49 protein-coding genes (2 of these 49 running past the window's edge) are annotated in these 56,601 nt (G+C 72.1%); 25 read left to right on the top strand and 24 right to left on the bottom strand.

Features of this window, described 5'->3' with window-relative positions; all coding sequences use genetic code 11:
* On the top strand, positions 1–645 hold the 3' portion of the coding sequence (locus tag ACFV8T_RS03990; RefSeq protein ID WP_266418956.1) for a LacI family DNA-binding transcriptional regulator. It extends 420 nt beyond the left edge of the window; the window shows 645 of its 1,065 coding nt (coding positions 421–1,065); the start codon falls outside the window, past its left edge; its stop codon occupies positions 643–645.
* A gap of 139 nt (positions 646–784) precedes the next feature.
* Complete coding sequence (locus ACFV8T_RS03985) at positions 785–1,573, top strand: sugar phosphate isomerase/epimerase family protein (RefSeq protein ID WP_385324229.1); 789 nt, start codon at positions 785–787, stop codon at positions 1,571–1,573.
* 14 nt (positions 1,574–1,587) lie between these two features.
* Here the strand turns inward: ACFV8T_RS03985 and ACFV8T_RS03980 are convergent, their stop codons facing one another.
* Complete coding sequence (locus tag ACFV8T_RS03980; protein ID WP_385324227.1) at positions 1,588–2,535, bottom strand: EamA family transporter; 948 nt, start codon at positions 2,533–2,535, stop codon at positions 1,588–1,590.
* 114 nt (positions 2,536–2,649) lie between these two features.
* On the opposite strand from ACFV8T_RS03980, the gene ACFV8T_RS03975 reads away from it, so the two are divergent.
* Together ACFV8T_RS03975 and ACFV8T_RS03970 are read left to right on the top strand one after the other, a co-directional pair.
* The gene (locus ACFV8T_RS03975) at positions 2,650–3,564 is read left to right on the top strand and encodes a LysR family transcriptional regulator (protein WP_385324224.1); all 915 of its coding nucleotides are present in this window, start codon (positions 2,650–2,652) and stop codon (positions 3,562–3,564) included.
* A 189-nt stretch (positions 3,565–3,753) separates the two neighbouring features.
* Positions 3,754–5,619 carry a glycoside hydrolase family 3 protein gene (locus ACFV8T_RS03970; RefSeq protein WP_385324221.1) on the top strand — a complete coding sequence of 622 codons (1,866 nt, stop codon included), beginning with the start codon at positions 3,754–3,756 and terminating at the stop codon, positions 5,617–5,619.
* A 60-nt stretch (positions 5,620–5,679) separates the two neighbouring features.
* Here the strand turns inward: ACFV8T_RS03970 and ACFV8T_RS03965 are convergent, their stop codons facing one another.
* Complete coding sequence (locus ACFV8T_RS03965) at positions 5,680–7,149, bottom strand: S28 family serine protease (protein WP_385324219.1); 1,470 nt, start codon at positions 7,147–7,149, stop codon at positions 5,680–5,682.
* Between the two features lie 103 nt (positions 7,150–7,252).
* On the bottom strand, positions 7,253–7,624 hold the full coding sequence (locus tag ACFV8T_RS03960; protein ID WP_385324216.1) for a hypothetical protein: 372 nt from the start codon (positions 7,622–7,624) through the stop codon (positions 7,253–7,255).
* Between the two features lie 282 nt (positions 7,625–7,906).
* Between ACFV8T_RS03960 and ACFV8T_RS03955 the strand changes: the two genes are divergently transcribed.
* Positions 7,907–8,410: a hypothetical protein gene (locus ACFV8T_RS03955; protein ID WP_385324214.1), complete on the top strand. Its 504-nt coding sequence runs from the start codon at positions 7,907–7,909 to the stop codon at positions 8,408–8,410.
* A gap of 21 nt (positions 8,411–8,431) precedes the next feature.
* On the opposite strand, the gene ACFV8T_RS03950 is transcribed toward ACFV8T_RS03955, so the two are convergent.
* Together ACFV8T_RS03950 and ACFV8T_RS03945 are read right to left on the bottom strand one after the other, a co-directional pair.
* The gene (locus tag ACFV8T_RS03950) at positions 8,432–12,187 is read right to left on the bottom strand and encodes an ABC transporter ATP-binding protein (protein ID WP_385324211.1); all 3,756 of its coding nucleotides are present in this window, start codon (positions 12,185–12,187) and stop codon (positions 8,432–8,434) included.
* Between the two features lie 153 nt (positions 12,188–12,340).
* Positions 12,341–13,312 (bottom strand): serine hydrolase, encoded by a 972-nt coding sequence (locus tag ACFV8T_RS03945; RefSeq protein ID WP_385324208.1) that lies wholly within the window; start codon positions 13,310–13,312, stop codon positions 12,341–12,343.
* Between the two features lie 169 nt (positions 13,313–13,481).
* On the opposite strand from ACFV8T_RS03945, the gene ACFV8T_RS03940 reads away from it, so the two are divergent.
* Positions 13,482–13,856, top strand: a complete 375-nt coding sequence (locus tag ACFV8T_RS03940; RefSeq protein WP_385324206.1) for a hypothetical protein — start codon at positions 13,482–13,484, stop codon at positions 13,854–13,856.
* A gap of 61 nt (positions 13,857–13,917) precedes the next feature.
* Here the strand turns inward: ACFV8T_RS03940 and ACFV8T_RS03935 are convergent, their stop codons facing one another.
* From ACFV8T_RS03935 to ACFV8T_RS03925, 3 genes are all read right to left on the bottom strand, one after another.
* Positions 13,918–15,603, bottom strand: coding sequence for a thiamine pyrophosphate-binding protein (locus ACFV8T_RS03935; protein ID WP_385324203.1), 1,686 nt, complete (start codon positions 15,601–15,603; stop codon positions 13,918–13,920).
* Entirely contained in the window at positions 15,600–16,568 is a 969-nt protein-coding gene (gene speB / locus ACFV8T_RS03930) for an agmatinase (protein ID WP_385324200.1), read from the bottom strand. The genes ACFV8T_RS03935 and speB overlap by 4 nt, the downstream gene beginning before the upstream one ends.
* A gap of 94 nt (positions 16,569–16,662) precedes the next feature.
* A complete protein-coding gene (locus tag ACFV8T_RS03925) occupies positions 16,663–18,132 on the bottom strand; it encodes a sodium:solute symporter (protein WP_385324198.1) in 1,470 nt (489 codons plus the stop codon).
* Between the two features lie 108 nt (positions 18,133–18,240).
* Between ACFV8T_RS03925 and ACFV8T_RS03920 the strand changes: the two genes are divergently transcribed.
* Positions 18,241–19,716, top strand: a complete 1,476-nt coding sequence (locus ACFV8T_RS03920; protein ID WP_385324195.1) for a PucR family transcriptional regulator — start codon at positions 18,241–18,243, stop codon at positions 19,714–19,716.
* Between the two features lie 10 nt (positions 19,717–19,726).
* Here the strand turns inward: ACFV8T_RS03920 and ACFV8T_RS03915 are convergent, their stop codons facing one another.
* The 5 genes from ACFV8T_RS03915 to ACFV8T_RS03895 form a co-directional block, all read right to left on the bottom strand.
* The gene (locus ACFV8T_RS03915) at positions 19,727–20,914 is read right to left on the bottom strand and encodes a lanthionine synthetase LanC family protein (protein WP_385324192.1); all 1,188 of its coding nucleotides are present in this window, start codon (positions 20,912–20,914) and stop codon (positions 19,727–19,729) included.
* Between the two features lie 89 nt (positions 20,915–21,003).
* A complete protein-coding gene (locus ACFV8T_RS03910; protein ID WP_385324190.1) occupies positions 21,004–21,162 on the bottom strand; it encodes a hypothetical protein in 159 nt (52 codons plus the stop codon).
* Complete coding sequence (locus ACFV8T_RS03905; protein WP_385324187.1) at positions 21,126–23,852, bottom strand: lantibiotic dehydratase; 2,727 nt, start codon at positions 23,850–23,852, stop codon at positions 21,126–21,128. Before ACFV8T_RS03905 ends, ACFV8T_RS03910 begins: the two co-directional genes overlap by 37 nt.
* Before the next feature lies 1 nt (position 23,853).
* Entirely contained in the window at positions 23,854–24,690 is an 837-nt protein-coding gene (locus ACFV8T_RS03900; RefSeq protein ID WP_385324184.1) for a thiopeptide-type bacteriocin biosynthesis protein, read from the bottom strand.
* Positions 24,691–25,143: 453 nt separating this feature from the next.
* Positions 25,144–25,503 carry a VOC family protein gene (locus ACFV8T_RS03895; protein WP_385324182.1) on the bottom strand — a complete coding sequence of 120 codons (360 nt, stop codon included), beginning with the start codon at positions 25,501–25,503 and terminating at the stop codon, positions 25,144–25,146.
* A gap of 232 nt (positions 25,504–25,735) precedes the next feature.
* Here ACFV8T_RS03895 and ACFV8T_RS03890 point away from each other — a divergent pair, with 232 nt between their 5' ends.
* The 4 genes from ACFV8T_RS03890 to ACFV8T_RS03875 all read left to right on the top strand — a co-directional run bounded on the left by ACFV8T_RS03890 (position 25,736) and on the right by ACFV8T_RS03875 (position 29,438).
* On the top strand, positions 25,736–26,125 hold the full coding sequence (locus ACFV8T_RS03890; protein WP_385324180.1) for a peptidase inhibitor family I36 protein: 390 nt from the start codon (positions 25,736–25,738) through the stop codon (positions 26,123–26,125).
* 203 nt (positions 26,126–26,328) lie between these two features.
* The gene (locus ACFV8T_RS03885; protein ID WP_385324177.1) at positions 26,329–27,486 is read left to right on the top strand and encodes an acyl-CoA dehydrogenase family protein; all 1,158 of its coding nucleotides are present in this window, start codon (positions 26,329–26,331) and stop codon (positions 27,484–27,486) included.
* A gap of 19 nt (positions 27,487–27,505) precedes the next feature.
* Complete coding sequence (locus tag ACFV8T_RS03880) at positions 27,506–28,381, top strand: acyl-CoA thioesterase (protein ID WP_385324174.1); 876 nt, start codon at positions 27,506–27,508, stop codon at positions 28,379–28,381.
* A gap of 52 nt (positions 28,382–28,433) precedes the next feature.
* Positions 28,434–29,438, top strand: coding sequence for a cation diffusion facilitator family transporter (locus tag ACFV8T_RS03875; RefSeq protein WP_385324172.1), 1,005 nt, complete (start codon positions 28,434–28,436; stop codon positions 29,436–29,438).
* Positions 29,439–29,523: 85 nt separating this feature from the next.
* Here the strand turns inward: ACFV8T_RS03875 and ACFV8T_RS03870 are convergent, their stop codons facing one another.
* The 5 genes from ACFV8T_RS03870 to ACFV8T_RS03850 form a co-directional block, all read right to left on the bottom strand.
* Positions 29,524–30,309, bottom strand: coding sequence for a phosphatase (locus ACFV8T_RS03870; RefSeq protein ID WP_385324170.1), 786 nt, complete (start codon positions 30,307–30,309; stop codon positions 29,524–29,526).
* Positions 30,310–30,384: 75 nt separating this feature from the next.
* Positions 30,385–31,899, bottom strand: coding sequence for a DUF6056 family protein (locus ACFV8T_RS03865; RefSeq protein ID WP_385324167.1), 1,515 nt, complete (start codon positions 31,897–31,899; stop codon positions 30,385–30,387).
* Between the two features lie 62 nt (positions 31,900–31,961).
* On the bottom strand, positions 31,962–33,431 hold the full coding sequence (locus ACFV8T_RS03860) for a glycosyltransferase (RefSeq protein ID WP_385324164.1): 1,470 nt from the start codon (positions 33,429–33,431) through the stop codon (positions 31,962–31,964).
* Positions 33,432–33,626: 195 nt separating this feature from the next.
* On the bottom strand, positions 33,627–34,232 hold the full coding sequence (locus tag ACFV8T_RS03855; protein WP_385324161.1) for a TetR/AcrR family transcriptional regulator: 606 nt from the start codon (positions 34,230–34,232) through the stop codon (positions 33,627–33,629).
* A 33-nt stretch (positions 34,233–34,265) separates the two neighbouring features.
* Positions 34,266–35,480 carry a DUF418 domain-containing protein gene (locus ACFV8T_RS03850; protein WP_385324160.1) on the bottom strand — a complete coding sequence of 405 codons (1,215 nt, stop codon included), beginning with the start codon at positions 35,478–35,480 and terminating at the stop codon, positions 34,266–34,268.
* 186 nt (positions 35,481–35,666) lie between these two features.
* Between ACFV8T_RS03850 and ACFV8T_RS03845 the strand changes: the two genes are divergently transcribed.
* Genes ACFV8T_RS03845 through ACFV8T_RS03830 form a run of 4 tightly spaced genes read left to right on the top strand, consistent with a single transcriptional unit; the run spans position 35,667 to position 41,518 of the window.
* Complete coding sequence (locus tag ACFV8T_RS03845) at positions 35,667–37,274, top strand: carboxyl transferase domain-containing protein (protein ID WP_385324158.1); 1,608 nt, start codon at positions 35,667–35,669, stop codon at positions 37,272–37,274.
* A gap of 7 nt (positions 37,275–37,281) precedes the next feature.
* Positions 37,282–39,384, top strand: coding sequence for an acetyl-CoA carboxylase biotin carboxylase subunit (locus ACFV8T_RS03840; RefSeq protein ID WP_385324156.1), 2,103 nt, complete (start codon positions 37,282–37,284; stop codon positions 39,382–39,384).
* Complete coding sequence (locus ACFV8T_RS03835; RefSeq protein WP_266418904.1) at positions 39,381–40,322, top strand: hydroxymethylglutaryl-CoA lyase; 942 nt, start codon at positions 39,381–39,383, stop codon at positions 40,320–40,322. Before ACFV8T_RS03840 ends, ACFV8T_RS03835 begins: the two co-directional genes overlap by 4 nt.
* Positions 40,323–40,351: 29 nt before the next feature.
* Entirely contained in the window at positions 40,352–41,518 is a 1,167-nt protein-coding gene (locus ACFV8T_RS03830) for an acyl-CoA dehydrogenase family protein (protein WP_385324154.1), read from the top strand.
* A 33-nt stretch (positions 41,519–41,551) separates the two neighbouring features.
* Here the strand turns inward: ACFV8T_RS03830 and ACFV8T_RS03825 are convergent, their stop codons facing one another.
* Positions 41,552–41,833 (bottom strand): GNAT family N-acetyltransferase, encoded by a 282-nt coding sequence (locus ACFV8T_RS03825; RefSeq protein WP_385324153.1) that lies wholly within the window; start codon positions 41,831–41,833, stop codon positions 41,552–41,554.
* A gap of 192 nt (positions 41,834–42,025) precedes the next feature.
* The gene (locus ACFV8T_RS03820) at positions 42,026–42,610 is read right to left on the bottom strand and encodes a helix-turn-helix domain-containing protein (protein ID WP_385324151.1); all 585 of its coding nucleotides are present in this window, start codon (positions 42,608–42,610) and stop codon (positions 42,026–42,028) included.
* Positions 42,611–42,727: 117 nt separating this feature from the next.
* On the opposite strand from ACFV8T_RS03820, the gene ACFV8T_RS03815 reads away from it, so the two are divergent.
* On the top strand, positions 42,728–43,564 hold the full coding sequence (locus ACFV8T_RS03815) for an EamA family transporter (RefSeq protein WP_385324148.1): 837 nt from the start codon (positions 42,728–42,730) through the stop codon (positions 43,562–43,564).
* Between the two features lie 66 nt (positions 43,565–43,630).
* Complete coding sequence (locus ACFV8T_RS03810) at positions 43,631–44,338, top strand: B3/4 domain-containing protein (protein WP_385324145.1); 708 nt, start codon at positions 43,631–43,633, stop codon at positions 44,336–44,338.
* 24 nt (positions 44,339–44,362) lie between these two features.
* On the opposite strand, the gene ACFV8T_RS03805 is transcribed toward ACFV8T_RS03810, so the two are convergent.
* Together ACFV8T_RS03805 and ACFV8T_RS03800 are read right to left on the bottom strand one after the other, a co-directional pair.
* Positions 44,363–45,133 carry a hypothetical protein gene (locus ACFV8T_RS03805; RefSeq protein WP_385324142.1) on the bottom strand — a complete coding sequence of 257 codons (771 nt, stop codon included), beginning with the start codon at positions 45,131–45,133 and terminating at the stop codon, positions 44,363–44,365.
* A 221-nt stretch (positions 45,134–45,354) separates the two neighbouring features.
* Entirely contained in the window at positions 45,355–46,797 is a 1,443-nt protein-coding gene (locus ACFV8T_RS03800) for an MFS transporter (RefSeq protein ID WP_385324141.1), read from the bottom strand.
* A gap of 160 nt (positions 46,798–46,957) precedes the next feature.
* Between ACFV8T_RS03800 and ACFV8T_RS03795 the strand changes: the two genes are divergently transcribed.
* The 4 genes from ACFV8T_RS03795 (at position 46,958) to ACFV8T_RS03780 (ending at position 49,491) form a co-directional block, all read left to right on the top strand.
* The gene (locus ACFV8T_RS03795) at positions 46,958–47,413 is read left to right on the top strand and encodes a MarR family winged helix-turn-helix transcriptional regulator (protein ID WP_385324138.1); all 456 of its coding nucleotides are present in this window, start codon (positions 46,958–46,960) and stop codon (positions 47,411–47,413) included.
* Between the two features lie 124 nt (positions 47,414–47,537).
* Positions 47,538–48,179, top strand: a complete 642-nt coding sequence (locus ACFV8T_RS03790; protein ID WP_385324137.1) for a GNAT family N-acetyltransferase — start codon at positions 47,538–47,540, stop codon at positions 48,177–48,179.
* On the top strand, positions 48,176–48,535 hold the full coding sequence (locus ACFV8T_RS03785; protein WP_385324135.1) for a hypothetical protein: 360 nt from the start codon (positions 48,176–48,178) through the stop codon (positions 48,533–48,535). The genes ACFV8T_RS03790 and ACFV8T_RS03785 overlap by 4 nt, the downstream gene beginning before the upstream one ends.
* A 107-nt stretch (positions 48,536–48,642) precedes the next feature.
* Complete coding sequence (locus ACFV8T_RS03780) at positions 48,643–49,491, top strand: siderophore-interacting protein (RefSeq protein WP_385324133.1); 849 nt, start codon at positions 48,643–48,645, stop codon at positions 49,489–49,491.
* 65 nt (positions 49,492–49,556) lie between these two features.
* On the opposite strand, the gene ACFV8T_RS03775 is transcribed toward ACFV8T_RS03780, so the two are convergent.
* The gene (locus ACFV8T_RS03775; RefSeq protein ID WP_385324130.1) at positions 49,557–51,188 is read right to left on the bottom strand and encodes a beta-N-acetylhexosaminidase; all 1,632 of its coding nucleotides are present in this window, start codon (positions 51,186–51,188) and stop codon (positions 49,557–49,559) included.
* Between the two features lie 135 nt (positions 51,189–51,323).
* Here ACFV8T_RS03775 and ACFV8T_RS03770 point away from each other — a divergent pair, with 135 nt between their 5' ends.
* The 3 genes from ACFV8T_RS03770 (at position 51,324) to glmS (ending at position 54,517) form a co-directional block, all read left to right on the top strand.
* Positions 51,324–52,235, top strand: a complete 912-nt coding sequence (locus ACFV8T_RS03770; protein WP_385324127.1) for a DUF4429 domain-containing protein — start codon at positions 51,324–51,326, stop codon at positions 52,233–52,235.
* A 133-nt stretch (positions 52,236–52,368) separates the two neighbouring features.
* Positions 52,369–52,644: a hypothetical protein gene (locus ACFV8T_RS03765; protein ID WP_072489218.1), complete on the top strand. Its 276-nt coding sequence runs from the start codon at positions 52,369–52,371 to the stop codon at positions 52,642–52,644.
* 43 nt (positions 52,645–52,687) lie between these two features.
* Positions 52,688–54,517 (top strand): glutamine--fructose-6-phosphate transaminase (isomerizing), encoded by a 1,830-nt coding sequence (gene glmS, locus ACFV8T_RS03760; RefSeq protein ID WP_266418882.1) that lies wholly within the window; start codon positions 52,688–52,690, stop codon positions 54,515–54,517.
* A gap of 355 nt (positions 54,518–54,872) precedes the next feature.
* Here glmS and ACFV8T_RS03755 read toward each other — a convergent pair whose 3' ends face one another.
* A complete protein-coding gene (locus ACFV8T_RS03755; RefSeq protein WP_189547056.1) occupies positions 54,873–55,394 on the bottom strand; it encodes a universal stress protein in 522 nt (173 codons plus the stop codon).
* Between the two features lie 952 nt (positions 55,395–56,346).
* Between ACFV8T_RS03755 and ACFV8T_RS03750 the strand changes: the two genes are divergently transcribed.
* On the top strand, positions 56,347–56,601 hold the 5' portion of the coding sequence (locus tag ACFV8T_RS03750) for a helix-turn-helix domain-containing protein (RefSeq protein WP_385324124.1). The gene runs 981 nt beyond the window's last position; 255 of the gene's 1,236 nt are visible here — the first part of the coding sequence; it begins with the start codon at positions 56,347–56,349; its stop codon lies beyond the right edge, outside the window.

Here is a 56,601-nt window from a genome sequence, read left to right as displayed (position 1 = left end):
CACCAGGCCGCGGTCTCCGCCAAGCTGGCCAAGCTCGCGGACGCGGGCACCCGGGTGGTGCTGTGCGGGCGGCCCCCGCTGCCGGACGGCGAGGCGGTCGTGGCCGCGCTCGCCTTCGACAACCGGGGCGGCGGACGCCGCCTCACCGAACACCTGCTCTCGCTCGGCCACCGGCGGATCGGCTATGTCGCGGGCCCGCTGGAGCGGACGACCACCCGCCACCGGCTGGAGGGCCACCGCGACGCGATGCGGGCGGCGGGGCTCGTCGGCGACGAGGAGCGCCTCACCGTCCACGGACCCTACGACCGCCGCTCCGGCTACGACGCCACCCTCGAACTCCTGCGCCGCGAACCGGAGGTGACGGCGGTCGTCGCCGCCAACGACACGGTGGCCCTGGGCGCGAGCGCGGCGATCCGGGACCGCGGTCTGCGTATCCCCGAGGACATCTCGGTGGCGGGCTTCGACGACCTGCCGTTCTCGGTGGACGCGGTCCCGGCGCTGACGACCGTGCGGCTGCCGCTCTTCGAGGCGGGCGCACGGGCGGGCCGCCTCGCGATGGGCAAGGAGACGCCGCCGCCCGGGGGCATCGCGACGATCGCGGCGGAACTGATGGTGCGGGGGTCGACGGCGCCGCCGCGGTCGTGAGCCGCGCGACCCGCGACCCGTGACCCACGCCCTACGCCCTACGCCCCGCGACCCGCGACCCGCGACCCGGGCCCATGATGTGCCGGCCGCTGCCCGGTCCGTACGGTGCAGTGGCACGTACCGACGGAAGGACACGCACGTGAAGCTCGCTTTCTCGACCCTCGGAGTGCCGGGGATGCCGGTCGCCGACGTCGTCCGGCTCGCCGCCGGACACGGCTACCAGGGGGTGGAGCTGCGCGCCCACCCCGAGGAGCCGGTGCACCCGGGCATCTCCGCGCCCGAACGGGCCGCCGTCGTCGAGGAGTTCAGGAAGGGTGGCGTCGAGATCCTGACCGTCGCCGGGTATGTCCGGGCCGCCGCCGAGGGCGACGACGCGCCGGTGCTGGAGGAGCTCGCCGGGCTGGTGGATCTGGCGCACGACCTGGGCGCGCAGAACGTCCGGGTCTTCCCGGGCGGCGGTGGCCAGGACCCCGCCGTGGCCGACGCGACCGCCGCCCGGCGACTGGCCGCCGCCGCTCCGCACGCCGCCGACAAGGGCGTACGCATCCTGCTGGAGACCCATGACTCGCACCGGGCCGGCGTCGATGTGGCCCGGGTCGCCGGGACGGTCGGGCACGGCCAGGTCGGCGCACTGTGGGACATCATGCACACCTGGCTGGCGGGCGAGGAACCGGCCGCCAGCCATGCGGTGCTGGCCCCGCACCTGGGATACGTACAGGTGAAGGACATCGCGTCGGCCGAGGACACCGAGCCGTTGGCGCTGGGGGCCGGGGTGCTGCCGCTGGGGGCCTGCCTGGACACGCTGGACCCGGACAGCTGGGTCTGCTGGGAGTACGAGAAGCGCTGGCACCCGGGGGCGGCGGAGCTGCCGGGGCTGCTGGCCGCCGGGCGGGAGCATCTGCTGCGGCTGGGCTCGCCCGAGCAGTAGGCGGTACGGCGCCTTCAGGCGGCCCGCGCCACGTCCGGCGCCACGCCCGGCTCCGGCTTCGGCCTCGGCCTCGGCTCCGGGGAGTCCGGTGCCGGGGTGCGCGGCCGCCGCGCCCCCGCCAGCGAGGTGACGGCCACCCCGCCGACCAGCAGCGCCGCCGCGCACCACCGCAGCGGGCTCACCGACTCGCCCAGCAGCAGCGCGGCCGACGACATCCCGAAGACCGGCACGAGCAGGGTGAACGGGGCCACCGAGGAGGCCGGGTGGTGGCGCAGCAGGAAGCCCCAGGCGCCGAAGCCGAAGACGGTGGTGATCCAGGCGACGTAGACGATGATCCCGGCGCCGCTCCAGTCCAGCGCGGCCAGCGCGTCCACGTCGCGGTCCCAGCCCTCGAAGAGGAGGGAGAGGCCGAGCAGCGGGATCACGGGCACGGTCGAGACCCACACCATGAAGTTGAGCGAGTCGGGCGGGGCCGCCTTGCGGGTCAGCACGTTGGACACGCCCCAGCAGGCCGCCGCCGCGATCACCAGGACGAAGGCGAGCACGGGGCCGCCCGCCCCCTCGTCGACCGCCGCGACGCCGATGCCCGCGAGGGCCACCACCATCCCCGACACCCGTATCCTTCCCGGCCGTTCACCGAGTGCGACGGCGGCGAAGAGGGCCGTGAAGACCGCCTGGACCTGGAGCACGAGGGACGAGAGACCGGCGGGCATTCCGCGGTCCATGCCGATGAAGAGCAGACCGAACTTCGCCACCCCGAGGGCCAGCCCGACGCCCACGATCCACTTCCACGCGACCTTGGGCCGGCCAACGAAGAAGACCGCGGGCAGCGCGGCGACCAGGAAGCGCAGGGCGGAGAAGAGCAGCGGCGGAAAGTGCCCGAGGCCGACCTCGATGACGACGAAATTGACACCCCAGACGGCTGTCACCAGGGCGGCCAGGGCGATGTGGAGGGGACGCATGCACCGAGGATCACCCGCGCCAACCATGTAGCACCAGCGCGGATATCTTCATGGTGGAATTGAGCGTCGCTAATGAGTCGCCACGAATCGCCAACGAATGGCACGGGAGGTCCGATGCTCGATCTGGCCCGGCTGCGCGCCCTGCACGCCGTCTCCGTCCACGGCTCCGTCGCGGGCGCCGCCGCCGCGCTCGGCTACACCCCGTCGGCGGTCTCGCAGCAGATCACCAAGCTGGAGCGGGAGACCCGTACGACGCTGCTCGAACGGCGCGGGCGCGGTGTCGCGCTGACCGAGGAGGCGCTCCATCTGGCCGCGACGGCCCAGCAGTTGCTGGCGATCATGGAGCGCGCCGAGACGACGCTGGAGGAGCGCAGGGGGCTGCCGACCGGGCGGCTGTCGATCGGCGCGTTCGCGTCCGCGGCGCGCGGGCTGCTGCCCGGAGTGCTGGCGGAGCTGGACCGGGACCACGCGGCCGTGGACGTCCGGATGACCGAGGTCGATCCGCATCTCTCGGTCGACCTGGTGGCCAAGGGCGTGATCGATCTGGCGGTCGCGCACGACTGGGACATCGCCCCGCTGCCCGCCCCCGAGGGCGTGGCGCAGGCGGTGATCGGTGACGACCACTGCGATCTGCTGGTGCCCGAGGGGCACCGCCTCGCCGGGCGGGACGCGGTGCGGCGCGAGGAGCTGGCGAAGGAGCGGTGGATCTGCCAGCCGCCGGGGACGGTCTGCCACGACTGGCTCGTACGGACGTTGCGGGCGGCCGGTTGCGAGCCGGACATCCGGCACCAGGCGGAGGAGAACCACACCCAGCTGGCCCTGCTGGCCGCCGGCCTCGGGGTCGCGATGATCCCGCGCCTGGGGCGGGGGCAACTGCCGCCGGGGGTGGTGGCGGTGCCGCTCGATCCCGTACCGGTACGGCGGCTGTACGCGCTGTGGCGTACGGAGGCGGCCCGGCGGCCCGCGATCACGGCGGCGGTCTCCGCACTGCGGACGCACGGGGCCGCGGTGGGGCTGAGGCAGGACTGAGGGGCGGCCGAGGGAGGGCCGGGGCGAGGTCGAGGGGGGCCGGGGCGGGACTGTGGCAGGGGTCCCTGCCACGCCGCAGGGGCTCAAAACGGTCCGGACCCTTGACCGGAAGTTATTTTCTGGATATCCGTGCTCCTTGGCAGTTTCTTTCACCACCCCTCGTCCCCGAGTACGGCCGAAGGAGCTCACGTGCACCACCGCACCTCCAGACGCACCCTCCTCACCGCCACCGCCGCGACGGCAGTCGCCGCCGTCACGGGCGTGGGCCTCGCCCCCGGCGCCGTCGCCGCCCAGAGGTCCGCGAGCAGCGGACACAGCGGCGGGCAGCACAATGCGGCCGCCACCACCAAGCGCCTCAAGCGGATCATCTCCGGGATGACCCTGGAGGAGAAGGTCGGGCAGCTCTTCGTGATGCGGGTGTACGGGCACTCCGCCACCGACCCCGACCAGGCCGACATCGACGCCAACATGGCCGAGATCGGGGTCCGCACGGCCGCCGAGATGATCGACAGGTACCACGTCGGCGGGATCATCTACTTCGCCTGGGCGCACAACACCCGCGACCCGCACCAGATCGCCGACCTCTCCAACGGCATCCAGCGCGCCGGTCTCGCCGGTCCCACCCCGCTGCCGCTCCTCGTCTCCACCGACCAGGAGCACGGCATCGTCTGCCGGGTCGGCGAGCCCGCCACCCTGATGCCCGGCGCGATGGCGCTGGGCGCGGGCGGTTCGCGCTCCGACGCCCGCCGGGCCGGGCAGATCGCCGGCGCCGAACTGGCCGCGATCGGCATCAACCAGAACTACGCCCCGGACGCCGACGTCAACGTCAACCCGGCCAACCCGGTGATCGGCGTACGCTCCTTCGGCTCCGACCCGCAGTCCGTGGCCGCCATGGTCGCCGCGCAGGTGAAGGGGTATCAGAGCAGCGGGATCGCCTCGACCGCCAAGCACTTCCCGGGCCACGGCGACACCAGCACCGACAGCCACACCGGGCTGCCCGTCATCAACCACACCCGGGAGCAGTGGGCCGAGCTGGACGAGCCGCCGTTCCGGGCGGCCATCGCCGCGGGCATCGACTCGATCATGACCGCGCACATCGTGGTCCCGGCGCTGGACCCGGCGGAGGACCCGGCGACGCTGTCCCACCCGATCCTCACCGGCATCCTGCGCGAGGAGCTCGGCTACGACGGTGTCGTGGTGACCGACTCGCTCGGCATGGAGGGGGTGCGGACGAAGTACGGCGACGAGCGCGTGCCGGTCCTCGCTCTCAAGGCCGGTGTCGACCAGCTGCTCAACCCGCCGCGCCTGGACGTCTCCTGGAACGCCGTCCTGGAGGCCGTGAAGAACGGTGAGATCAGCGAGGCCCGGATCGATGAATCGATCCTGCGCATCCTGCGGCTGAAGGCGAAGCTCGGGCTGTTCGACGACCCGTTCGTCAGCCACTCGGGGGTGGACCGCACCGTCGGCACCCGGTCGCACCTCGCCGCCGCCGACCGGATCGCCGAGCGCACCACCACCCTGCTCGCCAACGACGGTGCGGTGCTGCCGCTCTCCCGCCGCTCCCACCGGAACCTGCTCGTGGTCGGCGCCGATCCCGCCTCCCCGTCCGGCACCACCGGACCACCGACCACCACGCTGGCCACCGCCTTCGGCGAACTGGGGTACGCGGCGACCGCGCTGTCCACCGGCACCGCCCCCGCCAAGGCCAAGATCGACGAGGCGGTGGCCGCCGCCCGGGGCAAGGACGCGGTGGTCGTGGCGACCTACAACGTCTCGGCGAGCAGTTCGCAGCGCACCCTGGTGAGCGCGCTGGCGGCGACCGGCATCCCGGTGATCACGGTGGCGATCCGCAATCCGTACGACGTCGCCCAGCTGTCCGGGACCGGGTTCGCGGCGAACCTGGCCACGTACTCCTGGACCGATGTCGAACTGCGGGCCGCCGCCCGGGTGATCGCGGGCCGCGCCGAACCGCGGGGCACCCTGCCGGTCCCGGTGCAGCGCGCGGACGATCCGGCCCGGGTGCTGCACCCGGTCGGTTACGGGCTGACGTACTAGCCGGAAGCACGGAGGGGCTGTGCGCCGCGCGCACAGCCCCTCCCACGGCCCGGAGAACCGCTACGGCCGCTGCCCGCGCTCGTTCATCACGTCCCGCTCGTCGAGCCGCGCGTCGAACTTCGCGAGCGGCTCGGCCTTCGCCGGATCGTCCCGCACGGCGGCCGGGGCGACACCCGCCCAGCGCAGGATGGCCGCGGTGGCCTTCGCCCTGTCGTCCTCGGTGAGGCCGGCCACGGCAGCGCCGTGGTTGCCGCCGGGCACGGTCATGACATAGCTGTCACGGGAGCCCGCACCGGGCCGGAAGCGCTCCGCGCCCCACGGGTCGTTCTCCCCGTACACGTACAGCATCCGATCGGCGTGACGCTTCACCCAGTTGTCGACGTCGCGCATCACCGACGGCTGGAACTTCATCGGGATGGAGCGCGGCACGAAGGTGCGCGGCGGCTGGTATCCGTACCGGCTGAGACCGCCGAGCCACGGCTGGCGGACAGTGGGCGAACCGAGCTGGGTGCCCGCCTGGTAGTAGTACGGGGTGTAGTTCTCAAGGCCCTGGTCGGTGTAGGTGGAGAAGCCGGAGATCGAGTCGACGGAGTCCCAGATCGCCTGGTCGGGGGCGGACCCGGCGTCGGCCGGGATGGTGTCGCAGTCGGACAGCAGGCTGTACTGCCAGTACGCCCAGACGTAGTCCATGACGACGGCCTCGTACGCCTTGTCGAGCGAGCCGGTGGTGGCAAAGGTGTAGCCGTGGGCGGCGGCGTACTCCCGGTACTTCTTCTCCAGCGGCCCGCGGCGGACCAGTGCCTCGCGCTGGACGGCGTTCACCCGGTCGCGGCACTCCTTGGTGCCCACGTGCTCGAAGAACCGGTCGTAGGCCGAATCCTCCTTGTCGACCACGTCGTTGGGCGCGACGTACGCGACGACGCCGTCCATGTCCTCGGGGTAGTAGCGCTCGAAGTAGGTGGCCGTCATGCCGCCCTTGGAGACGCCGGTGGTCAGCCACTTCTTGGTGTAGATCCGCTTCAGCGCGGTGAAGACGCGGTGCTGGTCGGCGGCGGCCTGCCGGATGTCGAGCTTGGACCAGTCGGCGGGCGCCGGGCGGGAGGGGGTGAAGTAGCGGTACTCCAGGGAGACCTGGTTGCCGTCGATGATCCGGGTCGGCTCGGCGCGGCCGGGGTTCGTGGAGACGTTGTATCCGCTGGTGGAGAAGACCGTCGGGCGGGAGGTGTCCTTGTGCAGCACGGTGATGCGCTGCTGGAAGGTGCCCCTGGACGGGTGCCGGTGGTCGACCGGCTGGGTGTAGTTGAGGACGAAGTACCGGTAGCCCGCGTAGGGCTTCTCCTCGATAAGGCTCATCCCGGGGATGGCCAGGATGCGGTCCTTGATGTCCGTGCCGGTGCCGTCGTCACTGACGGACCGGCTCAGGGACCCGGCCGGTTCCGCGGCGGTGGCCGCCCCGGCCGAGGCACCCGTGACACCCGCTGTGCCGATGAGCACCGCGAGCGACAGGAACCCTCTGAACGCCTTGCGCATACGCCCTCCCAGGAATCACAACATTCGTCGTGAACCTAGCGGGGCGACACCTGTGCCGCCAGACCCGGTCGGCACGGAGAGATCGGGTGATCCGGCCCGTGGGTCAGCAGAGGATCCAGCCCGTGGAGCCCGACTTCCCCGAGATCTTGGCCGAGGCCCTGACGCACCGGTTGAGCGCGTGGACCGTCACCGGGCCGGCCTGCTTGGTGTATTTGCCCTGGTCGACGACGGGACTGCCGCCGCGCGCCTGGATCGTCACGGACATGCTGCGGCGCGGGCCCGGCTTCTTGGCGACGGCTGTCGCGCAGGCGTAGGAGCGGTTCTTGTAGACGCGCAGCTCGCCGGTCTTGAACGGGACCGTCTTCGCGGGGCGCCCGGCGCAGACCGTCGCGGCGTCGGCGCGGCCGGCCACGGGGCCGCCGAGCACCAGGCCGAGGGCGGCCACCAGCGGCAGGACGATCGAGCACACCAGCATCCGGCGGGTACCGCGGCTCCCCCCTCCGCTCCCGGCTTCGTCTCCGCCTCTGCCGTCGCCCCCATTGGACAATTCGACCTTTCCGGACTTCCCCACCCCTGCTATCACCAGCAACCTCATCACCAGTCGAACATTTACGCCCTTGCTCGGCACGTACGCATACATGCGTACGACGCAGGAGGCCATCCGAAGGTTGCATCCGGCGCGCTCCGCCCCCGGCGCAACCGAATCGCCACAGCATGGCTCCAACAGGACAGAGCCATACGAAAGGCAGGAACTGTCATGCCTCGACTCCGCACCGCACAGGGCCCCGGCCGACGTCTCATCGGCCGGACGCTGCTCGCCTCCGCTCTCCTCACCGCCGCCGCCGCGGTCCCGGCGGTCGCGCACGCCCCGCACGCCCCGCATGCCCCGGCGGCCCCGGCGTCGGTACGCAGCGATGTCGGCGCCCCCGCCTACCAGCAGGTCGCCCACTTCTACGGCGCGTACATCGATGCCGTCACGGCGGAGGACGGCGGCAGACTCGCCACCGCCCTCAGAACCTTCTATCTGACCCCTCACCTGCGCTCCCAGCTGAACACCTGGGAGCAGCGCAACCACGCGGACGGGGTGCTCCGCGCCCAGAACACCCCGCTCGCCTTCCGGGTCACCCGGGGCGACAGCGCCGCCGGCCACACCTGGTCGACGGTGCGGCTCACCTGGAGCGAGGGCAAGCACCCCACGTACTCGTACCTGACCGTGCGCTCGGACCTGCGGACCGGGAAGATCTCCGGCATCGGCGAGTGACCCGGCGGACGGGCCCGGCGCTCACACCCCCGCGGGCTCGTCCTCCCCGATGAACGTGCGCCACAGCACGGCGTAGTGCCCTTCCCCGGCCAGGAGTTCGTCGTGCGTGCCGTCCTCGACGACCCGGCCGTGGTCCATCACCACGACCCGGTCGGCGCGGGCGGCCGTGGTCAGCCGGTGGGCGACGACCAGGGTGGTGCGGCGGCCCGTGAGCCGGTCGGTCGCCTGGTTGACCAGGGCCTCGCTGGCGAGGTCCAGCGAGGCGGTCGCCTCGTCGAGCAGCAGGATGTCCGGGTCGACGAGTTCGGCTCGGGCCAGGGCGATCAGCTGGCGCTGACCGGCCGAGAGGTTGCGGCCCCGCTCGGCGACCTCGTGCAGATAGCCGCCGTCCAGGGTGGCGATCATGTCGTGGGCGCCGACCGCCCGCGCCGCCGCCTCCACCGCGGCGTCGGTGGCCTCGGGCCGCCCGTAGGCGATGGCGTCGCGGACCGTACCGGCGAAGAGGTACGCCTCCTGCGGCACGACGCCGAGCCGGTGCCGGTACGCGGTGAGGTCGAGGCGGCGCAGATCGGTGCCGTCCGCGGTGACCCGGCCGCCCGTCGGGTCGTAGAAGCGGGCGACGAGCTTGACGAGGGTGGACTTCCCCGCGCCGGTCTCGCCGACGAACGCGACCGTCTGTCCGGCCGGTATCCGCAGGTCGACGCCGATGAGGGCCTCCTCGGCGTCGTCGCCGGAGCCGTACGCGAAGGACACGTCCTCGAAGGCGATCTCGCCGCGCAGCGAGAGCACGTCCAGCGGTTCGTCCACGGCGTCGGTGGAGGTCGGCTCGCGCAGCAGTTCCTGGATGCGGCCGAGGGAGACGGTGGCCTGCTGGTAGCCGTCGAAGACCTGGGAGAGCTGCTGCACCGGGGCGAAGAACAGATCGATGTAGAGCAGGTACGCGACCAGCGCACCGGTGGTCAGCGTGCCGTTGTCGACCCGGCCCGCGCCGACGATCAGGACGGCGGCCGCGGCCACCGACGACAGCAGCTGCACGAACGGGAAGTAGACCGAGATCAGCCACTGGCCGCGGACCCTGGCCTCGCGGTAGTGGTCGCTGCGCTCCGCGAACCGGTCGGCGCCGTCGCGCTCGCGGCGGAACGCCTGCACGATCCGCAGCCCGGAGACGGACTCCTGGAGGTCGGCGTTGACGACGCTGATGCGCTCGCGGGCCAGCTCGTACGCCTTGACGCTCCTGCGGCGGAAGAAGAACGTACCGACGACCAGCGCCGGCAGCGTCGCGAAGACGACGAGGGCCAGCTGCACGTCCAGGACCAGCAGCGCGACCATGATGCCGAAGAAGGTGACGACGGAGACGAAGGCCGTGACCAGTCCGGTCTGCAGGAACGTCGACAGCGCGTCCACGTCCGTCGTCATCCGGGTCATGATCCGGCCGGTCAGCTCGCGCTCGTAGTAGTCCAGGCCGAGCCGCTGGAGCTGCGCGAAGATCTTCAGCCGCAGTGAGTACAGCACCCGCTCGCCGGTGCGGCCCGTCATCCGGGTCTCGCCGATCTGGGCGGCCCACTGCACCAGGACGACCACGAGGGCCAGCGCGGACGCCGCCCAGACCGCGCCGAGCGCCAGCTGCGAGACGCCCTGGTCGATGCCGTGCCGGATCAGTACCGGCAGCAGCAGACCGGCGCCCGCGTCGACCGCGACCAGCGCCAGGCTCACCAGCAGCGGCAGCCCGAAGCCGCGCAGCAGCCTGCGCAGCCCGTACGAGTTCTCGGCGCCGACGGCCCGCGCCTCGTCGATGTCGGGGGTGTCGGTGGCGGGCGGCAGCGCCTCGACCTGGGCGAGCAGCTCGGGGGTGGCGGGCATGCCGGCCGCCCCGGTGTCGCGCGGCTCCTCCTTGCGGACCCACAGGTGGGGGCTTATGCCGCGCTCGGCGTCGAACTCGGCGTCCAGTTCCTCCTGGAGCGCGCGGTCGTCGTCGGGGGTCGTGTCGGCGGCGGTGGTCGGCCGCTGGTGTCCGGGCGAGGTGCCGCCCAGCTCGTCCGGGTCGGTGAGCAGCCGCCGGTAGAGCGGGGAGCGGCGCTCCAGCTCCTCGTGCGTACCGATGTCGGCGAGCCGGCCGTGCTCCAGGACGGCGATCCGGTCGGCGAGGCCGAGGGTGGAGCGGCGGTGGGCGATCAGCAGGGTGGTCCGGCCTGCCATCACCTGGCGCAGCGCCTCGTGGATCTCGTGCTCGACGCGGGCGTCGACGGCGGAGGTGGCGTCGTCGAGGAGGAGCAGCCGGGGGTCGGTGAGGATGGCGCGGGCGAGCGCGACGCGCTGGCGCTGGCCGCCGGAGAGGGTGAGTCCGTGTTCGCCGACCTTGGTGTCGTAACCCTCGGGCAGCTCCGCGATGAACCGGTCGGCCTGGGCGGCGCGGGCCGCCTCCTCGATCTGCTCCCGGGTGGCGTCGGGGACGCCGTAGGCGATGTTGGCGCGAATGGTGTCGGAGAACAGGAAGCTGTCCTCCGGTACGAGGCCGATGGCGGCGCGCAGGGATTCGTGGGTCAGTTCGCGGACGTCGTGGCCGCCGACCAGGACGGCGCCGTGCGTCACGTCGTAGAAGCGGGGCAGCAGCAGCGAGACGGTGGACTTGCCGCTGCCGGAGGCGCCGACGACGGCGACGGTCTCACCGGGCTCGATGGTCAGCGAGAAGCCGTCGAGGACGGGGCGGTCCTCGTCGTAGCCGAACCGTACGTCGTCGAATTCGACGCTCGCGGGCGCGTCGGCCGGGAGTTCCTTGGTGCCGTCCTTCATGGTCGGCTCGGTGTCGATCAGTTCCAGTACGCGCTCGACGCCTGCCCTCGCCTGCTGTCCGACGGTGAGGACCATGGCGAGCATCCGGACCGGGCCGACGAGCTGGGCGAGGTAGGTGGAGAACGCGACGAAGGTGCCGAGGGTGATCTCGCCCCGGGTGGCGAGCCAGCCGCCGAGGGCCAGCATCGCGACCTGGCCGAGCGCGGGGACGGCCTGGAGGGCGGGGGTGTAGCGGGAGTTCAGCCGGATCGTCCGCAGCCGTCCGGCGAAGAGCTTCCGCCCGACCTCGCGCAGCTTGCCGGTCTCCTGCTCCTCCTGCCCGAACCCCTTGACGACCCGGACCCCGGAGACGGCCCCGTCGACGACTCCGGCGACGGCGGCGGCCTGTCCCTGGGCGTACCAGGTGGCGGGGAAGAGCCGGGCGCGGGAGCGGCGGGCGATGAACCAGAGGGCGGGGGCCACGGCGACCGCGACCAGGGTGAGCAGCGGCGAGAGCCACGCCATGATCACCAGGGAGATGATGAAGAGCAGTACGTTCCCGATCGTCATCGGGAGCATGAACAGAAGTCCCTGGATCAGTTGCAGGTCGCTGGTGGCGCGCCCGACGACCTGGCCGGTGGACAGCTCGTCCTGCCGTTTCCCGTCGAGGCGGGTGATCGTCCCGTACATCTCGGTACGGAGGTCGTGCTGCACGTCGAGGGCCAGCCGGCCACCGTAGTACCGGCGGATGTACGTGGATATGTACACCAGCCCGGCGGCGACCACGAGGAGCCCGGTCCAGACCGCGAGGGACCGCGTGTGGCCGACGACGACGTCGTCGATGATCACCTTGGTGATCAGCGGGACGAGGGCCATCACCGCCATTCCCGCGAGCGACGAGCCGAGCGCCAGCAGCACATTGCGTCGATAGCGCCATGCGTAGCCGCACAGCCGCCGGGCCCAGCCCGGGGCCTGTGTCGCGCTCTGTACGTCCCCTGCGTCCGTCACCGGTGCCTCCCGTCAGACATGGTCTACCGGAAGGCACCAACGCGCTGGGCAGCGGATTTCATCCCGCCGTTACAAAGACGGGGCCGAAGACAGTGCTATCGGCGTAGGGGCGTGCGACGACCGGCGTAGGACCGGCGGGCCCGTCGGCAGGCGCTACGACCGCTGCGTCGCGGTGAGCATGCGTACCGCCGGGGCCTCCGGTACCGCGGGCACCGCTTCCTGCGGGGCGGCGGGCGGGGCGACGGTCGAGGTCGTCTTCGCGGCGACGGCCGGGTTGAGGTCCTTGTGCACGGCGCGGGCGACGGCCTGGATGGTGTTGATGCCGTCGTTCATCGTCTTGTTGTCCTGCGTGAGCACGGTGATCCCGTAATCGTGCCCCTTGCCCGTGAAGGCACCGATGCTGTGCACCCGCCAGCCGTGGGTGGCGCGCGGCAGCCAGCCGTTCTTGACCTGGACGGTCGCCCCGGACGGGGCTCCGGCGGGCGTGCCCCAGCGCTGCGAGGAGATCACCTTGCGCATCAGGCCCAGCTCGTAGGAGCGCGCGTTGTCGCTCAGCACGGAGTTCTTGGCGGTCAGCAGGGTCAGCAGCCGCAGCTCGTCCTGGGCGGTGATCTGGGTCAGCCCCCAGTAGCCACCGGAGCCGGGCACGGTGTGGGTCATCCCGGCGGCCTTGAGGAACGCCTTGACCTTGGTCGCCCCGAGCTGCTTCCACAGGCTGGTGGTCGCGTTGTTGTCGGACTTGGTGATCATGGCGGTGGCGAGGTTGGTCTCGCGCTGGGTGAGATAGCGGTTGTGCTTCTTGTTGTCCCAGAGCAGCGTCGCCAGCACGGTCGCCTTCACGACGCTGGCGGAGTCGTACTTGGTGGTCGCCCGCAGGGAGCAGTTGGTCTTGGTCTTCCGGTCGTAGAGCGCCACGGCCGTCGTCGACTTCCGGCCCTTGAGCGCGGCGGTGATGTCCTTCGTCAGCTTCGCCGCGAGCCCGGCCTTGCCGGACGTGCAGCTCACCGTCGGCGTCGCCGCCGCCGCGGGCGCGGCGCCGAGCGCCACGGGTGCGAGCACGCCCGCGGCGAGCGCGACGGACAGCGCGGCCTTTGCGCGACGGGATATGCAGGGCTGTTCTTTCATGCGGCCTCTCCCCCATGAGTGGATCGGTACGGTGCGCTCCCGGCGCACCCGTGAGTAACGACTCATGACCGACCGGAAAGTTGTGCATTGCGGGCTGTGCGGTTCGTCGCCCGTCACGCGCGGGTATCGGTCACCGGGTGCGACCCGGCACATTGACCGAGGGAGAACCTTGACGAGCGCTCAGCCGGTCCGGCATGCCGAGGCATACCGCTGCGGTCGGCTCTACGCGGCGGTCGCGGCCCTGCAGAGGCTCGCGCAGAACGAACACCATGGGCTGGGACAGCCGGGAGCCGCGGAGAAGGCCGCCGCGCGGCCGGAACCCCAGCTGCGGGAGCCCCTGCGGGAGATCGTCCACTACCTGGTGCAGGCCCGGATCCGCGGCCGGGGAGCGGCGGCGGACCCGGTCTTCCGGTCGCTGACCGACTTCCTGCCACCGGCGAAGAACGTGCCCACCAGCCTCCATCCCGACGAGCGGCCGGATTTCCACCGGGGCAGGGAGGACCAGGCGGCACTCATCGCGAAGGAGCACCCGCTCCGCAGCTGAACCCGCTGAACCCCGCCCGCGCACCCGGGGCCGGGTGAGCGGGCGGGCAGCAGGCCGGTGTCTACAGATGCGTCGGCTCGAACATCCTCAGCAGGGCCGGGAGCACGACCACCGAAGGGCCGGGCCGGGCGAAGGACTTCGCCAGGTCGGCGGCGAGCGTCTCGGGGGTCGTACGGAGGGCCGGGACGCCGAACGACTCGGCGAGGGCGACGAAGTCGGGGCGGGAGAGCTCCGTCGCCGTGGCCTCGCCGAAGGCGCCCGTCATGTATTCGCGCAGGATGCCGTAGCCGCCGTCGTCGACGATCAGCCAGGTGACCGGGAGGTCGTACTGACGGGCCGTGGCCAGCTCCGCGATCGAGTACATCGCGCCGCCGTCCCCGGAGACCGCGAGGACCGGCCTCGTACGGTCGGCCGCCGCCGCGCCGAGCGCGGCCGGGAAGCCGTAGCCGAGGCCGCCCGCGCCCTGGGCCGAGTGCATCGTGTTCGGGTGGCGGGCGTCGAAGGCGGACCAGGCCCAGTAGGCGAGGATCGTCATGTCCCAGAAGCTGGGGGACGTGTCGGGCAGCGCCTCGCGGACCGAGGCGATGAGCCGCTGCTCCAGGGTGAGTTCCTGGGCGGCGATCCTGTCCCGTACCGCTTCGAGGACCGTACGGACCCGGTCCGGCGCCGACGGGTCCTCGCGGCGGTCGACCGCTTCGAGGAGGTCGCAGAGCGCCTCGCGGGCGTCGGCGTGGATGCCGAGCGCGGGGTGGTTGGACTCCAGCTTCCCGGCGTCGGCCTCGATCTGGATCACCCGGCCGCGCGGGGCGAACGTGTGGTAGTTCGAGGAGAGTTCACCGAGTCCGGAGCCGACGACCAGCAGCACGTCGGCGGACTCCAGGAAGTCCGTCGTGTAGCGGTCCTCCAGCCAGGACTGGAGGGAGAGCGGGTGCTCCCACGGGAAGGCGCCCTTGCCGCCGAAGGTGGTGACGACGGGTGCGTCGAGCTTCTCCGCGAGGGCCAGCAGCTTGCCGGAGGCGTCGGACCGTACGACTCCGCCGCCCGCGATGATCGCCGGACGCTCGGCCTTCGACAGCAGGTCGGCCGCCACGGCGGTCAGTTCGGGACGGGCGTGCAGTTCGCGCGGGGTGGCGTCCATCGCCGTGACGACCGGCAGAGTGGTCTCCGCCAGGAGTACGTCCTGCGGGATCTCGATCCAGACCGGGCCGTGCGGGGCGGTCAGCGCGGACTCCCAGGCGGCGGCGATGGCCGACGGGATCTGGGAGGCGGTACGGACGGTGTGGACCGACTTCACGACGTCGCGGAACGACGCCTTCTGGTCCCGCAGCTCGTGCAGGTAGCCGTGGCGTCCGCCGCCCAGGCCCGCGGTCGGGATCTGGCTGGAGATCGCCAGCACGGGCGCGGAGGCCGCCGCCGCCTCCTGGAGCGCGGCGAGGGAGGTGAGGGCGCCCGGTCCGGTGGAGAGCAGCAGCGGAGCCACTTCCCCGGTGACCCGGCCGTACGCGTCGGCGGCGAAACCCGCGTTGTTCTCGACACGCAGTCCGATGTACGACAGCGAGGAGCGGCGCAGCGCGTCGAACATGCCGAGCGCGTGCTGACCGGGCAGGCCGAAGACGGTGGTCGCGCCGAGGCCCTGGAGGGTCTCGACGACGAGATCGCCGCCGTTGCGTCCGGCCGGGGGGTTCAGGGCGGACGCGATCTGCTCGGGGGTGAGCCGCGGCCGTTCGTCGTGGTGGTCGTGGCTCACTTCGTGCGGGCCTCTGCGATCTGGCGGGACATGATCGTCGTCAGCTCGTACGCCGTGTGGGAGGCGGCGACGGAGGTGATCTCGGCGTGGTCGTACGCGGGGGCGACCTCGACCAGGTCGGCGGAGACGAGGTTGCAGGAGGACAGCCCGCGGACGATTTCGAGGAGCTCGCGGGAGGTCAGGCCGCCGGCCTCGGGGGTGCCGGTGCCGGGCGCGTGCGCCGGGTCCAGGACGTCGATGTCGATGGAGATGTAGAGCGGCCGGTCGCCGATGCGCTGGCGCAGCTGGTCGGCGACCTCGTCGACGCCGCGCCGCATGACATCGGCGGAGGTGACGATGCCGAAGCCCATCTTCGCGTCGTCGTCCAGGTCCTGCTTGCCGTAGAGCGGGCCGCGGGTGCCGACGTGGGAGAGCGCGGAGGTGTCGAGGATGCCCTCCTCGACGGCACGGCGGAACGGGGTGCCGTGGGTGTACTCGGCACCGAAGTAGGTGTCCCAGGTGTCGAGGTGCGCGTCGAAGTGGAGCAGCGCGACCGGGCCGTGCTTCTTGGCGACGGAGCGCAGCAGCGGCAGCGCGATGGTGTGGTCGCCGCCGAGCGTCATCATGCGGGCGCCGGTGGAGAGCAGATCGTCGGCCGCGGCCTCGATCGTCTCGACGGCCTCGTTGATGTTGAACGGGTTCGCGGCGATGTCACCGGCGTCGGCGACCTGTGCGAGCGCGAACGGCGAGGCGTCCTGCGCGGGGTTGTACGGGCGCAGCAGGCGCGAGGCCTCACGGATCGCGTTGCCGCCGAAGCGGGCGCCGGGGCGGTAGGAGACACCGGTGTCGAAGGGCACGCCGACGACGGCGACATCGGCGGCGGGGACCTCGTCGAGGCGGGGCAGCCGGGCGAAGGTCGCGGGTCCGGCGTACCGCGGGACGCGGGAGGAGTCGACGGGACCGCGCGGCGTTTCGTTGCTGCTCATGTGAAGTGCCTTTCCTTCGGGTTTCATGCGTTGTTCGGTGTGCGGGGGCGGGATCCGGACCGGACCCGCCCCGCGCTCGATGGCCTGGCGGCCGTTACGTGGTGACCGGTTCGCCCGCCGGCTCCTCCACGTCCGTGCCCCGCCCCGCGAGCCGCTCGCGCCAGGCCGCCAGCACGGCCGCGTCGGTCGGCTTCGTCGCCAGGGAAACGATCACATACACCGCGAGCGAGGCCAGCAGACCGTAGTAGACCGGTTCGTTGGCGAGGATTCCGTACGCCGCCATCAGGCCGATCACCGCGATGCCGCCGACCGACACCGCGGCCAGCGCGCCCGCCGCGGTGCCCCGGCGCCACAGCAGACCGCCGAGGATCGGCACCAGCAGGCCGCCGACGAGCAGGTTGTACGCGACGGTCAGGGCCTCGACGACGTTGTTGAGCGCGATGGCGATCACGATGACGGCGATGCCCATGACGAGGATGAAGACGCGGTTGCCCTTCACCTCGTCGTGTTCCTCGCCCCCGCCGCCCCGGGACACCGCGCCCCGCAGCCGGGACCAGATGTCGTTGTTGGCGACGGTGGCACAGGCGATCAGCGCGCCGGAGGAGGTGGACATCACGGCGGCCAGCGCGGCGGCCAGCACCAGCCCGCGCACGCCGATGGGCAGCTCGTCCTTGACGATGGTCGCGAACGCGGAGTCGGCGCTGGGCAGCGTCGGGTACATGACCTTCGCGGCGGTGCCGATGACGGCGCCGGCGATGGCGTAGACGAGGCAGTAGGTACCTGCGACGGTGCCGCCGATGCGGGCGACCTTGTCGCTGCGGGCGGTGAACACCCGCTGCCAGATGTCCTGGCCGATCAGCATGCCGAAGGTGTAGATCAGCACATAGGTGAAGATCGTCTCGCCGCCGATGCCGAGCGGGTCGAAGTACTCGGTGGGCAGCTTCGCCTTCATCTCGCTGAAGCCGCCCGCCTTGATCACCGCGATGGGCAGCAGGAGCAGCAGCACACCGATGGTCTTGACGACGAACTGCACCATGTCGGTGAGCGTGATCGACCACATGCCGCCGAGCGTGGAGTACGCGACGACGATGGCGCCGCCGAGGACGATCGCGACGATCCGGTTCAGATCGAAGAGGACGTCGAAGATGGTGGCGTACGCGATGGTCGAGGTGACCGCGAGCATCAGCGTGTACGCCCACATCACGACGCCGGAGATGATCCCGGCCCGGCCGCCGTAGCGCAGGTCGAGCATCTCGGAGACGGTGTAGACCTTCAGCCGGGCGATCCGCGCGGAGAAGAAGACGGACAGGGCGAGCAGCCCGAGTCCGATGGTGAAGACCATCCAGGCGCCGGAGAGTCCGTACTGGTAACCGAGGCCGACGCCGCCGATGGTGGAGGCACCGCCGAGGACGATGGCGGCCATGGTGCCGGAGTACATCCCGGGACCGAGCCTGCGGCCCGCCACCAGGAACTCGCTCTTGGACTTGGCGCGGCGCATGCCCCACCAGCCCATGGCGAGCATGCCGGCCAGATAAATGATGATCACCGCGTAGTCGACAGCCATGGGCTTCCTCCGTTTCGGTCACAAGTGCACATGTCTTACGTGAAGAAGACGGTAGGTGGCTCGCAAGCGGCGCTGAAGAGTACGTTTCATCCATAATTGAAGTCTCTGATGGATGGACCGTCCATGCCGGAAACCTCGGGCGGGCCGACCCCGCCGCCCACTCCCCCGATCCCGCTCGGCGAGCTGCTCGCCCACGAAGAGCTGGGACTTCGCCGTATCGCGGGTCCGGCCGAGGCTGATCTGCTGTGGGTGCACACCTCGGAGATGGCCGACCCGTACCCGTATCTGCTCGGCGGTGAGCTGCTGCTGAGCGCCGGGGTGCTGCTGAAGGACCCGGACGCGTTCGTGGCCCGGCTGGTGGAGGCGGGGGCGGCGGCGCTCGGCTTCGGGGTGACGCCGGTGTTCGACACGGTGCCGCGGGAGCTGATCGAGGCGTGCGACCGGCACGGCCTGCCGCTGCTGGAGGTGCCGCCCGAGACCCCGTTCACGGCTGTCGCCCGTGCGGTGTGGCGGCTGATGGCCGAGGCCCGGCACCGCGAGCTGCGCCGGGTGACGCGCGCCCAGCAGGCCCTGGCCACGGCGGCGGCCCGGCCGGACCCGGTCCCGGCGGTGCTGCACCAGCTGGCGGCCCAGCTGGAGGGCCGGGCGGCGCTGCTCGCCGCGGACGGCGAGGAGCTGCACGCCGCGGGCCGCCGCCCCGCCCCCGACGTCGGGGCGGCGCTGGCCAGGCTCACCCGGGTGGTCGCCGCCGGGGCGCGCCCCGCCCCGACGTCCGCCACCGACACACTGCGGGACACCCATCTCTCCGCGTACGCGCTGGGCGGCGGGCAGGGGCTCGTCCTGGCGCTGGCGACGGACCGGCGCGAGGCGGGCGACCACACCATCGCCGGGGTCGCGGTCGTCCTGCTCTCGCTGCTGGCCGCCCCGCATCAGGGCGCCGACGCCGCGGGCCGGTCGGCCGCCCTGGTACGGATGCTGTTGGGTGCGGACCCGCAGGACGTCGCACCGCTGCTCGGTGGCGCCGAGCAGTGGACGGTGGTGCACGCGCGCCGCAGCGGCGACGGCCCGGTGGACCCGCTCACCACCGGGGCACTGGGCGCCGCCCTCGGTTCGGCCCTGGTCGACGCGGGCCGGGGCGGCGACGCCGTACGGGTACTGGTCCCCGGCGCCGACCGGATCACCCCGCAGCCGGGGTGGACCCTCGGCGCGTCCGCCCCCGCCCCCATCACCGCGCTCGACCTCGCCGACGGCCAGGCCGCCCATGCCCTGGGCCGCGCCGTCGCGACCCGCACCCCGCTGGCCCACCACCACACCGACACCGGAACCGGCCTGGCCGCCCTGGTCCCCGCCGACCGGGCCGAGGCCCACGCCCGTGCGCTCCTCGCCCCGCTCACCGAGCCCCTGAGCGAGACCCTGCGCTGCTGGCTGAGCCTCCACGGCAGCTGGGACCGCACGGCCGCGGCCCTGCGGATCCACCGCAACACGGTCCGTCAGCGCATCGCCCGCTGCGCGGCCCTGCTGGACGCGGACCTGGACGACATGGACGTACGGACGGAGCTGTGGTTCGCGCTGCGGCAGCGGTGAGCGGTGTCCGCTACCGCAGGCCGAGGCAGGGCAGCCAGTCGCGCGGGGTGTCGTGGGTGGCGGTGAGCAGGGCGCTGAGCGCGCCCGGGGCGCCTTCGAGCAGGGAGGCCTGCGGGACGCCGGGGGCGAGGGCGGCCGGCAGTCGTGTGCTCAGGTGCTCGGCGAGCCGGGCGCCGAGCGCGGCGGCGGCCGGCAGCCGGGCCCACCGGTGGAAGGCGTCCGCGACGGCCAGCACGCCCGCCGCGCCGTGGCACAGCGCGAGCTGATCCGTCAGGGGATCGCCGAAGAGATGGAAGTCCTCGTCGTACCGCTCCGCGAGGGTGGTGAAGGCGGACGCCGCCCAGTCGGCCGTCGCCCGGTCGCCCAGCGCGTCGGACGCGTCCCAGAGGGCCCAGGTGACGCCGGGGGTGCCGTAACACCAGGCCTGCCGGGCGCGTGCCCCGGCGGGCGGCGGGCCGTCGAGGCCGGCGCCGTCCCAGCTCCGGACGGACCGGGCGTCGTCGAAGGACTGCCGTACGAGCCAGCGGGTGACGCGGCGCAGGGCGGCCGTCAGGATCGGTCGTGGCCCGGTGCGGCGGACCGTCGCGGTGAGCCCGGCGGCGAGTCCCGCCACGCCATGACCCATCCCGGTGTTCACCCGGCCCTGGAGCCAGCCCAGTCGCGGATGGCCGGCGTACTGGCCGGTGTGCAGCCGGCGCAGCTCGTCGCTGTCGCACAGCGCCGCCAAGTGGGCGGCGAACGGCAGGAGTTGACGGTTGGACGGCTTCGGGGTCCCGGCGCAGAGCGCGAGCAGTGTGCCGGACGGCCCGCCGATGAGGTCGTAGTCGGGCAGGCCGACGTCCGCCGTCCGCCAGGGGCGTGCCGAGGCCCGGTTCAGGAGGTGGTCGCGCAGCCGGTCGGCGGCGCGGTGCAGCGGTGGGTGGACCTGGGCGGCCATGCGCAGGCCGACTAAGGTTCCGGCCAGGCCGCCGCCGTACAGACCGTCGTGGGACGGACCGCGGCCGACGGTCCGGGACCAGGCGGCCACCGCGCGCCGGGCGCTCGCCGCCGCGGCCGGGTCGTCGGTCCGGGTGACCAGGGCGGCCAGTAACGGAATGCCGGGGTCGGAGGTCGCGTGGCGCACCTCCGGGAATTCGTCGAGCAGTCGGACGGCCATGTCGAGAGCCGCGCGGTACGGGCCGTGGCCGGGTGGGGGCATCGGACCTCCGGGTCGGGGAGCCACCCGGAACCGGTCCGGGTGGCTCCGTTCAACTCAACGGTGGGCGGACGGTGTCCGGTGGGGAGCCGTCAGCAGCCGATGCCGGATCCACAGATGGTCGACGCGCACACGATGATGCTGCACGCCAGGCTGTCGCCGGCCTCCACGGTGGGCAGATCGGCGCTGGTGATCCTCTCGTCCAGCTCGTCGATCAGGGTGTCGAGGTCGGTGAGTTCCATGATGGGCATGGGATTTCCTCCTGCTTCCTTGGTGTTCCCTGTTGGGTGCGGGCCGCCCCGGCAGCCGCCGCACCGGGTGCGGGCGGGCCGGGGACGTCATGGATGAGCGCGGCGGCGGACACCGCCAGCTCCTCGGAGGTCCGGTCGAAGGGGAGCCTGAGCAACAGCCCGGCGGCCACCGGTTCGCCCCGGTGCAGCGCGTCGCGCAGCCCCGGCCCCTGCGGACCGGGCAGCATCTCCTCGAAGACCAGCTCGTCACCGGGCAGCGCGGCACAGGTCCGCTCGATGGCGTTCAGCGCGGTCAGTGCTTCGAGGTCGGCCGGCACCGGCTTGGCCTCGAAGGCGGGCCGTACGAAGACGAATCGCGGCATACCGGCGGACCGCCTGAGCGAGGCGAGCACCCGTACCCGGTCGAGATCCCCGTCGTTCCGCCGCCACAGGCGGTCCCGTGGCACCCGCCACGTGGCCGGGGAGACGACCAGGTCCGTGCCGGCCGTCAGCCGCGGCAGGCGGATGACGTCGCCGCACGCGGGGAAGGCCGCGGCGAGGCCGTCCAGGCTGAGGACGGTTCCCGCCCAGGGGTGCCCGGCGGACAGCAGCAGCCGCACCAGCCGGTCGTACGGCGGCATCGGGTTGCGGGTGGCGTGGTAGACGGGCACCACACGCTCGCCGTCCGCCTCGGCGACGATGCGGTGGCCCGACCGCCGCAGGGTGATGCGGTCCAGCGGCAGGTAGCGCTGCTCGGGTCCACCGGGGCCGAAGTACGCGGACGGGCTGGGATCGCCCGTCCACCAGCGGGTGATGACGGGCCGTCGGACGGTGTTCGCGGCGTGGTCCGTGACCGGCGGTACCAGCAGTTCGACGAAGCGCACACCGGATCGCCGCTCCACCGCGGCCAGGAAGTCCCGGTAGGCGTCGACGGTGTCGTGGCCGCCGTGCAGGGCCCGGAGCGCTTCGGCGAACCGGGCGTCGATGATTCCGGCGGGCGAGGCCGTCTCCAGCACCGCGAGCGGCCCCGGCCCCGGCAGCGGGCGCAGCAGGCAGTCCAACGGCCAGGACGGCACCACGTCCTCGGCCGGCGGTGCCCCGAGGGCGTCCAGGAGGTCGTCGTCCACGTCCACCTGTGTCTCGTCGCGGCGGGCGGCGAGATGGGCGAGGAGCCGGGCGTACCCGGACCCCGGGCCGTGGGCCCGGTGCCATCCCGGGTAGCGGCGCCGGTTCGGCGCGGGAGGGGGTGTCGCGTCCGACGACAGCAGAGCGGCCAGGATCTCGCCGGCCGGACGCGGGCGCTCGTCCAACTGCTCGGTGCCCGGCACGGGCGGAGGCGTCCCGGACGCCGTGTCGGCGTCGGCCCGGCGCAGCCCGGCCAGGCGGTGGGCGGTGCGCAGCGCGCGCTGGACGCGGGCCGCGGCCCCGGCGGGTACGCGTGCGTCCAGGCGGCGGTAGGAGTCGAGGAACCAGCCGTCCTGCTCGTGGTCGCCGGGGCCGGTGCACCCGGGCAGTCCACCGGCGCCGACCGCCTGGGCGGCCGGGGACCAGGCGCTGTGCCGACGGCGCGGGGCGGCGCAGAGCTGGAGCACGCCTCGCCCCATCAGATGGGTGAGGAAGCCGCGCAGCACGACGGGGTCGGCGACCGGCAGCGCGCGCTCCAGTTCCGCGAGGGTGCGCGGCCCTTCGGCGAACAGCGTGAGCAGCAGGTCCAGCAGCGCGGTACGCCGGACCGCGATCTGCCGCAGCCGCCCCGGGTCGTCCGGGTCGATCGCGTAGCAGCGCAGCGTTCCGCCCGCTCCGTCCTCGCCGCCGTCCTCGGTGAGGTACAGCGGGGCGGGTGCGAGCGCGGTCCCGGGGTCGGCGGTCCGCAGGTCCCGCGCACCGGCCCGGGTGCGTACCGCGTGCACGTTCTCCACGGCGGCGGCGGCCAGCTCGGCCAGCTCGGCGCCGGGGGTGAGGAGCCGGAGGCCCGCCCCGTCCGCCGCGGCGCCGACGGCCGTGTCCGGGAGGCCGGGCCCCGGACCGCCGACCGGGACCGGGGCGACCTGCCCCACCCAGCCGCGCGGCGTGGTCTTCGCCGCCGCCCGGCCCACGGCCCGCCACAGGTACGCGGAACGCTTGCGCAGCCGCTTCCCGCTCCACGATTCGCCGTCGGCCAGGCGGGCGGTCACCTCTTCCGCCAGCCCGGGGCTCGCGGTCTCCAGGAATTCCCGCAGGACCGGGCTGGACGACACCAGCGACCAGGCCAGCGCGCCCACCCGCTCGCGCTCGTCGCGGAGCGCCCGCTCCAGTTCCGCCCGGGTCGCGTGCGCCGATCCGGCGGCACGGCACAGCTCGCCGGCCCCCCGTACGAGCCAGTCGGGTGCGGCGGTCAGCGCCGCCAGGAATCCGCAGTCCGCCGGAGCCGGCGCCGAGCCCGAGTGCAGTCGCCGCCGCAGGGCCAGCACGGCGCGGCGCTCGCTGTCCGTCAGGCGTCGGTCGGGGACGACGAGGCTCAGCGCCTCGGCCAGCCGCCGGGCGTGCGCGGACTGCCGCTCGACGGTGTCGGCGTGCTCGACGACCCGGCCGAACAGCCCGGAACCGCCTGCGGCCGTCCACATCGAACCGGGGATTCCGGATGCGCGCACCAGGGCGGTGGCGCCCAGGAGCCGGCCGTTGGAGGTGCCGGGCCGGGCATGGGCCCGGGGGACGGCGTGGAGTTCGGTCATGTCAGTCCACCGCCCCGTCGTCGGCCAGCGCCTCGGTGACCAGGCTCTGGCGGGCGTACGAGAGCCGTCCCCGGTTCCAGTGGAAGATCACGGCGTAGGCGGCGGCACGGCGCGGGCCGCGCACCGCGTCACCGGACTCGAAGTAGCCGGTGCGCCAGTGGTCCGCGGCCCGGCGTACCGCCTCGCCGTGGCGCTCCTGGCCCGCGCGCAACGCCTCGGGCAGGCCGGCCAGCAGCTGTGCGCGGGGCCGTTCCCAGTGGGCGCGGATGCCCTGGGCCGCCCGGCGGAGCGCGGCGTCCCGCAGACCCTCGGGGAGGCCGCGTCCGGTGTCCGTGCGCACCGCTTCCCAGACGCCCCGGTGTTCCCAGCCGACGATGTGCAGGCCGTCGAACAGCTCGCGGAGCAGGAAGAGGGAGAGCCGCCAGTCGGCCGCGGCGTGCCCGCCGCCGTCCCCGGGCCGCCGGGTGTGGTGGTCGAGCCAGGCCAGGGAGTCCGCGGTGAACACCTCGTGCACCCAGGGCATGGAGCCGGGGCCGCCGAAGAGGTAGGACTCCGGTTCGTACACCGTGCACACCGGCGGTCCGGCCAGTTCGCCGAACTCCTTGATCCGGTCCATGAGTTCGGCCCGCAGCGGGAGGGTGGCGTCGGCGCCGTACGCCTGGAAGCGCACGCGCAGGCCGGGCGGCTTGTGCATGAAGAAGAAGGCACGCGCGGCGCGTGCGCCGAGGAGGTCGTGTGCGGTGCCGGCGAGCCATTCGTACAGGCGCGGCCAGGACAGCGGCTGCGGGGCCAGGTTCACCTGAACCCAGCTCGCCTCCGGGTGCTTCACCCCCAGCATGGGACCTCCGTGTGTCGTGGTTCCGGCACGGCGGGGCGGCTCACGGATCGCCCGATGAACCCGCGGAGTCGGTGCCGCGGACCGACCCGGGTGCCGTGAGAGGCCCTGGTTCGTCCTGTGTGATCCGCAGATTCATGTGATGTGGCGCGCGGTGCCCGCGGAGCTCGCGGTCGGACCGGATGCGCCGGACGGGTGCGGGGCCGTCCTTCTCGCACGTGTCGGCCTGCTCAGGCCCTTCATCCAGCTCATTTCCCGCGTCAACACCAGCTGAAAGGAAAATGACCATTAGTCATATGACGGATGGGTGTGCGCTTGGCGTGATTCCTGCGACACAAGCGCGGTCGGCCGCGCCGTCGCACGGTTCACGGATCACCACCGCTCCTCCGTGCGACCGTCGCCCGAGCCGCGCGATCAGGACACCGGGGGCGCCCGGACGAGGCCCCGCGAGAGGCCTTACGGGCCGTCGATGCCGATGATCGTGCCGAACGGGTCGCGGAGCTGCGCGATGCGGCGGCCCGGCTCGATCACCAGGGGGCCCCGGTGGTGCTCGCAGCCGGCGGCCAGCAGCCGCTCCCGGACCGCGGCCACGTCGGCCACGCTCCAGTACACGACCGGGCTGCCGCCCCTCGGATTGCGCGCGTCGTCGACGGGGTGGAAGCCGAGCTCGACCCCGCCGGTCACGACCCAGGCGTAGACGGCGCCCGTGTCAGCGACATCGACCCGCGCCGGGACGCCGAGCAGCTCCCCGTACCACCGCGCGGAAACCTCGGGGTCCGCCGCGAAAACCATCACGGTGCGTACGCCCTCGAACATGGTCCACCCCCGGAGGAACCCACCCTACGACGCGCGGCCGGCCGGGCACGGGGCACCCGCCGCCGGCCGTCCGGGGCGGGCGTTCGCGCCGGTGCGCACAGGGGCACCGTGCCCTTCGAAGCGAGCTTCGAGCGCCCCCGATTCCGCCTGTCTGCGCAGGTCGCAGCCGTGCCACGCTGCTGATGACCAGGGTCCGGAGCCCTGGCCTCCGTCAGAAGAAGAGGTTTCCGCCATGCATCGCATCAGTGCGCTCACCGTCACCTCGATCGCCTTGGCCCTGGGACTCGGCGCCGGGCCCGTCGCCGTCGCGGCGGCCGAGAACGCCGCCGTCGAGAGCGCCAGGGCTTCCTACAGCTGCAGCCCCGGATATTTCTGTATCTACAGCGACTGGAACGGAGGTGGCACCCGCTGCCAGTGGTCGGACAAGCAGCGGGCGAATACCGCCGACGACTGCTCGTTCATCCAGCGCGGCCAGAACGTCCGCTCCGTGTGGAACGCGACCGGGCACCGCGTCCAGTACTACACCCAGACCAACTACAACGCCCGGGTCGGATCCACCCCCGCCGGAAACGGCGGCAACCTCCAGGGGAGCTACCAGATCCGCTCCTTCAAGCCCCAGTAGGCGGCCAGGAGCACGCCAGGAGCCCTTCCAGGCCGGTGGCCGGGGAGGGCTTTGTGCGTGTCCGCGGCCGTCCGGCCCGCCTGGGCGTGCTGCGCATCACCCTGGACAGCCTCGGTGACCCCCGGGTAACTTCTCAACATATCTGAGCAAGCGCTTAGCCAGGCTGGCGAAGCTCGCCCGAAGCTGACCAAGGAGGCACCCCCGTGCGCCGTACGGTATTCAACGAGGACCACGAGGCGTTCCGGGAGACCATCCGCGCCTTCATCGAGGCCGAGGTCGCCCCCGTCTACGACGAGTGGTTCGCGGCCGGCCAGGTGCCCCGCGACTTCTACTACAAGCTCGCCGAGCTGGGCATATTCGGCATCGAGGTGCCGGAGGAGTTCGGCGGCGCCGGGGTCGAGTCCTTCAAGTTCGAGGCGATCATCTCCGAGGAGTGCGCCCGCGCGGCGGTCAACTTCGGCGGCTCCGGCGTGCATGTGCTGCTCTGCCTGCCGTACATCAAGGCGTACGCCACCGAGGAGCAGAAGAAGCGCTGGCTGCCGGACTTCGTCACCGGCAAGTCGATGTACGCCATCGCCATGACCGAGCCGGGCACCGGTTCCGACCTGGCCGGCATGAAGACCACCGCCAAGCTCTCCGAGGACGGCACGCACTACGTCCTCAACGGCGCCAAGACGTTCATCACCGGTGGCGTCCACGCCGACCGGGTCATCGTCTGCGCCCGCACCGACGCCCCCAGGGCGGACGACCGTCGGCACGGCATCTCGCTCCTCGTCGTCGACACCAAGGCCGAGGGCTACTCGGTCGGCCGCAAGCTCGACAAGCTGGGCCTGCGCACCTCCGACACCGCCGAGCTGGCCTTCGTCGACGTCAAGGTGCCGGTCGAGGACCTCCTCGGCGAGGAGAACAAGGGCTTCTCCTACCTCGGCCAGAACCTCCCGCAGGAGCGCCTCGGCATCGCCGTCGGCGCGTACGCCCAGGCCAAGGCGGCCGTCCGGTTCGCCCAGCAGTACGTTTCCGAGCGCACCGTCTTCGGCAAGACCGTCGCGTCCTTCCAGAACACCAAGTTCGAACTGGCCGCCTGCCAGGCCGAGGTGGACGCCGCCGAAGCCGTCTGCGACCGCGCCATCGAGGCCCACGACGCCGGTGAGCTGACCGCCGCCGAGGCCGCCTCCGCGAAGCTGTTCTGCACCGAGGTCGCGCACCGCGTCATCGACCGCTGCCTCCAGCTGCACGGCGGCTACGGCTACATGAACGAGTACCCGATCGCCCGCCTGTACGCGGACAACCGGGTCAACCGCATCTACGGCGGCACCAGCGAGGTCATGAAGTCGATCATCGCCAAGTCCATGGGCCTGTGAGAGCGGCTACGTTCGTTCCATGAGCGCAGCACTCGACTCCCTGCTCGATCTGCTCGACCTGGAGCAGATCGAGCGGGACATCTTCCGGGGTACGAGCCGTTCGGCGGTCGTGCCCCGCGTCTTCGGCGGCCAGGTCGCGGCCCAGGCCCTGGTCGCCGCGGGCCGCACCGTCCCCGCCGACCGGACCGCCCACTCCCTGCATTCCTACTTCCTGCGGATGGGCGACCCGGGCGCGCCGATCGTCTACAGCGTCGACCGCATCCGCGACGGCCGCTCCTTCACCACCCGCCGGGTCGTCGCCGTCCAGCACGGCCAGCCGATCTTCCATCTCTCGGCCTCGTTCCAGACGTACGAGGAGGGCCTGGAGCACCAGGCGGCCATGCCGCCCGCCCCGGACCCGGAGACGCTGCCCACGGCGGCGCAGCTGCTCCCCCGGTACGCGGACCGCTTCAGCGAGCCGGGGGTCGTGGACCGGCTGATCGAGGCGCGGGCCGCGGTCGACCTGCGCTACGTGGACGCCCCGCCCTTCGGCAGCGTCGGCGAACCGCGCGAGCCCCGCTCCCAGGTGTGGTTCCGCACCAACGGCAAGCTCGCGGACGATCCGCTGCTCCATGTCTGCATGGCGACGTACGTCTCCGACATGACGCTGCTCGACTCGGTGCTCCTCGCCCACGGGCGCGGGGGCTGGGCGGTCGGCGACGTGGTCGGCGCGAGCCTGGACCACGCGATGTGGTTCCACCGGCCGTTCCGGGCCGACGAATGGCTGCTGTACGACCAGGAGTCGCCGTCCGCGTCCGGTGGGCGCGGGCTGGGTCAGGCCCGGATCCACACGCAGGACGGCCGGCTGGCGATCACCGTCATCCAGGAGGGCGTGGTCCGCGTCCCCCGGGGCTGAAGCGCCCTGCGCCGACGGGCCACGGCTCGCCGATTCGGACATACTCCCCACCATGAGCGACGAGACCATGGACGATCCCATGAGCGACGCGAAGACCGGTGGTGGGGAGTCCACGTTCACGGTGATCGTCGCGGCCGCCGCCAATCTCGGCATCGCGGTGGCGAAGGCCGTCGCCGGGCTGATCAGCGGATCGAGCGCAATGCTCTCCGAGGCGGCGCACTCGGTCGCCGACACGGTCACCGAGCTGCTGCTGCTCACCGCGCTGAGACGCAGCGAGAAGCCCGCGGACGAGGAACACCCGCTGGGCTACGGCCCCGAGCGCTATATCTGGGCGATGCTCGCCTCCGTGGCCACGTTCGTCGGCGGCGCGGTCTTCTCCGTCTACGACGGCATCCACACCCTCGCGGCGGGCGAGGAGCTCGGCAATCCGCTCGTCTCGTACCTCGTGCTCGCGGTGGCCTTCCTGCTGGAGGCCTACTCGCTGCGCACCGGGCTCCGGCAGGTCCGCGGCGAGGCCGCGCGGCTGCGGGCGCCGGTGGGGCACTACTTCCGCCACACCCCCGACACCGCGGTCAAGGCCGTGGTGATGGAGGACTCGGCGGCGCTGGCGGGTCTGCTGCTCGCCGCGGGCGGACTGCTCGGCGGCCAGCTGACCGGTTCCGGCGTCTGGGACGGCATCGCGTCGATCCTGATCGGTCTGCTGCTGGTGTACGTCGCCTGGGTGCTGGGCCGGTCCAACGCCCAGCTGCTGATCGGCCGTCCGGTGCCGCAGCAGATGCGCGCCGGCATCCGCGAGGAACTGCTCTCCGTCCCGCACATCATCGAGGTACTGGAACTCACCACGCTCATCCAGGGGCCGGCCGAGATCCTGATCGCCGCGAAGATCGACTTCCGGGACGCCTCGACCGCCGAGCAGATCGAGTGGGCGTGCGAGGAGGCGGAGGAGCAGCTGCGGGAGCGCTATCCGTCGATCCGCCGGGTGTACCTGGACCCGACCCCGGGCCTGAGGCAGCGGCTGCGCGGGCCCGGTACCGGTACCGGGCCCGGATCGGCCTGACCGGGCCGTGCGGCCGGGATCGGCCTCGGATCCGCCCTGGATCCGCCCTGGACCAGTCCTGGACCAGTCCTGTATCCGCTCTGGATCAGCTCTGGATCAGCCCCGCCGCGTCCAGCAGGTACTCCGTCATCGGGTCGTAGAACCGCGGGTCCAGCACATGGTCGTCCAGCGGGACGGCCACCTGGAGCGTCCCCTCCGCCTCGCCGAGGAAGAGCGCCGGGTCGTTGCAGTCCGCGTACCCCACCGCGTCCAGCCCGCGCTGCGCCGCGCACCCCGCCCAGCCGTGGTCGGCGACGACCAGGTCCGGCAGCGGGCGGCCCTCGCGCTCCAGGCCGTCCAGGATGGCGGCCATCGGGGCGGGCGAGTGGGTGTGCCAGAGGGTCGCGCCGCGCTCCTGCACCGCGACGTCCGCGAACTGGAACACCATGCCCTCGTCGGCGATCAGCCCCGAGGGGATCCGTACGATCTCGCATCCGGCGGCCCGCAGCGCGTCCGCGGTCTGCCGGTGCACATCGAGGAGCCCGCCCGGGTGCCCGGTCGCGAACAGCACCCGCTCCGATCCCGCCGCCGCCTTCCGCAGCCGCGCCGCCATCCGCTCCAGGGCGTCGACCGTCAGCTCCGGGTCGATGGTGTCCTGCCCGAACCGGTGCTCCGGGTCGTCGCTGACCCCGCAGCGCTCGGCCATCACCGCCAGTACGTCCTGCTCGTCGCACCACCGCTCGCCGAGCTCCAGACCCAGCCAGTAGTGGCGGTCGCCGTTGGCGAGCTTGCGGTAGTGGGAGAGGTTGTTGTCGCGCGGTGTGGCGACGTCTCCGGCTATACGCGTGCGGACGAGATGTTCGACGAGGGCGGCGCGGCTGGGTATCGGCATGAACCCATTGTGCCGTCAGGTGTGCACAGTGTGCCGGGTGTCTTGCACGACTGATCGATCGGCCCGGCCCGCCGGTCAGGGCAGCCGGGTCGAGTGCGTGATCTTCTTCAGGTGGTAGTACTGGGCGACGCACTGCGCCGGCCACGCCCGCCGGCCGTGGTTGCCGAACGGCTCCAGCATCCCGCTGACCGATACCGGCGTGTACGGGAGCACCTTGGCGCCGCGCGCCGCCCCGTTCCTCAGCGAGCGGTCCTGCCGGTCCCACCGCTGGGCGCGCACCTCCATCTGCCGTTCCAGCCGGAGCAGCGGGACGGCGAGGCCGACGCAGGTCGCGGCGCACACGACGCCGGCGACCGCCGCCGTCGCCGCGCGGATCCCCCACCTGCGGGCCCGCAACGCCCGTCCCGCCAGGGCACCGACGCCGACCAGGAGCAGCACGTACAACAGGAGGAAGTCGCCCCAGATGCGCGACGCGTTCGCCACGCTCGCCCCGAAGGCCGGGTAGGCGACGACGACGCAGAGGTAGCCGGAGACCAGGAAGGCGAGGAATCCGACGAGAACCACCAGGAGGGGCCTGCGGCACAGGGACCCCTCCGGCGCGTCCGTTCCCCGCCCGCCTCCGCGCACCAGCAGGCCCAGCAGCACGCCGACGGCGACCGCTCCCAGGTACTGCCAGGTCGTGAAGATCGTCCCCAGGACGTGTCCGAACGCCCGTAGCGCCGTGGTCAGCGCCTCCGGGCCGAACATGGAGGCGCTGTCGGCGCCGAACCGTCCACGCCGGGTGCGCGCGCCGGGCGACAGGTACAGGATGACCGTCCCGACGGCGACCCCGGCGAAGGCGACCACGCACCAGACGCGCGTACGGGTCCAGCCGGCCCCGGGAAGGGCCCACCGGCTCATCAGCAGGACGGCGGCGAGCACGACGAACACGACGATCGCCGTCTCCTCCGACAGGGTTCCGATGAAGATCCCCGCCAGGTACGCGACGCCCAGCGCGAAGTCGCGTCCCCGCCGTGTCCGTGCGCGCAGCAGCGGGATCACGGCGGCGCAGGCCAGCACCGGTGCGACGGTGTGCGAGACGGAGGAGGCGGGCCAGTAGAACGCCTTGTACGGGTTGGGCGTCGCGAAGAAGAAGAGCGCCGCCGTCGTCGCGCCCACCAGCAGCGCCAGCCCGCGCGGCGCGGTCAGCCCGGCCCTCTTGAGCGCACAGGCGATCAGCGCCCAGAGGATGCCCAGCATGAGCACCCCGCTGACCAGGGCGAACCATTGATGGCCCGGGACGCCGAAGGATCCGTACCCGATGACGAGCAGCGCGTTGGCGATGCGTCCGTTGTCGTGGAGGAAGAACTTCCCGATCATCCCGGAGGCGCCCCCGTCCCGTACGACCGGGAGGAAGCACCAGTCGTCCCCTCCCGGGCGGACCAGCCGGCCGATCCAGAAGGCCGCGCCGAGCAGGGCGAGCGGCAGCAGGGCAAGGCCCGACGCCCCGATCGCCGCCCATCGCCGCCCGGGGCCCGAACGGGGTTCCGGCCGGGGGGATTCCTCGCTCTCCGCCTGTGTGCCGGCGGATTTCGACGTGTCCGTGGTCATGTGCACTGGTGCCCTTCGTACGCTGCTCGCGTCTTGCACGCCAAGAAGTTCAGGTGGTGGGTTCACGGTGTGGTGTGTCCGGTACTGCTCCCGGCCGGGCCGCCGCCCTGTCGGGCGAGGGCAGCACCGGAGTCGATGGCCCAGCGGGCGAGCAGGAACGAGAAGGGGGTGGCGAGAATCCCCGCGGCCACGGCGGCGATGTTCTTGTCCATGCCCAGCCTGCTCACGCCGAGGTAGAGCAGAATTCCGGTGAGTACGAGATTGACGACGCTCGACAGGGGATACCGGACGAAGGCCTGCCAGGTCGGCTTCGTGCGGCACGTGATGCAGGAGTTGAGCAGGAATGATCCCACGACGCTGACCGCGTATCCGATGACATGTGCGGCCAGATAGGGAATCCAGACATTCAACGAGGCGTATACCGCCAGATATACCGCCGTATTGATGATTCCGATCAACCCGAATTCGATGAACTGGCGTACGGTGCGCCTCCTCGACACCCCGAGCGCGGTCGCCCCGGTGCGTCGCGCCGACGGCCTCCCCCCCTCGGGGGCGGACGGGCCCGAACGCACCTCTGCCGGAATATCGACCGGGAGGACGTGCGGAGATTCGTCCGTCTCCCGCACCAGGTAGTGCGGGCGGCGTTTCGACTCGGAGTAGATCCGTCCCACGTATTCGCCGATGACGCCGAGCGTGGCGAGCTGGATTCCGCCGAGCGCCACGACGGCGGTCAGCAGGGTGGTGTAGCCGGGTACGACGACACCGTGGAGCACGACGCCGACGATGGTCCACACGGCGTATCCCAGTGCCGCCAGCGCGAGCGCGAGGCCGATGTGGATGGCCAGGCGCAGCGGATGGCTGTTGAAGGAGATCAGCCCGTCGATCCCGTAGTTGAACAGGCGTCTGCCGCCCCACTTCGAATCCCCCGCCGCGCGCTGCATGTTCCGGTAGGTGAAACCGACGGTGTCGAAGCCGATCCAGGAGAAGATCCCCTTGGAGAACCGGTTGGTCTCGGGCAGCGCGAGCACGGCGTCCACGGCGGTGCGCGACAGCAGCCTGAAGTCGCCCTCGCCGTCGACGACCTCGACGTCCATGCACCGGCCCATGGCCCGGTAGTAGAGGGCGCTGAGAAAGGTACGCAGGGCGCCTTCTCCCGCACGGTCGCGCCGCGCGACGACCTGGTCGTAGCCGCGCTGCCGCAGCTCCAGCATGCGGGGCAGCAGTTCGGGCGGGTGCTGGAGGTCGGCGTCCATGAGGACGACGGCGTCGCCGCGGGACATGCGCAGTCCCGCGAGCATGGCGGCCTCCTTGCCGAAATTACGGCTGAAGGAGGTGTAGCGGACCCGTTGGTCCGCAGTGGCGAGCGAACCGATCCGAAGCCTGGTCCGGTCGCTGCTGCCGTCGTCGACATAACAGATCTCGAAGGTCCGCCGAGTCGGTTCGAGGGCGGAGATCAACGCACGGTGGAATACCTCGATGACCTCGTCCTCATTGAAACAGGGGACAACGATCGAAACCTGACATGTTTTCATTTAAATTCCCCATCAGGCGTGGGTGGGACAGCTCAAACCATAAGCCTGGGGGCCTCGCGACACTGCGACCGACGGAGCTCGTCGAGGAAAAGGAAAGGGAATATGAGGAGACCCCTCACCCCTTTCGCATCAATTCATATATTCAAGGCCGGGCGGAAATCGCGGACACAGCCGCCGGACACCCGCCGGCCCGCCCTACGCGCGGGCCGCCGCCTCGAACGCCCCGCGCGCCAGCCGGTGCAGCAGTGCCGCCGTGTCCGCACGGTCCGGCTGCGCGCCGGGCCGGCCCAGGTGCGGGGTCGAGTTCAGCAGGCCGAAGACGGCGTGGACGGCGGCGCGGGCCTCGTGCTCGGGCAGGTCGGGGTACATCTCGCGGACCACCTCCACCCACACCTCGACGTACTGCCGCTGGAGCTGGCGGACCCGCTTGCGGTCGGCGTCCCGCAGCCGGTCCAGCTCGCGGTCGTGGAGGGTGATCAGGGGGCGGTCGTCGAGGGCGAAGTCGATGTGCCCCTCGATGAGCGCGTCGAGCAGGGCCTGCGGGGAGCCGCCCTCGCAGGCCGCGTCCTCCGAGACGCGCAGCTGCCCGCCCGCCAGCAGCCGCTCGCTGATGCCGACCAGCAGCTCGGCGAGCATCGCGTCCTTGCCGGGGAAGTGCCGGTAGAGCCCGGGGCCACTGATGCCGACGGCGGCACCTATCTCGTCGACACCGACGCCGTGGAAGCCGCGCTCGGCAAAGAGGCGGGCGGCCTCCTTGAGGATCTGCTCGCGGCGGGTGGGGGCGTCCGTCCTCGTGGTCATGGATTCGATTCTAGACAGTCCGGTTAGCGAACGTTAACCGGTACGCGGCCGCGCCCACAGCGTCACCGCGCGCAGCAGCCACTCCACCGGCCCGAGCCGGTACCGGCGCATCAGCCAGCCGCTGAGCGCGAGCTGGCCGGCGTACAGCACGAGCGCCCCGCCGACCGCCGCCGCGGCGCCCGTACGCCCGTACAGCCCGAGGCCGTATCCGGAGAAGACGAGGGCCATGACGAGCGACTGGGTCAGGTAGTTGGTCAGTGCCATCCGTCCGGCGGGCGCGAGGACCCGGGCCGTCGCTCCACCGCGCGGTGTGGCGAACCACAGCAGCAGCCCGGTGGCGTACGCGGCCGAGAGCGCCGGGGCCGCGACCATACCGACCGCCAGGCCCAGCAGCACCCAGCGCTCCGACAGCGGCCCCACGAGCCCCGCGGCGGAGAAGACCGCCCCGGGAACCCCGATCGCGAGACCCGTCAGGAAGACGCGGCGCAGCCGCGCCCGGTCGGCGAGCGCGGCCGGGCCGAGCCACTGCCGCCGGCCGGCCACGAATCCCATGAGAAAGGCGGCGACGACGAACCCGCCCATCAGCGGCACGGCCGCGAGCATGTCGGGCAGCGCCCGGATGTTGGCGCCGACGACCTCGGCGAATCCGCCCCGGTAGGCGGCGGTCAGCTCGGCCTTCACCGTGGCGGATTCGCCCAGCCCACCGGGGTCGAGCAGCGACGCCCCGAGCCCGAGCAGCAGCAGGAGGCCGCCGGCGGCACCGAACACCCACAGCGCCGCCCGCCGGACCGCGGCGGGCCCGGCGTTCCGGACGGCCAGCAGGACCAGCCCGAGCAGGGCATAGATCATCAGGATGTCGCCGGTGTACAGCAGGACCGCGTGCGCGAACCCGAGCACGAGGAGCGCGGCCAGCCGCCGTGACATCCGGGGCACGAAGCGCGCCCCGGCTCGGGCGGCCGAGTCCATCTGGAGGGTGAAGCTGTATCCGAAGAGGAAGGAGAAGAGCAGGTAGAACTTCGACTGCGCGAGCAGGACGACCAGCCATTGCACGGCTCCGTCCGCCGCGTGCACCCCCGCGAGTCCGTCCCTGGCGCCGGGAGGTCCGGCGGTCGTCATGAGATTCACGACCAGGATCCCGGCGAGCGCGAACCCGCGCAGGGCGTCCACTTCGAGGATGCGCGGCCTCCCGGCCACTCCCCCGGCCGCCCCCGCGCCCACGCCCCGCACCGTCTTCGACTGCTGCGTCATCCGCCTTTTCCCCACCCCGAAGGTCATCGCCGGTCCGCGACCGGCGCCGCCCCGGGTCAGGGAGCGGCGCGGGTCATTATTCCGCCCCGGCATTCCGCCCTGGACAAGGCTGTTAGCGCTCGTTAACCTGAAGTCGGACGTTAACGGTCACTAACTACTGCGGTACGGGCAAGGGGGCTCGACACGATGCAGCAGGCACCGGTGCTGGCGAGCGCGGCCGATCCCGCCTCCGAGGCCTGGAAGGCCAACGAGGCGGCGCATCACGCGCTCGCCGACGAGCTGCGTGAGCGGCTCGCCACGGCCAGGCTCGGCGGGGGTGAGAGGGCCCGCGCCCGGCATGTGGCGCGCGGCAAGCTGCTGCCCAGGGACCGGGTGGACACCCTGCTCGATCCGGGGTCCCCGTTCCTGGAGCTGGCCCCGCTGGCGGCCGAGGGGCTGTACGGGGGCGCCGCCCCGGCGGCCGGGGTGATCGCCGGGATCGGCCGGGTCAGCGGCCGGGAGTGCGTGATCGTCGCCAATGACGCGACCGTCAAGGGCGGCACGTACTACCCGATGACGGTGAAGAAACACCTGCGCGCCCAGGAAGTGGCGCTGGAGAATCATCTCCCCTGCCTCTATCTCGTCGATTCGGGCGGCGCGTTCCTGCCGATGCAGGACGAGGTCTTCCCGGACCGGGAGCACTTCGGGCGGATCTTCTACAACCAGGCCCGGATGTCGGGGGCCGGGATCCCGCAGATCGCGGCGGTGCTGGGTTCGTGCACGGCGGGTGGGGCGTACGTGCCCGCGATGAGCGACGAGGCCGTGATCGTCCGCAACCAGGGCACGATCTTCCTGGGCGGCCCCCCGCTGGTGAAGGCCGCGACCGGCGAGGTCGTGACGGCCGAGGAGCTGGGCGGCGGCGAGGTGCACTCCCGTACGTCGGGGGTGACCGACCATCTCGCCGAGGACGACGCGCACGCCTTGCGGATCGTGCGGAACATCGTGGCCACCCTGCCGGACCGGGGCGCACTGCCGTGGTCCGTGCGCCCCGTCGACGAGCCGAAGGTCGACCCCGCGGGTCTGTACGGCGCCGTCCCGGTCGACTCCCGCACGCCGTACGACGTACGGGAGGTGATCGCCCGGGTCGTCGACGGCTCCCGGTTCGCCGAGTTCAAGGCCGAGTACGGCACGACGCTGATCACCGGCTTCGCCCACATCCACGGCCACCCGGTCGGCATCGTCGCCAACAACGGCATCCTGTTCTCCGAATCGGCCCAGAAGGGCGCCCACTTCATCGAGCTGTGCGACCAGCGCGGCATCCCCCTGGTCTTCCTGCAGAACATCTCGGGCTTCATGGTGGGCCGGGACTACGAGGCCGGCGGCATCGCCAAGCACGGCGCCAAGATGGTGACGGCGGTCGCCTGCACCCGCGTACCGAAGCTGACCGTCGTCGTCGGCGGTTCGTACGGCGCGGGCAACTACTCCATGTGCGGCCGGGCCTACTCCCCCCGCTTCCTGTGGATGTGGCCCAACGCGAAGATCTCCGTCATGGGCGGCGAGCAGGCCGCGTCCGTCCTCGCGACGGTCAAGCGCGACCAGCTGGGCGACGACTGGAGCACGGCGGACGAGGCGGCCTTCAAGGCCCCGATCCGCGAGCAGTACGAGACCCAGGGCAATGCCTACTACGCCACGGCCCGGCTCTGGGACGACGGCGTGATCGACCCGCTGGAGACCCGGCAGGTGCTGGGGCTGGCCCTGACCGCATGCGCCAACGCCCCTCTGGGTGAACCCGGCTTCGGCGTCTTCCGGATGTGAGGAACAGATGACGATGTTCGACACCGTTCTGGTCGCCAACCGCGGCGAGATCGCGGTACGTGTCATCCGCACGCTGCGGGAGCTGGGCGTCCGCTCGGTCGCCGTCTTCAGCGACGCGGACGCGGACGCCCGGCACGTCCGGGAGGCCGACACGGCGGTACGGATCGGGCCCGCCCCCGCCGCCATGAGCTATCTCAGCGTGCCCGCGCTGCTGGACGCGGCCCGCCGCGCCGGCGCGCAGGCCGTCCACCCGGGATACGGGTTCCTCGCCGAGAACGCGGGCTTCGCGCGGGCGTGCGCCGAGGCGGGGCTGACCTTCATCGGACCGCCCGCCTCCGCCATCACGCTGATGGGCGACAAGATCCGGGCCAAGGAGACGGTCGCGGCGGCCGGGGTTCCGGTGGTGCCCGGCTCCTCGGGGAGCGGGCTCACCGACGACCGGCTGGTCGACGCGGCCCGCGAGATCGGGATGCCGGTGCTGCTGAAGCCCTCGGCGGGCGGCGGCGGCAAGGGCATGCGGCTGGTGCGCGACGAGGCGCTGCTCGGGGACGAGATCGCGGCCGCCCGGCGCGAGGCACGGGCCTCGTTCGGCGACGACACGTTGCTGGTGGAGCGGTGGATCGACCGGCCCCGGCACATCGAGATCCAGGTGCTGGCGGACGCCCACGGCAACGTGGTCCACCTCGGCGAGCGCGAGTGCTCGCTCCAGCGCCGCCACCAGAAGATCATCGAGGAGGCGCCCTCGGTCCTGCTCGACGAGGGGACCCGGGCCGCGATGGGCGAGGCGGCCGTCCAGGCGGCCCGCTCCTGCGGCTATGTGGGCGCGGGCACGGTGGAGTTCATCGTCCCGGGCAACGACCCCGCCTCGTACTTCTTCATGGAGATGAACACCCGCCTCCAGGTCGAGCACCCGGTCACCGAGCTGGTCACCGGCCTGGACCTGGTGGAGTGGCAGCTGAGGGTCGCGGCGGGCGAGCGACTCCCGTACGAGCAGCGGGACATCACGCTCACCGGCCATGCCATCGAGGCCCGGATCTGCGCCGAGGACCCGGCACGCGGCTTCCTGCCCTCCGGCGGCACGGTCCTCGCGCTGCACGAGCCGCAGGGCAACGGGGTGCGGACGGACTCCGGGCTCGGCGAGGGCGGCGAGGTCGGCAGCCTGTACGACCCGATGCTGTCGAAGGTCATCGCGTACGGCCCCGACCGCGCCACCGCACTGCGCCGGCTGCGGGCGGCGCTCGCGGACACGGTGATCCTCGGCGTCCCGACCAACGCCGGTTTCCTGCGCCGGCTGCTCGCCCACCCGGCGGTGGTGGCGGGCGATCTGGACACGGGCCTGGTGGAGCGCGAGGTGGACACGCTGGTGCCGGATGGGGTGCCCGAGGAGGTCTACGCGGCGGCGGCGCTGCTGCGGCGGTCCGCCGGTGCGGACGGGACCCGGACCGGCACCCCCGACGCCGCCGGCTGGGCCGACCCGTTCTCGGCGGCGAGCGGCTGGCGGCTCGGCGGCACCCCGGCCCGCACGGTGCTCGACTTCCGGCTGCCCGGCCACGACCCGGTGCAGGTCTCGCTGCGCACCTGCCCGGCCGGTACGGAGCTGACGTTCGGCCATGTCGGGGAGGGCGCGCAGCCGCCGGAGCCCGTGACGGGGGCCTGCGGCCCGCTGGCCCCGCTGCCCGGCGGCAGGGAGACGGCCAGGCTGGTCGAGGTCTCCGGGCACCGCCTCACCCTCGAACTCGCCGGTGTCACCCACGCGTTCACCCATGCCGCCTCCCCGGACGGCAGATGGCTCGGCCGGGACGGCGACAGCTGGCACGTCCAGGATCACGACCCGGTGGAGGCGTCCCTGGCCGGCGCGGGCCGGTCCGGGGCGGACACGCTCGCCGCGCCCATGCCCGGGACGGTCACCGTGGTGAAGGTGGCGGTCGGGGACGAGGTCGTCGCCGGGCAGAGCCTGCTGGTGGTGGAGGCGATGAAGATGGAACACGTCATCTCCGCCCCGCACGCCGGGACCGTGACCGAGCTGGACGTCAGCGCCGGTGCCACGGTCGCGATGGACCAGATCCTGGCCGTGGTGGCCCCCGTCGAGGCGCCCGGGGAGGAAGCATGACCACGTCCCGCACCCTGCCCATGACCGTGCCGGCCCAGGACCTGCCCGCCCGGGTACGCATCCACGAGGTCGGTGCCCGCGACGGGCTGCAGAACGAGAAGACCGTCGTACCGACCGAGGTGAAGGCGGAGTTCATCCACCGGCTGGCCGCCTCGGGCCTGACCACCGTCGAGGCGACCAGCTTCGTGCACCCCAAGTGGGTGCCCCAACTGGCCGACGCCGAGGACCTGTTCCCCCGCCTGGCCGACATCGACGGCGTCGCCCTGCCGGTCCTCGTACCGAACGAACGCGGCCTGGACCGGGCCCTGGCACTCGGTGCCCGCCGGATCGCCGTGTTCGGCTCGGCGACCGAGACGTTCGCCGCCCGCAATCTCAACCGCACCGTCGACGAGTCGCTCGCCATGTTCGAGCCGGTCGTCGCCCGCGCCAAGGCCGACCGGGTGCATGTCCGCGGCTATCTGTCGATGTGCTTCGGCGACCCGTGGGAGGGGCCCGTCCCCGTCCACCAGGTCGTCCGGGTCGCCAAGGCTCTGATGGACCTCGGCTGCGACGAGCTCTCCCTCGGCGACACCATCGGTGTCGCCACGCCCGGCCACGTACAGACCCTGCTCTCGGAGCTGAACGAGGAGGGCGTGCCCACCGACACCATCGGCGTGCACTTCCACGACACGTACGGCCAGGCCCTCTCCAACACGCTCGCCGCGCTCCAGCACGGGGTGACCACCGTGGACGCCTCCGCGGGCGGCCTCGGCGGCTGCCCCTACGCGAAGAGCGCCACCGGAAATCTCGCCACCGAGGACCTCGTGTGGATGCTCCAGGGCCTCGGAGTCGAAACCGGGGTCGATCTCGACGCGCTCACCGCCACCAGCGTGTGGCTCGCCGATCAACTGGGCCGACCCAGCCCGTCCCGTACCGTCCGCGCGCTCTCGGTGCGATAGACACCGTCCCACAAGGAGTGACCCCTGCCATGCCCCTGGACCACCGGCTGACCGCCGAACACGAGGAACTGCGGCGCACCGTCGAGGAGTTCGCGCACGATGTCGTCGCGCCGAAGATCGGCGACTTCTACGAACGGCACGAGTTCCCGTACGAGATCGTGCGGGAGATGGGACGGATGGGCCTGTTCGGGCTTCCGTTCCCGGAGGAGTACGGCGGCATGGGCGGCGACTATCTCGCCCTCGGGATCGCCCTGGAGGAGCTGGCCCGGGTCGACTCGTCCGTGGCGATCACGCTGGAGGCCGGGGTCTCGCTCGGCGCGATGCCGGTCTACCACTTCGGCACCGAGGAGCAGAAGCGGCAGTGGCTGCCGAGGCTCTGCTCGGGCGAGGCGCTCGGCGCCTTCGGCCTGACCGAGCCGGACGGCGGCTCGGACGCGGGCGGCACCCGGACGACGGCGGTGCGCGACGAGGCCACCGGCGAGTGGGTGATCAACGGCTCCAAGTGCTTCATCACCAACTCCGGTACGGACATCACGGAGCTGGTCACGGTGACGGCGGTGACCGGCCGCAAGGAGAACGGCGCCCCGCTCATCTCCTCGATCATCGTGCCGTCCGGCACCGCCGGTTTCACGGTCGCCGCCCCGTACTCCAAGGTCGGCTGGAACGCCTCGGACACCCGTGAGCTGTCCTTCTCCGACGTCCGCGTCCCGCTGGCGAACCTGCTGGGCGAGGAGGGCCGCGGCTACGCCCAGTTCCTGCGCATCCTGGACGAGGGCCGGATCGCCATCTCCGCCCTGTCCACGGGCCTGGCCCAGGGCTGCGTCGACGAGTCGGTGAAGTACGCCGGGGAGCGCCACGCCTTCGGCCGGCCGATCGGCGCCAACCAGGCCATCCAGTTCAAGATCGCGGACATGGAGACGCGGGCCCACATGGCCCGGGTCGGCTGGCGCGACGCGGCCTCGCGCATGGTGGCGGGCGAGCCGTTCAAGAAGGAGGCGGCAATCGCCAAGCTGTACTCCTCGACGGTGGCGGTGGACAACGCCCGCGACGCGACGCAGATCCACGGCGGCTACGGCTTCATGAACGAGTACCCGGTCGCCAGGATGTGGCGCGACTCCAAGATCCTGGAGATCGGCGAGGGCACGAGCGAGGTCCAGCGGATGCTGATCGCCCGTGAGTTGGGTCTCCCGGCCTGACGCGATGACGGCGTGGGCGGGTCGGGCGGACGGTCAGCCCGTCCCGCCCGGCCACTCCTCGCGCACCATCCCGAACAGCACGGTGTCGTACCGCCTGCCCGCCACCGGCACGGCACCCCGGCGCCGGTCCTCCTCGCGGAAGCCCGCCTTGGCGAAGGCGCGGACGGCCCGCTCGTTGCCGCTCCAGGTGTCGAGCTCGATCCGGTGCGGCCCGAAGGCCCCGAACAGGTGCCCCACCAGCAGGCGCAGCGCGGATCGTATGCCGGGCCACCCGCCCACCGGTCGGCGGAGGTGCTCTCCGGCCCGGTCACCCACCCGAACCCTCGTGCCTCAGCCGATGCAGCGCCTCGATGCAGTCGGGGCACAACGAGTGCCCGCATTCCCGACGAAGTGACGTCGGCGTACGAGTGGCTGTGCCGGGCGGGGTGCACCAGCCGACTCGTGGTGGACAGCACAAGGTCCGACCACCGAGTCCCGCGCCGAACATCGTTCGTCGCGCAGGTCGGCTCAGGCCGTGGCGACGGGGCCGGCCGGCAGGTGGACCGTCATGATCAGGTCGCAGGGTTCGGTGCCCGCGCCGCGGTAGGCGTGTGAGGTGTCGCCGTCGAACGTGGCGGTCTGTCCGGCTTCGAGGCCGTACTCGGTGCCGTCGACGACCAGGGTCATCCGGCCGGAAGTGACGCTGACGGTCTCCACGACTCCGGCCTGGTGGGGATGGCTGGGGTACTCCTCGTCCGGTTGCAGCTGCCAGCGCCAGAGCTCGACGGGGGCCGGGCCCGAGGTCGTCAGTACGAGCCGGGCCTCGCTGCCCCGCGCTCCGGTCCACAGTGGCGCCACGGCGTCGGCGGCGACGACCCGGACACGGCCTTCGGGCGGCCCCTGCATCAGGGCGGACACCGAGATGCCGAGGGTGTCGGCCAGCCGGACCAGCGTGGCCAGGTTGGGGTTGCCCTGGGCCTTCTCCAGCCCCACCAGGGCCCCCTTGCTGACCTGGGCGCGCCGGCCGAGTTCCTCCAGGGACAGGCCGGCGCGGGTGCGGGCCGCCCGGACGTTGTGCGCGACCGTCCGCAGAGCTGCGGCTGTCTCGGCCACCTGATCACCATCCTTGCAAGTGGACCACTTCAATGCACCACGCGGTCGTTTGGTTGACACGACACGGTCGGTCCGTTGTACGGTGCGGTCGTTCCATTGAATGGTAAGGGATGTGCTGTGCTCGCTCTGCTGCTCGCCCTGGGCAGCTCACTCGCCTACGGGTGCGCCGACTTCCTCGGCGGCCTCGGCGCCCGCAAGGCACACGTGCTGCGCACCGTGATGATCGCGGCGCCGGCCAGCCTCGCGGTCGAGCTGCTGCTGTGGCCGCTCCTCGGCGCCTCGTTCAGTGCCGGTGCCCTCGGCTGGGGTGCCGCGTCGGGGGTCGCCTCGGCCGCCGCGTTCGCCATGCTCTACCGGACCCTGGCGATCGGCCCGATGAACGTGCTCTCGCCCGTCACCGCGCTGGTCTCCGCCGCGTTGCCGGTCGGGGTGGGGCTGACGCAGGGCGAGCACCTGGGCGCCGCCGGGCTGGTGGGCCTGCCGCTCGCGCTGGCGGCGGTGGTGCTGGTCAGCGCCGGACGCGGCGCAGGGATGGCCCGCCCCTCCCGAACCGCGTTGCTGCTGGCCTTCGGCGCGGGCGCCGCCATCGCGCTCCAGCTGGTCTTCCTGCACCAGGCGCCGTCCGACAGCGGGGTGGCCCCGCTGATCGTGGGCCGGGCGGTCTCCTCGGCCATCACCCTGGCCGCGGCGGGGCTGCTGCACCGCAGGCTGGGCTCCGAGCGGCCCGCGTACGCGATGTCGGCGACCGCGGGCATGCTGGACTCCCTGGCGAATCTGATGTTCCTGCTCGCCGCCCGCAGCGGGGATCTCACCGTCGTCGCCGTGATCACCGCCCTCTACCCCGCGGGCACGGTCCTGCTCGCCCGGAGCGTGCTCGCCGAACGCATCCACCGCGGCCAGCTCGTCGGCCTGGGCACCGCCGCCCTCGCCGTCGGCCTCCTCGCCCTGACCTGAGCGAGATCCCGACGCCCGCCACCCCGCCTCACCGCCTCACCGCCTCACCGCACCAAGGAAATCGCCATGCCTGCCTTTCACCTCGCCCCCGTCGTCGCGGACGCCTTCCCCGACACCCTCATCGCCCTGGTCACCGCCACCGGAATGCGCGGCCACGAACCCTGGCCCGACACCGCCGCCGCCCTGGCGGACCTGGAGCAGCGGCTCGCCGAGGGAACCTGGCAGCCCGCCGACGAGACCGACCCCCGGATCGAGGCGTGGCACACCGCCTACCGCTCCTTCGGCACCAACCCGCGCCGCATCCGCCCCAGCGTCGACGCACTCGGCCGCCGCCTCGCCAAGAAGGGCGCCCTGCCACGTATCAACCCGGCCGTCGACTCCTACAACGTCGTCTCCGTCCAGCACGGCCTGCCCGCCGGGGCCTTCGACCTGGACCGGGTCACCGGCGAGGTCGTCATCCGCCGGGCGGACGGCACCGAGTCCTTCACCCCGCTCGGCGAGCCCGACACCGTCGAGAACCCGAAGCCCGGCGAGATCATCTACGCGGACACCACCGACGTCCTGACCCGCCACTGGAACCACCGCGACGCCCACCGCACCCGTGTCACCGAGGACTCCACGCACGTCGCCTTCGTCCTCGAAACCCTCCACGCCGCACGCGACGGCCATCTCCTCACGGCTGCGGCCAGGGAGTTGCAGGGCCTGCTCGCCCCGCACGCCGAACAGACCGCGGTGCACTACCTCGGCCCGGCACAGCCCCAGGTCGTCGTCTGAGTCCTCCTGGGCGCGGCCGGTGCGTCAGTAGCGGTGGCCGGGCCAGTGCGGGTCCTCCCAGCGGGCGGGGCCGGTGAGGCCGAGGAGCCGTATCCGGTGGAGCAGTTCACCGGGTGCGCCGTGGGCGATGAGGCGGGGGCGGGCGTGGTCGAGCAGCCAGGTCGTCAGTTCGGCGCGCTTCTCGCCCTCGTCGTCCCAGGCGTCCCAGGCGCCCCAGGGGAGTTCGTCAACGAGGAGGTCGTACTCCCAGTGGGCCGCGGCCTCGGCGAGGTGCCGGGTGGCCGGGGCGCCGGTCTGCGTCTCCCAGTGAGTGAGCCACGGGGTGAGCGTGCCGGATGCCTCGACGTTCAGGGCGAGGAGTTCGTGGGCGGGGACGGCCGGGGCCGGGTCGGTGAGTGTGTGGGACCACCAGGCGTGGAGGAACTCCCTTACCGCCGCGGCCTGTTCGTCCGGCCACTGCTGCCACTGGCCCCGGTCGAACGAACGGCCGATCTCCTCCGGGCCGAGGAAGGCCTCGATGCGGCCCGCGACGAGGGACCGGGCGAACTGAGGGAGGATCCGGCGCAGCACCGACGCGTGGTCGCTCCAGTCGGGAGCCCGCCAGGTGCGTTGCAGGAGATCGTCGTACAGCTCGACGTCCGGGACCTTGAGCCGGGCGACGTCCTCGGCACTGCCCCAGTGGCACTCGCAGTTGTGCTCGTCGGGGCGGGCGGTCATTCCACGGAAGGTGACGGCGAGGCCGTCCAGTGCGGCGTCGAGGCGACGACGGGCGGGGCGCGGGACAGGGGATGTCATGGCGTTCGCCTTCGGGACTCCGGAGGCTGACGCCGTCCGAAGACTTCCACCTTACCCGGAGGGGGCGGCGATGCCGCCGCCCGGTCCGTCAACCAGCGGCGCACCGGCGCTGGTTGACGGAGCGGGCGACCCGGACGGCCCGGGATGCCGTCGGCTCGTGTTCCGCCGGTGCCGCGCGGGTACGGATACCGGGCGGCATCACGCGAACCGCGAACCGCGGCTCAGGCCTTGACCGTGGCCTGTTCGGGCGCGGCGTCGGTGCCGGCCGTGACGCGGCGCGCCGCCGGGATGGCGGCGGCGATCACCGCCGCGACCAGGGCGACGCCGCAGCCGACCAGGAGTCCGGTACGGAAGCCGTTCTCGGAGGTGAAGGTGTGGCCGCCCATGGTGACGGTCATCTGCGAGAGGACCACGCCGACCACCGCGGCGCCGATCGACGTGCCGAGGGAGCGCATGAGCGTGTTGAAGCCGTTGGCGGCGGCGGTCTCGGACAGCGGGACCGAGCCCATGATCAGTGCGGGCATCGCACCGTACGCCAGGCCGACACCGCTGCTGGTCACCATGCCGACCACCATCAGGCCCCACGCGGAGCCCATGAGCACCAGCGCCAGGCCGTAGCCGACCGCGATGACCAGGATGCCGCACACCAGGGTGAACTTCGGGCCCCGGGCGTCGATGAGCTTTCCGCCGAGCGGGGAGACGATCATCATCATGATGCCGCCGGGCGCCAGCCACAGGCCCGCCGCGAGCATCGACTGGCCCAGACCGTAGCCGGTGGCGGCGGGGAACTGCAGGAGCTGCGGCGAGATCAGCATGCTGGCGTACATGCCGAAGCCGACGAAGACGGAGGCGAGGTTGGTCATCAGCACCCGGGGACGCGCGGTGGTGCGCAGGTCGACCAACGGGTCCCGGGTACGCAGCTCCCACAGGCCCCAGGCGAGCAGCACCACGACGGCGGCGGCGAACAGGCCGAGCGTGGTCGCCGAGCCCCAGCCCCAGTCGGCGCCCTTGGAGACCGCGAGCAGCAGGCAGACCAGGCCCGCCCCGAGACCGATCGCACCGAGCACGTCGAACCGCTGACCCTTGGCTCCGGCCGGCACGTCGGGGATCAGGAACCAGATCAGCGCCGCGACCACGGTGGCCAGGCCGGCCGAGCCCCAGAACAGCACCCGCCAGTTCGTGTACTGGGCGACCGCCGCGGCGATCGGCAGGCCGAGCGCGCCGCCGATACCCATGGAGGCGCTGACCAGCGCGATGGAGGAGCTGAGCTTCTCCGCCGGGACCACGTCACGCAGCAGGGCGATGCCGAGCGGCAGCACGCCCATGCCCATGCCCTGGAGACCGCGGCCGACGATCATGGGGACGACGGACGAGGAGAGCGCGCACACCACCGAGCCGGCTATCAGCGGCACGGAGCACGCGAGAAGCATCCGGCGCTTGCCGACCATGTCACCCAGACGTCCGGAGACGGGCACGCAGACGGCGGACACCAGCAGGGTGACGGTGATCACCCACGCCGCGTTCGAGGGGGTGGTGTTCAGGATCTGCGGCAACTCCGCGATGAGCGGGGTGACCAGGGTCTGCATGATCGCCGCCGTGACGCCGGCGATGGCCAGCGTGGCGACGACACCGCCGGTGCGGGTTGATGGCTGGGGGGCACCCATCCGGGACTCCTCGGGGTACGTATCGGAAGAAGACTATGCATCGTACATACTCAATGCATCGAGCACGTTATATGTACGTTGCACAGGCCTATGGGAGAATGAGGACCGACATCCGGAAACACGCCGGGACGCCCGGACGACCGCAGGAGGCGGCAGGCGCATGACCAGGCCCACACACGAGGTCGAGTACGAGCAGATGCTCCTCAGCCGCCACGGCCTCCTGCAGAACAAGGGCGGGCGGCGCAAGGACGGCCTGATGGACCACAGCGCGTACATCCTGCTCAGCCGCGTCCGCATCCAGGGGCCGATGTCGATCGGTGAGCTCAGCGACGCCTTCGGGCTCGACGCCTCCACCCTCAACCGGCAGACCGCGGCGGCCGTGCGCGCCGGACTCGTGAAACGCATCCCGGACCCCGAGGGCGGCATGGCCCGCAAGTTCCGGATCACCGACGAGGGCGCCCGCATGCTCGACGCGGAACGCGAGGGCCTCGTCCGCTCCCTGGAGCGGGTCATGGCCAACTGGTCGGACGAGGACATCTCCGGCTTCGCCGCCTACCTGAGGCGCTTCAACACCGACATCGAGCGCCTGGGCGGCCGCCCCTGGCCGCGCCCCTGACCGTCCGCGACGCCTGGCACATGGCCGACGCACGCGACCGCGGCGCCCCACCGGAAGCGCCCGCGGTGCGGCCGACCGGGGAATCCGCTCGACAGGGCGCCGCCCCGCCCGGCAGAGTCCGTCCATGAAGCCGCAGCACTGGCCCCTCTACGGGCTCCGCCTCCGCACGCCCCGTTTGGAACTACGCCTCCCGGACCTGGAGTTGCTGGACGGCCTCGCGTCGGTCGCCGCCGACGGGGTGCATGCGCCGGGCGAGATGCCGTTCACGGTTCCCTGGACCGCCGTACCGCCCGAGGAGCGCGGCAGGGCCGTGTTCCAGCATGTGCTGTCCACCGTCGCCAACTGGTCGGTACGGGACTGGGCGTTGAGCCTCGCCGTGCTGTGCGAGGGCAAGGTGGTCGGGCGGCAGGACGTGATGGCGAGGGACTTCGCCGTGACCGGCGAGGTCAGCACCGGGTCGTGGCTGGGCCTCGCCCACCAGGGCCGGGGCATCGGCACCGAGATGCGGGCCGCCGCCCTGCATCTCGCCTTCGCCGGCCTCGGGGCCCGGACCGCGGTGTCGGACGCGATGACCGACAACCCGCGCTCGCTGGGTGTCTCGCGCCGGCTCGGCTATCTGCCGGACGGCCTCGCGGTCGCCGCCGTGCGGGGAGCGCCCGTCACCCTGCAACGACTGCGGATGGACCGCGCGCGCTGGGAGGAGTGCCGGAGCATCGAGGTCACCGTCGAGGGACTCGACGGCTGCCGGGCGGAGTTCGGGGCATGACGCTGCTCGTGCACACCTTCGTCCACGACGGGGCGGAGAAGCCGCGGCTGCTCGACGACCCCGAGGACGGCAGCGACATGGCCGGGTTCGAGAGCAGCCGGACCAAGCTCTGGGGCTCGGAGTGCGCCAGGAGGCTCGGGGCCCGGTTCTTCCCGGAGCCGGCCACCGGCGATCTGTACGTGCAGCCGGAGGACGTCGAGGCCTTCCTCGCCGAGTGCGAGCTGATGCGCGGGCACACGACACAGCTGGGTGCGCACAGCGGCTACGGGAGGGACTACGTGGCGGCCCGGCTCGCCAACATCACCCGTGCCGCGCTGCGGGCCCGGTCGGTGGGCGGCGGGGTCCTGGTCCGGTGAGCGGCCCCGGGGCACCCCCGAAACCCCAATGAGGTTAGGCTAACCTTCCCAAGAATACGCGGCGGCCGGTTCCCGGCTTCGCTTCCGGTTCCTGGGAGGACCCCCTCATGACGACGTCCGTCGCACCCCCCACAGCCCCGTTCCGGTTCTTCGGCCTGACGGTCACGCGGACCCGGCGGCTCGGCCCCTCCATGCTCCGGATCACCTTCGGCGGCCCTGGGCTCGACGGCTTCGCCGCCGGCGGACGCGACCAGAGCCTGTCGCTGTTCCTGCCGCACCCGGGGCAGTCCGAACCGGTAGTCCCGGTCGACGGGAACGGCGACTGGTTCGCCGCCTGGCGGGCCCTGCCCGAGGACGTACGGGCCGTGATGCGCTCGTACACCGTGCGCGCCCAGCGCACGACGCCCGGCGGGGCGACCGAGATCGACATCGACTTCGCGCTGCACGGGGACGGCGGCCCCGCCTGCCGCTGGGCCGAGGACGCCTCCCCCGGCGACCGGCTCACGGCGCTGGGCCCGGCCGTCGAGGACAACACGGCCGTCCGCTTCCGCCCTCCCGAGGACACCGACTGGGTGCTGATCTGGGCCGACGAGACCGCGCTGCCCGCCGCGGCCGCCGCCCTGGAGTGGCTGCCCGCAGGCATGAAGGCCCGGGTCTGGCTGGAGGTTCAGCACACCCAGGACCGCCAGGCCCTCAACACCGCAGCCAGGGCCAGGATCACCTGGCTCGTACGGGACGAGGGCGCACCCGCGGCCACCGCGGCCATCGAGGCGGCCGAACTGCCCGGGGGGACGCCGTACGTCTGGATCGCGGGCGAGTCCTCGCAGGTGCGGGCGGTGCGCCGGCACCTGGTGCGTGAGCGCGGGTTCGACCGCGGGCGCGTGACGTTCGTCGGGTACTGGCGCCGCGGGATGAGCGAGGAGCAGCTGCGCGAGGCGGCGGCCGGTGACGAGTAGACCGCGGGCACCGGGACCGTCCGGCGACCGGGAAGGTACCCGGCCGCCGGACGGTCCCGGTCACCTCACTCGGCGGCCCAGGGGACCTGCGGCGCCCGGTAGTAGTCGACGCCGAGTGCCGAGAGCCGCGGCCCCTGCGCCCCCAGCCGCACCTTGTACGCGTCCCAGTCGTGCGTGGCCGCGGGCGACCAGCCGAGCTCCGCGACCCCGGGCAGCCGGGGGAACGCCATCTGCTCGATCTCGTCGCTGTCGGTCAGGGTCTCCGACCAGAGCGGCGCCTCGACCCCGAGGACCGAGCCCTCCGGTGCGCCGGCCAGGTAGGTCGCCGGGTTCCAGTCGTACGAGCGCTGGACCGATACGTAGCCGGCCCAGGCCAGCCCCAGCTCGGTGTCCTTGTCGTACTTCATGTCGAGGTAGCTGCGGTCGGCCGGGGACAGCACCAGCTTCGTGCCGTTCACGGCGGCGTCCGCGACCTGCTTGCGCTCGGCGTCGCCCGTCCGGTCGTAACCCCAGTACTGGGCGACCGCGCCCTTCACCGGCGTGCCCCCGGTCAGCTGGTGCCAGCCCACCACGGTCTTGCCGTACTTGCCGACGATGGCCTGCGCCTTGTCCATGAACGCCACATAGTCCTCGTGGCTGGTGGAGTGCGCCTCGTCGCCGCCGATGTGGAGGTACTTGCCGGGCGTGAGCGCGGCGAGCTCACGGACCACGTCGTCCACGAAGTCGTACGTGACGGCCTTCGGGACGCAGAGCGAGCTGAAGCCGACACCGGTGCCGGTGTACAGCGGCGGCGCGACCCCGTCACAGTTCAGCTCCGCGTACGAGGCGAGTGCCGCGTTGGTGTGGCCGGGCAGGTCGATCTCCGGCACGACCTCCAGATAGCGGGAGGAGGCGTACCGGACGATCTCCTTGTAGTCGCTCTTCGTGTAGTGGCCGCCGGGGCCGCCGCCGACCTCCGTCTGCCCGCCGTACGTGGCGAGCCGCGGCCAGGAGTCGATGGCGATCCGCCAGCCCTGGTCGTCGGAGAGATGCAGATGGAGCTTGTTCATCTTGTAGAGGGCGAGCTGGTCGATGTAGCGCTTGACCTCGGTGACGGAGAAGAAGTGCCGGGAGACGTCGAGCATCGCGCTGCGGTACGCGTAGCGCGGCGCGTCCGTGACCGTGCCGCCCGCGACCGTCCACGGGCCCTTCTGGGGGGTCTTCTTCTCCACGTCGGCCGGGAGCAGTTGGCGGAGCGTCTGGACGCCGTGGAAGAGTCCCGCGGGGCCGCGTGCGGTGATGGTGACGGAGCCGCGGCTCGACTTCAGGCTGTAGCCCTCGGCGCCCAGTGCGCCGTTGCGGGAGTCGAGACGCAGCCGGATGCCGTTGCCGGCGTCGCCGGTGACCGGCAGCGGGTATCCGGTGGACGGGCGCAGCACACCCGCCAGGTAGTCGCCGACCCGTCGGGCCTCGCCGGAGCCGTCGACGCGGATCCTGGTGTCCGCCGTGATGGTGTACGGGGAGCCGCCGGGCTTCGCCTCGGCGGGGGCGGGCACGATCTGGCCGAGCGGACGGGGCGAGGCGGTGGCGGCCGGGCCACTGTTCGCCGCCGGTCTTTCCGTTGTGGCGCCGACAGTGGAGATCCCGGCCGCCGTGACGAGCAGCAGCGAGCCGAGAAGGCGGGGAAGGGCGGTGCGCTGTGTCCTGTGCAGTCTCACAAGCCGGGTCCCTTTCGACGGGTTCACACCTGTGGATCTCCTGAGCAACCGAACCATCACCATGCGTATCGTGCACCTCACGTATGGTCAAGGTGTAGACCACTTCCCTGTCGCACGACTGAGAGAATCTGCCGCATGGCGGAAATAACCCAGCGCGACGGAACGTGGACCTTCGACGGCGAAACGGTGCGGATCGTGCCGGGCCGGGGCAAGGGCATCCACCCGCTCCGGCAGGAGCTGGGCGAATGCGTCGTCCCGCTGCGGGCGTTGGCGGGCATCTCCTTCGAGCCGGACCGCAAGGGCGGCCGGCTGCGACTGCGGCTGCGCGACGGCGCGTGCCCGGTGCTGCGCGCGGCCGACGGCAGGCTCAAGGACGCCGCGGACCCCTACCAACTGACCGTGGACAAGAACCGGAGCGGGCTGGCGGAGTACTTCGTCGACGAGGTGCGCAGCGCCCTGCTGGTCGAGCAGGTGCCCACCGGCGCGGTGGACGGCTTCCTGCTGCCGGGGCCCGCGGTGCCGGTCGCCGGTGGCGGCGGGGACGGCACGGCCTCGTTCGACGGGGAGACCGTCCGCCTCACCTGGAACTGGAAGGCCAACGAGATCAAGACCTCGGGCGGCCCGGTCGCGTTCCCGGTCTCGGAGGTGACCGGCGTGCACTGGGTGCCCGCCATCGGTCTGGAGAACGGGCATCTGCGCTTCGTGCGGCGCGAGGGCCCGGCGTCGGCCCCGGCGGCCGAGGACGACCCGTACTCGCTGGATCTGTGGGGGCTGTCCAAGAAGGAGTACACGGCGGTCCTGGTCGCGGCGGCGGTCCTGGTACGGCTGCCCGATGCGGCGGGGGCGGGTCCCGCCCCCGGAGGTGCCGCGCCCGCGGAGCTCACGGCCCCGGCCGCACCCGCGGCACCCGTCCCGGCCGCGCCGTCCGGCGACGATCACGACGTACTGCTGCGCCGGCTGCGCGAGCTCGGTGAGCTGCACCGGTCCGGGGTGCTCACCGACGACGAGTTCGGCGCCGCCAAGCAGGCCGTCCTCAAGCGCCTGTAGGCGTCCCGGAGCTGTCGCGACCACGGGCCCGGAACACCGTTCCGGGCCCGTTCGAGAGCGTAATCACACCAGAGCCTGCCCGATATCGGGCAGAATTGTTGCGTAAGCGCCCCACCCATCGCAATATCAACGAGTGCTCGAACGCCGCCCGTCGCATGACGACCTCATCGACCACCTGGTGCGCAGCACCGCGCTCCAGCGCGGTGAAGCCGCCCGGGTGATCCTCGACGTGCTGGCGTACTTCGACGAGACGACCGACGACTTCGTCCGCCGCCGCCACCGCGAACTGCAGTCCGGCGGCCTGGTCAACGCGGAGATCTTCGAGCGGATCGCGGCCGAACTGCCGCACCGCGCGGTCGCGCCGCCGGAGCTCTCGCTCCGCCAGCTGCGCCGCATCGTCTACGGCTGAACAACGGGCACCACAGGTACGTCGATGGAGGGGCAGAGACTTTATGTGCGGAATCGTCGGATATATCGGGAAGCGTGATGTGGCTCCGCTGCTGCTGGAAGGGCTGCAGCGGCTGGAGTACCGGGGTTACGACTCCGCGGGCATCGTGATCACCGGCAAGGCGTCGGCCGGCAAGCCCGCCGCCCTGCGGATGGTCAAGGCGAAGGGCCGGGTCCGCGAGCTGGAGGCCCGCGTTCCCAAGCGCTTCACCGGCACCACCGGTATCGCCCACACCCGCTGGGCCACCCACGGCGCCCCGAGCGACGAGAACGCGCACCCCCACCTGGACGCCGAGAACAAGGTCGCCGTCGTCCACAACGGCATCATCGACAACGCCTCCGAGCTCCGTGCGAAGCTCGTCGCCGACGGCGTCGTCTTCCTCTCCGAGACCGACACCGAGGTGCTGGTCCACCTGATCGCCCGCGCCCAGGCGGACACCCTGGAGGAGAAGGTCCGCGAGGCGCTGCGCTCGGTCGAGGGCACGTACGGCATCGCCGTCATGCACGCCGACTTCAACGACCGCATCGTGGTCGCCCGCAACGGCTCCCCGGTCGTGCTCGGCATCGGCGAGAAGGAGATGTTCGTCGCCTCGGACGTCGCCGCGCTGGTCGCCCACACCCGCCAGGTCGTCACCCTGGACGACGGCGAGATGGCCACCCTCAAGGCCGACGACTTCCGTACGTACACCACGGAGGGCTCGTCCACGACGGCCACGCCGACCACCGTGGAGTGGGAGGCCGAGTCCTACGACATGGGCGGCCACGACACGTACATGCACAAGGAGATCTCCGAGCAGGCCGACGCCGTCGACCGGGTGCTGCGCGGCCGGATCGACGACCGCTTCGCCACCGTGCACCTGGGCGGCCTCAACCTCGACGCCCGGGAGGCGCGCGGGGTCCGCCGGATCAAGATCCTCGGCTGCGGCACCTCGTACCACGCGGGCCAGATCGGCGCCCAGCTGATCGAGGAGCTGGCCCGCATCCCCGCGGACGCCGAGCCCGCCTCCGAGTTCCGCTACCGCAACCCGGTCGTCGACCCGGACACGCTGTACGTCGCGGTCTCCCAGTCCGGCGAGACGTACGACGTGCTGGCCGCCGTCCAGGAGCTCAAGCGCAAGGGCGCCCGGGTGCTCGGTGTCGTCAACGTGGTGGGTTCGGCCATCGCCCGGGAGGCGGACGGCGGCACGTACGTCCACGCCGGTCCCGAGGTGTGCGTCGTCTCCACCAAGTGCTTCACCAACACGGTCGTCGCGTTCGCGCTGCTCGCGCTGCACCTGGGCCGGATCCGGGACCTGTCGGTCGCCGACGGCAAGCGGATCATCGAGGGGCTGCGCAGGCTGCCCGCCCAGATCAGCGAGATCCTGGCGAACGAGGACGAGATCAAGAAGATGGCGGCCGAGTACGCGGACGCCAAGTCGATGATGTTCATCGGCCGGGTGCGCGGCTACCCCGTCGCCCGCGAGGCCTCGCTGAAGCTCAAGGAGGTCTCGTACATCCACGCCGAGGCGTACCCGGCCTCCGAGCTGAAGCACGGGCCGCTGGCGCTGATCGAGCCCGCGATGCCGACGGTGGCGATCGTGCCGGACGACGACCTGCTGGAGAAGAACCGTGCCGCGATGGAGGAGATCAAGGCCCGCAGCGGCCGCATCCTCGCCGTCGCCCACCAGGTGCAGGAGAAGGCCGACCACACCATCGTCGTGCCGAAGAACGAGAACGAGCTGGACCCGATCCTGATGGGCATCCCGCTCCAGCTCTTCGCGTACCACACGGCGCTGGCCATGGGCCGTGACATCGACAAGCCGCGCAACCTGGCGAAGTCCGTCACCGTCGAATAGGCCCGCGCACACAACAGCTCACACGCGCGCCCGGCGCGCAGAACGGCCCCGTACCCACCGCGAGCGCGGGTACGGGGCCGTTCCGGCGCCAACCTCCACGGCACCGGGGTGACCGATACCGAACGTCAACAGGGCGGCTCCCGGGGCGAGATGACCGAGGGTGGAGGCGCCGGACGCTTCCCGCGGGGACGCCGTTGTCCGCGGCAGGCCGCTCCGCGAGCGTGCCATCCGCCTCCGCCCGACATGAATTGCCGGTTTACGCAGACGAGTTGACGCCATGTCGAACGAGGGGTCGATCGACGGGTCGCAGGAGTGACGGAAGAGGCAGCCGGGGCGTCGGGCGCCCGACGGGCTCTCAGGGGATGACGACGACCGGGCGCTGCGCACGCCGCGCGAGGCGTCCCGCCACCGAGCCGAAGATGCGGCCGACGATGCCGTGCGTGGAGCCGACGACGATGGCGTCGGCCGAGTACTCCCGGCCGACCTCCTCCAGCTCGTGGCAGATGTCCCCGCCCCGCTCGACGAGGACCCAGGGAACCTCGGAGAGGTAGTCCGCGCAGGCGAGCTCCAGACCGAGCACCTCGGTGCGGTGATCGGGCACGTCCACGAAGACGGGCGGCTCGCAGCCTGCCCAGACCGTGGTCGGCAGCCGGTTGGCGACATGGACGATGATCAGGCCGGAGCCTGATCTTCGGGCCATCCCGATGGCATAGGCGAGGGCGCGTTCACTGGAGGTCGAGCCGTCGAAGCCGACGACGACCCCATGACGGAACGCGGGATCGCAGGAGTGACGTGTTTCTTCGACCGTCTGCGGGTCCGACATGGGGTCGGCTACCTGCTTGCGGTCGGCGGGTTCGGGGATTTCGTGACCGGCCATCGGTGTCTCGGCGAAGAGAGTCCTCGTGAGGAGAGCGACTTGGGGAAGGTGGGTCAGCGGGCGGTGTTGCGGTGTCCGGGAATCATCTTCCCAACCCCTTACCCCCAAGGGTACGGCGCCACTCCTCCACTGCCCAGACCCGCGCAAAGCGCGCGCGACGTTTCACGGAGCATGCCCGAGGCGGACCCCGTATGGCAATGCCGCTTGTGCTGTACACCGACGCCGCCGGGCCGGGACGGCTGCCCTCGGTGACCGGACGGATCCGGATCCGTCATCCCCCGGACCCGGGCACGGCCCCCGCGCCCCCGGAGCGACCCCGGAACGGATCACCGCCCCACTGCCGACCGCCGGGGCCGGCATCCCGCCCCGGGCGTCCCACCGCACCCGCTCCGGCCCGTCCGCCCCGCTCCCGGCGACCGGCCCGGCCGGGAACCGACACCGGCCCGGCGGGCGGAATCCGGTCGATGCCGGTTGCCACCGCTCGATTCCGTACGATCAGCCGTCCGACCTGCCCAGGGGGCGCAAAGAAGCGGTTGATCACCCGGGTTGTGCGCCGGTTCAATGACTGAATCACGTATGCACAACCGTCTATTTTCAGCCAACTTCATACCCGTGCCCATTCCTTGCCGAATTGGCCGATCAACCCCCTTGCCACCAGGCAGGAAGAGACCGCGCGGTACGCTTCCACCCAACGGGGACGGGCCATGAACGCCAGACGCACTTCCCTGCACGGCTTTCGGATGAAACGCTTCGTGATCGAATGCTTCCCGCCAAGTGGCCTTGTCGACATAACGCCGGTTGGTGAACTTGTCACGCCGGCACCACGGGACGCAGTAGATTCGATCTTGGGTATCGAAGTCTGGGGAACTCGTGCAGGACCGAGGGGAAAAGTGCAGGTGCGACAGGCCCGTAAGGACCAGGGAGACGCGAACACCGAGGGGGGCTTAGCGTCATGAGCCAGGACTCCGCCGCCGCAACGGAGGCTGTACGGAAGCTCAGTGGCCGTCGACGACGAGAAGTCGTCGCCGTGCTGCTGTTCAGCGGCGGCCCCATCTTCGAGAGTTCGATCCCGCTCTCCGTGTTCGGAATCGACCGCCAGGACGCGGGAGTTCCGCGCTACCGACTCCTCGTCTGCGGCGGGGAAGAAGGACCGCTGCGGACCACCGGGGGACTCGAACTCACCGCGCCCTACGGGCTGGAGGCGATC

This window comes from Streptomyces sp. NPDC059832, assembly GCF_042731715.1.
Classification (GTDB): Bacteria; Actinomycetota; Actinomycetes; order Streptomycetales; family Streptomycetaceae; genus Streptomyces.
The sequence above is the reverse complement of the archived record's forward strand: the minus strand, read 5'-3'. Positions and strand labels throughout refer to the sequence as shown.

Bases quoted from the DNA above. Each gene is read 5' to 3' on its own strand.
- ACFV8T_RS03980 (WP_385324227.1), bottom strand. From the start codon at position 2,535: ATGCGTCCCCTCCACATCGCCCTGGCCGCCCTGGTGACAGCCGTCTGG.
- ACFV8T_RS03975 (WP_385324224.1), top strand. From the start codon at position 2,650: ATGCTCGATCTGGCCCGGCTGCGCGCCCTGCACGCCGTCTCCGTCCAC.
- ACFV8T_RS03965 (WP_385324219.1), bottom strand. From the start codon at position 7,149: ATGCGCAAGGCGTTCAGAGGGTTCCTGTCGCTCGCGGTGCTCATCGGC.
- ACFV8T_RS03960 (WP_385324216.1), bottom strand. From the start codon at position 7,624: ATGCTGGTGTGCTCGATCGTCCTGCCGCTGGTGGCCGCCCTCGGCCTG.
- ACFV8T_RS03955 (WP_385324214.1), top strand. From the start codon at position 7,907: ATGCCTCGACTCCGCACCGCACAGGGCCCCGGCCGACGTCTCATCGGC.
- ACFV8T_RS03945 (WP_385324208.1), bottom strand. From the start codon at position 13,312: ATGAAAGAACAGCCCTGCATATCCCGTCGCGCAAAGGCCGCGCTGTCC.
- speB (WP_385324200.1), bottom strand. From the start codon at position 16,568: ATGAGCAGCAACGAAACGCCGCGCGGTCCCGTCGACTCCTCCCGCGTC.
- ACFV8T_RS03925 (WP_385324198.1), bottom strand. From the start codon at position 18,132: ATGGCTGTCGACTACGCGGTGATCATCATTTATCTGGCCGGCATGCTC.
- ACFV8T_RS03920 (WP_385324195.1), top strand. From the start codon at position 18,241: ATGGATGGACCGTCCATGCCGGAAACCTCGGGCGGGCCGACCCCGCCG.
- ACFV8T_RS03915 (WP_385324192.1), bottom strand. From the start codon at position 20,914: ATGCCCCCACCCGGCCACGGCCCGTACCGCGCGGCTCTCGACATGGCC.
- ACFV8T_RS03910 (WP_385324190.1), bottom strand. From the start codon at position 21,162: ATGCCCATCATGGAACTCACCGACCTCGACACCCTGATCGACGAGCTG.
- ACFV8T_RS03905 (WP_385324187.1), bottom strand. From the start codon at position 23,852: ATGACCGAACTCCACGCCGTCCCCCGGGCCCATGCCCGGCCCGGCACC.
- ACFV8T_RS03900 (WP_385324184.1), bottom strand. From the start codon at position 24,690: ATGCTGGGGGTGAAGCACCCGGAGGCGAGCTGGGTTCAGGTGAACCTG.
- ACFV8T_RS03895 (WP_385324182.1), bottom strand. From the start codon at position 25,503: ATGTTCGAGGGCGTACGCACCGTGATGGTTTTCGCGGCGGACCCCGAG.
- ACFV8T_RS03890 (WP_385324180.1), top strand. From the start codon at position 25,736: ATGCATCGCATCAGTGCGCTCACCGTCACCTCGATCGCCTTGGCCCTG.
- ACFV8T_RS03880 (WP_385324174.1), top strand. From the start codon at position 27,506: ATGAGCGCAGCACTCGACTCCCTGCTCGATCTGCTCGACCTGGAGCAG.
- ACFV8T_RS03875 (WP_385324172.1), top strand. From the start codon at position 28,434: ATGAGCGACGAGACCATGGACGATCCCATGAGCGACGCGAAGACCGGT.
- ACFV8T_RS03870 (WP_385324170.1), bottom strand. From the start codon at position 30,309: ATGCCGATACCCAGCCGCGCCGCCCTCGTCGAACATCTCGTCCGCACG.
- ACFV8T_RS03865 (WP_385324167.1), bottom strand. From the start codon at position 31,899: ATGACCACGGACACGTCGAAATCCGCCGGCACACAGGCGGAGAGCGAG.
- ACFV8T_RS03860 (WP_385324164.1), bottom strand. From the start codon at position 33,431: ATGAAAACATGTCAGGTTTCGATCGTTGTCCCCTGTTTCAATGAGGAC.
- ACFV8T_RS03855 (WP_385324161.1), bottom strand. From the start codon at position 34,232: ATGACCACGAGGACGGACGCCCCCACCCGCCGCGAGCAGATCCTCAAG.
- ACFV8T_RS03850 (WP_385324160.1), bottom strand. From the start codon at position 35,480: ATGACGCAGCAGTCGAAGACGGTGCGGGGCGTGGGCGCGGGGGCGGCC.
- ACFV8T_RS03845 (WP_385324158.1), top strand. From the start codon at position 35,667: ATGCAGCAGGCACCGGTGCTGGCGAGCGCGGCCGATCCCGCCTCCGAG.
- ACFV8T_RS03840 (WP_385324156.1), top strand. From the start codon at position 37,282: ATGACGATGTTCGACACCGTTCTGGTCGCCAACCGCGGCGAGATCGCG.
- ACFV8T_RS03835 (WP_266418904.1), top strand. From the start codon at position 39,381: ATGACCACGTCCCGCACCCTGCCCATGACCGTGCCGGCCCAGGACCTG.
- ACFV8T_RS03830 (WP_385324154.1), top strand. From the start codon at position 40,352: ATGCCCCTGGACCACCGGCTGACCGCCGAACACGAGGAACTGCGGCGC.
- ACFV8T_RS03810 (WP_385324145.1), top strand. From the start codon at position 43,631: ATGCCTGCCTTTCACCTCGCCCCCGTCGTCGCGGACGCCTTCCCCGAC.
- ACFV8T_RS03805 (WP_385324142.1), bottom strand. From the start codon at position 45,133: ATGACATCCCCTGTCCCGCGCCCCGCCCGTCGTCGCCTCGACGCCGCA.
- ACFV8T_RS03800 (WP_385324141.1), bottom strand. From the start codon at position 46,797: ATGGGTGCCCCCCAGCCATCAACCCGCACCGGCGGTGTCGTCGCCACG.
- ACFV8T_RS03795 (WP_385324138.1), top strand. From the start codon at position 46,958: ATGACCAGGCCCACACACGAGGTCGAGTACGAGCAGATGCTCCTCAGC.
- ACFV8T_RS03790 (WP_385324137.1), top strand. From the start codon at position 47,538: ATGAAGCCGCAGCACTGGCCCCTCTACGGGCTCCGCCTCCGCACGCCC.
- ACFV8T_RS03785 (WP_385324135.1), top strand. From the start codon at position 48,176: ATGACGCTGCTCGTGCACACCTTCGTCCACGACGGGGCGGAGAAGCCG.
- ACFV8T_RS03780 (WP_385324133.1), top strand. From the start codon at position 48,643: ATGACGACGTCCGTCGCACCCCCCACAGCCCCGTTCCGGTTCTTCGGC.
- ACFV8T_RS03770 (WP_385324127.1), top strand. From the start codon at position 51,324: ATGGCGGAAATAACCCAGCGCGACGGAACGTGGACCTTCGACGGCGAA.
- glmS (WP_266418882.1), top strand. From the start codon at position 52,688: ATGTGCGGAATCGTCGGATATATCGGGAAGCGTGATGTGGCTCCGCTG.
- ACFV8T_RS03755 (WP_189547056.1), bottom strand. From the start codon at position 55,394: ATGGCCGGTCACGAAATCCCCGAACCCGCCGACCGCAAGCAGGTAGCC.